Source organism: candidate division WOR-1 bacterium RIFOXYB2_FULL_36_35, assembly GCA_001771505.1.
In the GTDB taxonomy this organism is placed as follows: Bacteria; Margulisbacteria; WOR-1; order XYC2-FULL-46-14; family XYC2-FULL-37-10; genus XYB2-FULL-36-35.
Genome location: MEUA01000029.1, coordinates 1 through 47,151, shown reverse-complemented (window position 1 = coordinate 47,151; position 47,151 = coordinate 1). Strand labels below are relative to the sequence as shown.

The window sequence follows — 47,151 nt, the reverse complement described above, 5'->3', positions numbered from 1 at the left end:
CCTGCGGAAGCAGGAATCTATGTTTTACTAGAGAAATGGATTCTGACTTTCGTCAGAATGACAATTTACACAACTATTTATACACCATCGTATAATGCCACCCCAGACTTAAGTCTGGGGAATATTTACTCACAAATTCCCCACATTTTAATGTGGGGTGCCTATTTCGCAACAGCCCCATAATTCGGTCAAGAAAGATAAAATTCTTAGAATATTCTTTTATTGTTGACGCTGACTTTTGAAGCCATCATCTTGTTCCACGCGTCTCAATGACTGATCTCCCGGAGCTAATGACAAGCCCTTGGCAATCGCTCGCTCTATTGTTGTAAGCCTTTGCTTCAAAACACAATAAAACAAGGTTTGCTCATCTTCAGCCAATTGATCGTATCCATGCATTGACTCTCTTTGACTTGGAGAGTCATAAGCTATCCCGGCATCAAAGGTTATTGTTTCGCTTAAAAGACTAGAGTTCGTCCTTAATCCTTCAAGATAAGCTTCAGGTGTTTCTGATCTCCCCCAATTATTATCTCTAATCGCAACAGAAAACTCTGTCCATGTCATCCCCTGCCCAACTCCTATTCCCACATTAACAGGGAGACTATTTTCTCCCTTTGCTTCCATTGATCTCGCAGGTAAAAAACATATATCCCTGAGACTAAGCTGCCTCGGCAAGCTCTCTACAAATTTCAAAAATTCTGTTTCGTGTCCAGCGCCAACAAGCAATCTAGCAGCTTGCACTTTTCCTTCTATTCTTAGCCCTAACGCGCGACTGTGAAATAGCGTTCGAATATCCTTAAAAAGTTTTGGAAAATCAGGAGTGACGTTGCTCCCTCGTGTTGAAGAATTTATCATTTTTTCCCCTCCTATTAGAAACCCCGATTAAGATAATCGGGGTGAATTTTATCAGATAATCTTCTTAATGTTTTTATAAAAATTTCAGATGATTTTTAACAAAAAAAGAGGACTCCCTACACAAAAAATTCATTTCAACAAAATCGTTAATATAGCCTTTTGGACATGCAGGCGATTCTCGGCCTGGTCAAAGACAACGGAATTTGTGGAATCAACAACCTCATCGGTCACCTCTTCGCCACGATGCGCGGGAAGGCAATGCATAAAGATAAAATCAGGCTTTGCTAATTTGACCAACTCTCTATTGATTTGAAACTTTTCAAAATCCGCTTTCCGCTTTCTGCTTTCTGCCTCTTGCCCCATCGAGGTCCAAACATCCGTATAAATAACATCGGCATTTTTGGCCGCCATTATTGGATCATTTAAAATGTCTATCTGTATCCCCGCCATCTTTGCATCAGCAAAAGCCAATTTAACAATTTCTTCGTCAGGCTCATAACCAACCGGCACCGCAATAGTCAAATTAATACCGACTTTGGCACATGCAAACATGAGGGAATGGCAAACATTGTTCCCATCTCCAATATACGCCACCTTCAATCCTTTTCCATCTCTTTTTGCCCCTTCTAACCCCTTTTTCTCCCTTATAGTAAAAACATCCGTCAGCGCCTGGCACGGATGAAGAAGATCAGATAACCCATTTATAACAGGAACGCTGGCTGATTCTGCAAGGTCGATAACTTTTTTATGTTCAAACGTGCGGATCAAAATCCCGTCAGCATAGCGGGAAAGCGTTTTTGCCACATCGCCTATCGATTCTCTGGCTCCAAGCCCGATATTTTCCTGATCAAGATTGATAGCCAAACCTCCAAGTTGCCACATCCCTATTTCAAAAGAGACCCGAGTACGGGTTGAAGGTTTTTCAAAAATCATAACAAGGGATTTAGCCCAAAGATATTCATGCTTCTCTTTATCTTTCTGTTTCTGTTTAAGGTCGCAGGCAAGGCTAAGAATCTCCTCAACTTGCAAGGAGGTTAAATCATGGATGGATATTAAATCCTTCATATTTGTCCCTACTTTATCATAAAATTACATGAAAAACAATTTAAAAACCTATATCACTTTATTAAAAAAACAGCTCCTATTGCCTGTATGGCAAGCAACATCCCCTACCTGCTCAATTTTTGCAAGAAGCGCATCAGCATCACAATCGTAATAAAGCTCTTTTACTTTTTGAATGTGACCGGAAGTATCCCCCTTATGCCACAAAACCTTTCTTGATCGCGACCAATACCACATCTCTTTTGTTTCAACAGTTTTTTTATAGGACTCCTCATTCATATAAGCCAGCATTAAAACATCTCCTGTCTTATAATCCTGCGCTATAACAGGAATCAATCCATCTTTATTAAACTTTAAATTCATAAAAATTAGCCTCCTTATATTATGGGTCTGTTGCGTAATGGTCATTCCCGTGAAAACGGGAATCTATTTCTCAAAAAACAAGATGGATCCCCGCTTTCGCGGGGATGACAAATTGCAAAAACTATCATTAGGCAACAAGCCCATTATAATTAAAAATGACTTAATGACTAATGCGTACAATGTCAGTGTCGCCAAACGTTCAAAATAAAAAAACTTTTACCCCAATTATCATAATCGGGGTTTATTTCAAAAAACTGAAAAGTTACACTAATCCTCTTCCATCCTTCCCTTTTAGTCATTCTTAATTAAGTCATTTTTCATTCTTTTTAAGTGTCTCTGTTCAACTCTTGCAGCTCCCGTCCCCAAAAGTTCTTCAATTCGTTCTACAAGTTCCGGATTTATATCAACCCGATACTTGGAACCTGCCGCCACCTTCTGATCGTCATAATAGATTATCACAGGTTCATTCCCCCTATAAAACAACAAGATATCTTTCAGCCTTTCAAGAATCGCTTTATCTTTTAATTCAACCACCTCAATATGAAGAGACCTGACTTTCTCAAGTTCGGCAAGAGGCTCAACAGTCTCCGCCCACACATTCATCTCTTCGGTTCTTGCGTCCCTGTTAAGCTTCCCTTTTATTATTATAACAGCATCATCATTTAACAGATGCACATATTTATTATAAGTTTTAGGAAATATTACAAGGGGAATACTCCCCGACAAGTCTTCCAGTGCCGCAACCATCATCATGTCGCCTTTTTTGGTGGTAATTTTTCTGATTGAAGTCAATAATCCGCCTATTTTTACAATGTCACCCTCATATTTTTCAACGACATCCGCCACACGGTATTCAACCTGCCCTTCCAATGAATCAATCAAATTCTCCAGTGGATGCTTAGAAATATAAAGACCTAGTAATTCTTTTTCCATTCTTAATAATTCTTCCGATGTGTGGTCTACAGGTTCAATATTTTCCAGCAAATATTCATCTGATGGTTCTTTATAAGCCTGGGGAGTTACATCAAACATAAAAATTTGCCCGCTCGCCCGCTCTTTTTGCTCGCCAGAAGCGGCAGTGAGAACCCTCTCATAAACAGAAAGCAAATAATTTCTAGTTTTGCCGAAAGAATCCATGGCTCCCGACTTTATAAGGCTTTCTATCACCTTTTTATTGCAAGTCCTTGTATCAACCCTTCTGCAAAAATCCAAAAGAGATTTAAATGTCCCCTCTTTTTTTCTGCTTTCCAGTATAGACTCGATAGCGCCTATTCCGACATTTTTTATTGCGGTCAAACCAAACCGAATTCCTTCATCAACAACAGTAAAGACACGAGTGCTAAAATTAACATCGGGAGGCAAAACCTTTATCTTCATTCTTTGGGCTTCAGATATGTAAAGAGTTATTTTATCGGTATTCCCCATAATCGAGGTAAGAAGCGCCGCCATAAATTCTTCCTGGTAATTTGCTTTAAGATATGCCGTTTGGTAAGAAATCAAAGAATAGGCTGTTGAATGTGATTTATTAAAACCATATCCGGCAAATTTCGCACAAAGATTATACAATTCCGTAGCTTTATGCTTTGAAACATTTCTTTTAACCGCCCCTTCAATAAAAAGTTCCTTCTGCTTGGCCATTTCTTTAACTTTTTTCTTCCCCATTGCCGCTCGCAAAACATCTGCCTGGCCCATGGTAAAACCGGCAACCTTACTTGCAATTTCCATAACCTGTTCCTGATACAAAATTACTCCATAAGTCTCTTCAAGGATGGGAATAAGTTCAGGGAGATCATAATGAACGGGAATTTTTTTGTGTTTGCGTTTAACATAATCATCAACCATTCCCGACTCAAGAGGCCCTGGCCTGTATAAAGCAAGCAGTGCTATAATTTCCTCGAAATTATCCGGCTGTAAATCTTTCATTAATCCACGCATACCTCGAGATTCAAGCTGAAAAACCCCTATCGTCTCACCTAATCGCAAAAGTGAAAAAGTTTTATGGTCATTTAAAATAAGGTTGCCCATATCAATTTCCTCGTTTCTGCGTTCTTTAATAATATTTACGGCATGATCGATCATTGTCAGGTTTCTCAATCCCAAAAAATCCATCTTGAGGATCCCTATTTTTTCCAAATCTGTCATCTGATACTGGGTAACAATAGAATTTTCATCCAACCTTTGAAGGGGAAGATGCTCCATTAAAGGTTTTTCAGAAATTACAACCCCAGCAGCATGAACAGAGGCATGACGGGACAATCCTTCTAATTTTTTTGCAGTTTCTATTAAGTTTTTAACTTTTTCATCGCTATCATAAAGAGCCTTTAGTTCTTTATTAATGCTCAATCCATCTTCAATTGTAATTTTAGGGCCAAAAGGTATCATCTTGGCAATTTTATCAACCTCAGAAAGAGGCATCCTTTGGACCCTGCCAACATCTCTTATTGCGCCACGGGCTGCCATAGTTCCAAACGTTACTATTTGAGCAACATGATCAGTTCCATATTTTCTGTTGACATAATCAATAACTTCCTGACGACGCTCAAAGCAAAAATCTATGTCAATATCCGGCATGGATATTCTTTCCAAATTAAGAAACCGCTCAAAAAGCAAACCATACTTTAAAGGATCAATACTTGTTATCCCTAAAGCATAAGATATAATGGATCCAGCCGCAGATCCTCTTCCCGGCCCCACTTGTATCCCCTTGCTCCTTGCAAAATTTATAAAATCTTGAACTATAAGGAAATATGCAGCATACTCCATCTTCTCTATTGTATACAACTCATACTTAACCCGATCATTAATTTCAGGAGGGACAACAAGTTTCTCCTGGCCCATAGCCTCAATTTTTACGCCATATTTTGTCTTAATGCCATCCCAAACAAGCTTTTCAAGATAAGAATTAGGGGTCTCTCTATCCGGAACTTCGAAATTGGGAAGATGTAATTTCCCAGTTTCAAGTTCAAAATTACATTTCTCGGCAACTTCCAGGGTATTGTCAATAGCCTGTGGAACATCTTTAAAAACTTCAAACATCTCTTCCGCAGACTTAAGATAAAACTGGTCATTTTCAAATCTTAAACGTTTTTCTTGATCTAAAAAAGAGTTTGTCCCTATACACAGTAAAACATCTTGGGCAAAAGCATCTTCTCTTTTTAAGTAATGAGCATCATTTGTAGCCACAAGTTTTACGTTTAATTTTTTTGCAACTTCAATTATTCTAGGATTGACTGTTTTCTGATCATAAAGTCCCATATCCATAATCTCAATATAAAAATCGTCTCCAAAAAGATCTTTATAGAAAGAGATAGCATCAATCGCTTTATCTTGCTGATTGTTTAATAAATGAACTCCTATCTCCCCCTGAAGACACCCCGACAAACAAACAAGACCTTTGTTGTATTTTCCCAAAAGCTCCTTGTCAATACGAGGTTTATTATAAAATCCTTCAAGCGAAGCTAACGACACAAGTTTAATAAGATTTCTATACCCTTCTTCATCCTTTGCCAAAAAGGTCAAATGAAAAGGGGATCTATCCTCTTTAGTCTCTTTGTCAAGCCGACTGCGGGGAGCAAGATATAACTCACATCCAATTAAAGGTTTTATTTCATGCTCTTTACATTCAAGAAAAAACTTAACGGCAGCATACATATTGCCATGATCCGTCAAGGCAACAGCAGACATATCAAGCTCTTTTACTCTTTTGACCAGCTCCGTAATCTTTGAAGCGCCATCTAATAAACTATATTCGGAGTGGACATGAAGATGAACAAACTTACGAGGCATTATTTATAGATTATAACAAAAAAGAAGGAAATCATCTACCGTCGGAACATACGATCGCATGTTCCGACGGTGTCAAAAACTAACCACCAATTTTAAACATTTTAGTGCCGCACTTTGGACACTCGCCCTTGGTGGCTTTTCTTCCGTTTTTTAAGGTGACTGCTTTAGGCTCTTTCATTTCAGTTTTCTTCTTGCATTTTACACAATATCCTTTAACTTCTACCATTATTATTCACCCCTTTAAATTAAGATAAAAAGATTATACAAGATGATTGTCCATTGTCAAGCCAGAATGCGTTTTTCAATTTTTTTTCATCAACATCGGTTTTCTCCCTGATAGCAGTAAAAAGAGGACAGCCATGCGAACCGCAACTCCGTTTGTCACCTGTTCTAAAATCACATTGTAAGGGCCATCGGCAACCTCAGAAGTTATTTCAACTCCACGATTAATAGGTCCCGGATGCAAAACAACTATATCGGACTTACATTTTTTGAGCCGATCGGCAGTTATTCCGTAAAATTTATGATATTCTTCAACAGACGGAAACAATCCCTCTTCCTGCCGTTCAAGCTGGATCCTTAAAACATTTATAAAATCTGCATCTTCTATAACTTTCTCAAGCTTATAGGAAACCTCACACCCCAGTTCTTCTATATTTTTTGGGATTAGTGTTGGGGGCCCTACTACTACAACTTTTGCGCCAAGTTTGTTTAATCCCCAGATATTACTACGGGCAACTCTTGAGTGCGCAATATCCCCAACAATAACAACCCTCTTCCCTGCAATATCCCCTCTCTTCTCTCTCATTGTAAAAATATCAAGAAGCCCTTGCGTCGGATGTTCATTGCAACCATCTCCCGCATTAATAACCGCTCCTTTTATGTTTTTCGCTAAAAGATGCGGAGCTCCTGACATTTTGTGACGGATAATAACACCATCATAACCCATAACTTCAAGATTTTTTGCAGTATCAATTAAGGTCTCCCCTTTTTTCACGCTGCTTTGCGCCAAAGCAATATTTGTAGTGTTTGCGGATAAGTTTTTTGCGGCAACATCAAAACTTGTGCGGGTTCTAGTTGATGGCTCATAAAAAAGAGTGACAATATTTTTACCAAGAAGCGCAGGGACTTTGCGAACTGGACGCGTCATAACTTCTTTCATAGATTGAGCGGTATCTAAAATAAGATTTATATCCTCTGCGGTAAGATAACGCAGGCCAAGAAGATCTTTTGTTTTAAGGCCTTTTACCTTGTTCATTCTAACCTTTTTTAATTATAGCATAAACATATGAAATCCGCTGTGTGTACTTGTAAAAATAAAGCTTTTTAATTTTTTGAAGCCACTAATGCTTTTAAACCAGAGTTTGTTGTTGGAGTCAAAGGTTTTTGACCTTTTTCTTGTTGAGCAATAGGGACCCCTGCTACACTTTTTCCTGAAAAAGACAAGATTTCTTTTTGAAGCTCAATGCCGTGAAAAAGCCCGGTTAAAAAAATGTAATTTTCATTAGTAGTACGCTTGCTAAGATCACGTATAATGTAAAGGTTCCATAAAAGAAGAGGGATAAAAACACTCAAAAAAGGAAACGCAGGTATACCTCTCCCATCAGCAAACAAAAACGATGGACCTAACGCGGAACCTAAAGTTCCTATAAAAAGAGCAATTAGCGGAGTTAAAATTGATATTAAACTTTCATCTTTTTCATCAAACAAGAAAGAAGTTATCCTTTCTACTTTTTCAGAGGGAAAATCTTCAAAATTCCGTTCAAAAAGAGGGTTTCTGTTTTCAAAAAGAACCCATAAAATAGCTTCTGTTGTTTTGCTTTTCAATGTTTGGACTAATGCTTCATAATATCTTAAAGTTATAATTTCTTCCGGTGTTCTCTGAGCCTCCATTCTGTCTGCGTTAAAAATTTTTGGAAATATTATCTTTTGAGAAGCTCCCCTTTGAATCCGCATATTTTTATAATTATCTCTAGCTTCCCTCAACCCTATATTTTCTTCAAAAAAGTTCCTTGTAACATCACCAGTCAAAAACCCACTCCCAAGATACCGAATAATTTTACCTTCTACCTCTTCTGGCTTTTCAGCTCTTTTAAAAGAAGCCCCTATAGTCCCCCATTTTAAACATCTTTCCAAGACAATCTCTTTGGATTGAATAAACCCATGCCAACCGGAGCTTTCAACATCGCCACGCAACATAGCTGTTTTTAATGCTTCATTTTTAACGCAAAGAACCAATCTTGGTTCTTTTACACTGTCATATGCGAATCTTTTTACTCCTACTTTCATCCTTTTCCTCCAATATAGTAAAACATAGGCCCCTTAGCTTTGCGCAGGACAGGTCTTTTCGAATTCTAAAATGCTACTTAAACCTAGTGAGACTGTTGCGTAATGACAGTTTTTGTAATTTGTCATCCCCGCGAAAGCGGGGATCCATCTTGTTTTATGAAAAATAGATTCCCGTTTTCACGGGAATGACCATTATGCAACAGTCCCCTAGTATAAATAACCCCGATTATCTATATCGGGGTTAATCTGACCAATATATTACATCATTGCTACCTGAGTCTCCTGACACATGCCAACTACTACCACCATTGCCATGAGATATCCCTCCCCCACTACCACTATTATAACAAGATAATTTTTTTATCAATCGCCCGTGATTATCTTTATGTACTTTGTCTAAAATTATTCCCAATGCGTTAAAATCATCTATACAATTAAGGATGCCAGCTGCTTTTTTAATTTGTCTGTCTGAAACTTTTTTTTCAAAAAGTTCTATAAATTGTATAAATTTAGAATCAAATGTAAAGTTTCTATACATATTTCTCATCAACAAATATGATTCGCAAACAAGTAAAGGCAAAGCAATTCCCGACAAAAAGCCTACTCCCGCATAACGCATAAACCCATAATTCTCATAAAAAAAACTGTATGCTAATCCCGTTAATCCACCTAAAATCCCGGCAACAAAGATATAGCCTATTCCTCTTCCTATAACTGAATCTCTATTAAAATCTTTCCCCCAATTTATTTTCCGGTAAAAATCGCCTCTATTAAAAGGAGAGAAAGTATCATTATCGATCTTTAAAGAAACGCCCATCGCAGCAAATGCAAATTGCATATCGGCAACAGTATCACTTATTAAAATACTAAAAAAACGCCTGAAATACCCTTTGGGGTATATACCTTTTTCAAAATGTACCATACTATCTTCATGTTTATTACCTATAATTCCTGCCGCTCTTAATCCTTTCGCATAAAGAGAAATTCCTATACATAAGTCAGTTCCATTTGCTACATCCGCAGTAGTCCGTTCGCCCATAACAGTTAAATTAATCTTTAAATTATTATTACTTGCCATTTCTCTCAAAAGTCTATCAAGCATATGCCCTCTGCCGATTAAGCGAAACTTATTAAGCAGTCTAGCAGTTGTTGTTATATTTCTTTGTGTTTCCACAAGGCAAACAGTCCCTTTTATCTTATCCATTGTCACCCTATCCTGACTTTCATAATGATATATCGATAAACTCTGTGGGAAGATTTCAGCCATATTGCCGCAATTCCATCTAACGATTTTTGCTTTCTGTTTTGCTATAATTAGTCAAAATGCAAATTCGATTTAAAATAATTTTAGTCGTAATAATTTTATTTATTTTATCTTTCTCTGCCTTAAAGCTATCCCGCGTTCTTCCCGTTGAGAGCTCAAAAACCTTTCAAACAATGGGAACATTTGTAACAATAAAACTAAAAAGCACCGATGCAAAAACCGATATACAAACCGCGTACAATAAAATAAAAGAATTGGAAAAAAAATTAAATCGATTCGATCCTCAGAGTGAAGTGAGCAAAATAAACAACGCAAACCCTTACGTAAAAATAAAGATAAGTAAAGATACCTATAATTGCATAGCTCTGGCAAAGCAAGTTTCCAAAGTAACAAACGGAGCTTTCGACATAACATTGTCAGGTAATTATCAAAATATCAATCTTAATCCTAATGATTACAGCATAGAAAAACTAAAAAAAGATATTTATATAAACCTAGATGGCATAGCTAAAGGTTTTGCCGTGGAAAAAGCAAGAGATCTCCTCTTTAAAAGAGGGATAAAAGATGGTATTATAGATGCAACAAGCAGTATTGCGATCTTTGAAATACCCAAAAGAATAGGCATAAAAGACCCTTTTAAAAAGGATCATGTTTTTGAAGATTTTATTTTGGGTCATGGGAAAGCTCTTTCAACCTCTGGAATTTATGAACAGGGAAACCATATTATAAACCCAAAAACAGGTAAGACTCCAAAGACATGGGTTTCTGTCACAGTAATCGGACAGGATGCCGGATTTTTAGACGGGCTTTCAACGGGACTTTTTGTTATGGAAGAGAGAGAGGCTTTGAGCCTTTTAAAAGAGCTTTATTTATCAGCAATACTCATTAAAAAAGATGGCAAGGTTATTAAAGTAAATTATGAAAATTCTAGCTCTTAACTGTGGCAGTTCTTCAATAAAATACAAGGTTTTTGACTGGACAATAAAAAAACTCCTTGTTAAAGGCGAAGTAGAACGAATAGGAATTCAGGGATCGTTTATTAAGCAAGAAAGCAACGGAAAAAATCCTTATCTGGAAAATCATGAATGTAACGACCATAAGGAAGCAATAAAACTGATAGTAGAAACGTTGCTAAATAAAGAGTATGGGGTCTTAGAAAATTTATCACAAATAGATGCCATAGGACATAGAGTTGTCCATGGAGGAGAAAAATTTAAAAGTTCCGTAAAAATAGACCAAGATGTACTTCAAGCTATAAAAAATGTTCAAGATTTAGCCCCTTTGCATAATCCACCCAATATAGCAGGGATAGAAGCAGCCCAAGAACTTTTTTCCGATGTCCCTCAAATTGCGGTATTTGACACGGCGTTTCATCAAACCATGCCAGAACACTCTTATATGTACGCAACCCCTTATGAATGGTATGGCATGTACGGAGTAAGACGGTACGGATTCCACGGAACCTCTCATTTATATGTTTCAAGGCGCGCCGCTGTAATGCTCGGCAAAAAGCCAGGCGAGACAAATGTTATAACTTTACACATCGGAAACGGGGTCTCTATCTGCGCGGTTAAAAATGGATTTTCTATCGATACAAGCATGGGGCTTACCCCTCTTGAGGGAGCCGTAATGGGAACCCGATGCGGAGATATAGATCCCGCAATTATTTTATTTATGATAGAAAAAGAAGGGTTTTATGCCGAAGAGATAGACAAGGTCCTAAACAAAAAGAGCGGATTACTTGGAATTACAGGAAAATATATGGACAGGCGCGACATTGACAAAGCGGCAGAAGAGGGAGATGAACGGTGTAAACTGGCCCAGGAAATTGAAGCTTACAAACTGAAAAAATATATCGGAGCATATGCTGCCATACTTGGAAAAGCAGATGCTGTTGTCTTTACGGCAGGCGCCGGAGAATTAAACTGGAAACTCAGGGAAAGAGTTTTATCAAACCTGGAAAATATCGGAATTTCTTTTGATAAAATAAAAAATCAAGCAGCTGTAAACAGAGAAGAGAGAGATATTTCATCTCACGATTCAAAAGTAAAGATTTTGGTCATACCAACAGATGAGGAGAGGGTTTTTATTGAAGATGTTGTCGCAATTTTAGAAAACAACTATAAAAGGCATACGGAGTTTATCTATTCGTTTGACTTGGCAGATTATAACAAAAGATTATAGAGTCATTCAAAGTAAAAAACATGAATAAAGAAGACAAAAAATTATTTCCATTGACAGTCTTCAGATCAAAAACGGATCTGATCTGCGGCGCTCTGCCAATCAGCCAAAAAAACAAAGGATTCTTAAGAGAAATTACCTATCCCTGGGATTTAATATCTAATTTAAAAGAAGATATAGAGGAAGATTTTAGATCTATGGATATTGGGATTAAAGGGAAAGTTCACAAAACCGCTGTTTTGATTAACAAAGAAAATATTCATATCGGAAAAGATGCGGAAATTTCTCCTTGCGCTGTTTTAGATGCTTCAAAAGGCCCTATTTATATAGGAGAAAAAACAATAGTCCACCCTCATACCCTGATAAGAGGCCCTTTATATATAGGAAAAGAATGCAGAATTGCGGGGGAAATAGTCCATTCAGTCATTATGGATTATACAAACAAAGGGCACTATGGATTTATTGGCCATTCTTATATCTGCTCATGGGTAAATCTGGGAGCAGGAACAACAAATTCAAACTTAAAAAACAATTATGGCAATGTAAAAGTCCAAGTTGACGGAAAAATGATAGATTCAGGACAAACATTTCTCGGCTGTTTTATAGGAGATCATACAAAAACAGCAATCGGAACAATGATATATACGGGATGTGTTGTAGGAGTCTGCGCAAACCTATTCGGAGAGCCTTATTACAAAAAGATGATCCCATCTTTTGCCTGGGGTACAAAAGGGAAACAAAGCATAACACAGGCAATTGAAATTGCAACAGCCGCAATGGCAAGGCGTAACGTTGAATTCACTTCAAAAGATAAAAAACTATTTAACGAAGCTTTTGACTTGCCTTCTTAAAGAGGCTGCTATTTAATTATAACCCTATCTACCCCATCAATTTCCAAAACTTCAACAGCAACGTTTTCATTAATGTTTGTCGGAATTTTTTTACCCACGTAGTCCGGATGAATAGGCAGTTCACGATGTCCCCTGTCAACTAAAGCTACCAGCTGAACTTTTGCGGCACGCCCATAATCTTTTAATCCATCCAAAGCGGCCCTCGCCGTACGGCCCGCAAAAACAACGTCATCAACCAACACAACGATCTTATCATCAATAGAAAAAGGCATGTCGGACTTTCGGACTGTTATATAATCACCTTTTTTTGTAAGATCATCTCTGTATAAAGAGACATCCAAAGAACCAACGGGAATAAGTTCCTTCTCAGACTGATCGATAATTTTTGCAATCCTCTTTGCCAACGGAACTCCCCTGTTCATTATTCCGACTAAAACTATGTTATGAGCCCCTCTATTATTCTCGACAATTTCATGCGCTACCCTTTTTAACGCTCTATTCATAGCTATTTCATCCATCAATATCTTTTCTTTTACCTTCCCGTTGTTATTATTTTTCATATTCATCCATCTCCTTTTTATCCAAGATTACTTACTCTAAAACCGTAAATATTATGCTACCAAGGTATTTGAGTTTACCAAACTTTTCAAATAAGAATCTATGCCGTTTAATATTTTTTCCTCCTTGGATTCGGCGTAAATTCGTAAAACAGGCTCTGTCCCCGAAGGTCTGCAAAGAAACCAACTTCCGTCTTTTAAAATGACTTTGATACCATCTGTTTTTCTTACTTCTGAGATTTTAACACCTTCAATCTCTTTCAAAGAAGTATTCCCCAATTCCTTTATTATCGCATTTTTTTGATCTTCACTCAAAGCCAACTTTTTTCGCAGCTCTTTAAACAAGCCTATTTTTAAAACCAAATCATCCCAAATTCTGGAAAGAGATTTCTTGCGTTTTGCAACCATTTCAACAACAAGTAAATTTGCCAATATCCCGTCTTTCTCCGGAATATGTCCTTTAATGGATAATCCCCCGCTCTCTTCTCCTCCAATTATGACATCTTCTTTCATCATCCAATCAGCAATATGCTTAAATCCTACAGGGGTTTCATGAATATTAACTTTATGGAGTAAGGCTATTTCATCTATCATAGATGTTGTTCCAACTGTTCGAACCACAGATCCCTTTAACTTTTTATCTACAAGCAAGTATTCAAAAAGCATCGCTATAATCTGGTTGGCAGAATAATAAACTCCAGCCTCATCAACTATTCCAAACCGGTCTGCGTCTCCATCATTTGCCAAACCTAAATCAGCCTTTGTCTCTTTAACTTTTTCCTTTAAATTATAAAGAAGTTCAGAAGAAGGTTCTGGATTGTTTCCGCCAAACAAAACATCCCTGAAATTATTTATCGATTCAATATTACAATTTAAATTTTGAAGGATGTAATCCGTATATCCTCTCCCAGACCCATGCATCGAATCATAAATAATTTTAAGGCGCGCACCTTTTATACTGGAAAAATCGATCAAAGATGACAAAAAATCAATATATTTTTCCCGAGGTTTAAAATGTTTTATCTCGCCAATATCACAGGTGGAAGCACAATGTTTTTTGCCGCTGCTAATATTTTCCTCTATCTCTTTTGTTATCTCTTCGTTTGCGGGCCCCGCATACTCTGGAATAAATTTTATACCGCAATATTGAGGAGGGTTATGCGATGCCGTAAGCATAACAGCTCCACATGCTTTTTTATCTTTAACTGACCAGGCAATAACAGGTGTAGGAGTATCGCGATCCGGCAATAAAACATTTATTCCCAAATCTTTCATAACTTTAGCAACTTCAAAAGCAAACTGATCCGCCAAAAAACGAGGATCATATCCTATAATAAGCGGTCTGCCTGTTTTCTTGTGTTCTATTAAATACAAAGCAATGGCAGAGGCTACTTTTCGAACATTTTCAAAAGTAAACTCGTCAGATATTATAGCCCGCCAGCCATCTGTTCCAAACTTTATCATCTTGTTTACAATTTTATCATAAACAGATAAAATTAAAAAGAATGAAAGCCCTACAAAAATGGATGAAAGAAGCTGTCAAGGAAGCTAAAAAAGCCTATAAAAAAGAAGAAGTCCCCATAGGATGTATAGCCGTTTTACAAGATAAAATCATAGCAAAGGCGCATAATGTCAGAGAAACAAAAGAAGATCCACTGGCTCATGCGGAGCTTTTATGTATAAGAAGAGCAGCAAAAAAGTTAGGGGAATGGCATCTTAACGACATTACACTTTACACAACGCTTGAACCATGTCTCATGTGCGCAGGAGCCATAATTCATGCTAAAATAAGAAATGTTGTCATAGGAACAAGTTCCCCTGATAACGGAGCCGGAAGATTATTAAGAAAACATAATGTCAAACTAACAAAAGGGATTCTTAAAGAAGAATGCGGAAAAATACTTAAAGATTTTTTTAAGAGGTTGAGAATGAAGGAAGTGTGAGTTTGAGTGTGTGGGGATGTAATTTGTAATTAGCAATTGTAATTTGTTTTTTGTGTTAGAGGCGGGCAATGGGAAACAAATTACCAACTACAAATTACCAATTACTAAGCCTGGAGGGGTGTCCGAGCGGCTGAAGGAACACGCCTGGAAAGCGTGTATACATTAACGTGTATCGAGGGTTCGAATCCCTCCCCCTCCGATTTTTCGGCTAATTACTAACTACTCACACTAATTACCAGTTACAAAACCCCTCAGGTCGTTTCTTTTTTGAAAAGCTCTTTCTGTATTCTCTCTTTTGCGAATTTCATTTTACCTATAACCTCAGCAGCCTCAGCGCGCGTAAAAGGATTATTAGGTTCAAATAATCCTCCGCTTAGATATTCCAGAAAACCTGCTTCCTTTGCAGCTATTATATAACGGGCGGCCCAATGGATTTTATTAACATCGCTATAAGGATTTGAAGAGACTGTAGGAGGGATTATAAGCCCCGCAAATTTTGTAAGAACTGTAATAGCCTCGGCTTTATCAACTACTTTCCATGGCTTAAATTTCCCGTCTCCATATCCTGAAACATAATTTTTCTCCAGAGCCACTTTAATATAAGGAGCAGCCCAGTTGTCTTTGTCAACATCAATGAAAAGATCTTCTTTTATGGATTTATCCACCCCGAACCCTTTAGCTTTAACCAAAAGAACCGCTAATTCCCCTCGGGTCAACGGTTGTTCAGGCCTAAATGTATTATCCGGATAACCCTCTATCATTCCAAGCGTAGCTAAATGCTCTATAGCATCCTTTGCCCAGTAATCGGATGGAACATCTATAAAAGTTTTTAAGTTTTCAATTCTGTGAAGCTGTGTCATAAATACTTCTTTATTCAAAATATTTTCAGCTTTAAAGGGTTCTCTTTCGTTTAAAAACCCTATTGAGAAAAAGTGGGCCGCATTATCTGAAATATCACCATACTGGTGGTAAGCATAATCAAAAGTAAATCCTTTGTATTTTAATCCAACTCCTGCAGCTAAATTATTATCAACCCCTACCCCACTTTCTGTAGCTTTAGGTTCTTGATCAATGCCAAACCTTAAAGCCAAAATAGGATTTACCCACCACTCCCCTCCCATATGCCATGTCGAAGGACGAACATCATAATTCATTTCAAGATCAAGATTTACCAACAAGTCCTGATCTCTGTACTTGTAAAGACCTTCTTTTCCTAAAACTTTACAGGAAGTTCCTAATTTAAAAGAGGAAGGGATCCCTTCCTCTTTCCCTGTTCCCCATGTAAATTTGCCAAAACTTGAAGCGGGCAAAATGTTTTGCATTGTAAGACCAAGGTCAAGCCAATTTCTAAAAAACCATTTGAAGCCAATATCCATATCTGAGCCATATCCACTCCCCCCCTCCATAGAACCAGAAGTATCAGAAAAACCTTGATAAAATAATTTGGCATTTCCACCAAGAGAAAAATTTCCAAAAAAACGCTTTGCAAAAGAAAAATACATTAACGAAGAAGAATAATCGGTGGAACCATACTGATTAATAGTTGTTTCTATTGTAGTCTGAGTTATGGTAGTAAGTGGAATACCCGGGGTAGAAGCTCCTATGTATCCAAATCCAAAAGTCCCAAAAGACACAGGATTACTAATACCAAAAGAGACATAAGTGACATCACTTAACATTTTTCCCGTCATGGAAACAAGCGCAAGATTAGGCAGAGAAGCTAAGCCTGCCGGATTTAAAAAAATAGCGGAAGCGTCTTCCGCTCCACCCGTATAAGCGCGGCCTAAAGAGAGGGGGCGCGCGCCAATTCCAACATCTCCTAAATCAGCAGAAATTCCCCAAGCATAAAGAGAAAATAAAAAAAGAAAACAAATTAGGAAACAAAAAATCTTCATTGATTTTGTAATTATAGCAGAAGAGATCAAGGTTTCAAGACATTTACCCGTATACATTTAGACTTATCTAGATTATGTCAAAACATATCTTTCAATTCGCATTTTTTAGCTTCAAAAGCTTTTTTCATATAATCTTCAACATAAGCAGGATCAAAACTGATTGTTGAAAAAAACCCGATGAAAGCAATTTTTTTGCCTGGAAAGGTATGAATTGTTAAAAGTGACCCATTAAACAATAATGTTCCTGAAATCCCATCTTTTTCAAGATTTTGCATATTTTCATGTTTAAAGATATACGGAGCTTTAATCTTTTTATTTCCCGTACTTTCAAAAAATTTAATAAATAGATCTGAAAGAAAATCCAAGTTTTTCAATCTTTCGTAAGAACACTCATAACAATATAACTCCAAATGAAATCCAACCCCATGAATATTATCTTCTTTTAACATAACTTATATAGTTTAACAGAATTATAAAAATGTTTCGAGTACCTCCTTTCAAATTAACTGAATTTCTGTTAAAATTCAATCTAAATCATGAAAAAACTTCCTGATAAAAAAGGCTATTTTGGAAAATACGGCGGACAATTTGTTCCAGAAACACTTGTTGCCCCTATTGATGAGCTTACAAAAGCGTATCTTAAATATAAAAAAGATAAAAGGTTCAAAGAAGAACTTAATTATTATTTTAAAAATTTTATAGGCCGTCCTACTCCTCTTTATTTTGCGGAAAATTTAAGCCGCCAATTCGGTTGCAAAATTTATCTTAAACGCGAAGACCTCTGTCATACAGGAGCTCATAAACTTAACAATGTAATCGGTCAATTACTCCTTGCAAAAAGAATGGGAAAAAAGAGAATAATCGCAGAAACAGGAGCGGGACAGCATGGGGTTGCAACCGCGACTGGGACCGCGCTTTTTGGACTAGAATGCACAGTCTACATGGGAGAAGAAGATATAAAAAGGCAAGCTTTAAATGTCTTCAGAATGGAGCTTCTTGGCGCAAAAGTCATCCCTGTAACATCAGGAACAAAAACTTTAAAAGACGCTATAAACGAAACTATGCGCGATTGGATGGCAAACGCAAATGATACGTTTTATTGCCTGGGCTCTTGCGTAGGCCCACATCCCTACCCCATGATGGTAAGGGATTTTCAGTCGGTAATAGGACTTGAAGCAAAAGCACAGCATTTTGCGGCAGAAAAAAAACAGCCAAATTATCTTGTTGCCTGTGTCGGCGGAGGATCAAATTCAATCGGGCTCTTTTATCCGTTTTTAGATAATCCGGAAGTTAAAATAATCGGCTGTGAAGCAAAAGGGGCCGCCCCTTTAAGCTGCGGAGGAACTATAGGAGTACTGCACGGATCAAAATCGTACATTTTACAATCAAAATCCGGACAGATATTAAATACCCATTCAATTTCTGCGGGTTTGGATTATTCAGGAGTTGGACCGGAACACAGCTATCTAAAAGATACGGGACGGGTAAAATATCTCCCGGTTTCAGACAAAGAAGCCCTTTACGGGTTTAAACTCTTATCTGAAAAGGAGGGGATTATTCCTGCACTAGAATCTTCCCACGCTATCGGATATTTAAAAAAGATGAAATTAAATAAAAACGACACTGTCATTGTTTGCCTCTCAGGACGGGGAGACAAGGACGTGGAAAGCATCAAAGATATCATTCTTTAAATCAGATATCTTATATTAAAAAATGATGTTCTAATCTTATTTCATCAGGCGTAAACACGTGGATCCCTTCTTCTCGACTTATTTTTATGGTCTCCAAATTTAACTCTGCGGATCTTCTTCCTTCCTCATCAGCTTCAGACGCATTTAGCACCCTTTTAAAAACTTCTTCTGCGTGATCTAGATCCCCTTGAAGGAAAAACATCCCTCCCAAATTTAATTGTGCCCGCCAATACAAAAAAGAGTTAACTTCTATCTTTTTAAAACATTCTGCCGCATCATCAAACTTATTTTCCGATATTAAACAGACCCCTTTATTATATAAAGTGTCACTGTCTCCGGGAACCAAATCCAAAATACTATCATAACATTTATAAAGCTCATCAAATGCTATATCGTGTCCTTTTATCCTTAGATACTCAAGTATCTCAACTTTGGCTTGGAATGCCGCAACAAATTCCGGATCATGGTTTATTGCACTATTTAACCAGAAAATCGCACTGGGATAAGATTCTTGCTCTCTAAACTTTAGTCCTTTGATAAAACTACCTTGAGCAGATGACAGCCTACTATTTTCTTCTTCCCCCAAAAGGGAAAAAGCATATCCTCTGGCTTCCCATATTTCAGCCGCATCAGGGAAGAGTTCAAGGGCGCGGTCAAGATGTCTCATTGCTTCGCGTATAACAGGTTGCCCAGTAAATCCTGACCTTAAAATTACATCCGCCTTACGATAATGGCCTTCTGCCAACGAAAGAACCTCTTTTCCTCTTTGCACAACAACAGGTTTTAAGGGTCTTGCCGGAAGAAACGAATTAACAGCTACTTTCATATTTAATCAAACTCCTTATATTATAATTATCCTGTTTAAAAAGCTAAAATTTCAGCTTCTTTTATGTAACTTTTATTTGACATCCTCTTACAATTTCACCTATACGCAAAAATATTTTTTGGTTTGAGACAAAACTTTTTGTGCAGATAGGAATCAAAATTGATATAATACAAAAAGATGAACTCAAAGATATCAAACGCTTTTAAAAACAATAAAACCCTTATCCCTTACATAACCGTAGGAGATCCCTCTGCTAAAAAAACAGAAGAACTTGTTTTGGAATTTGAAAAAGCAGGAGCCAATATTATCGAGCTTGGCATCCCATTCTCCGATCCAATAGCCGATGGACATATAATCCAGGCATCTCATTTGCGAGCCCTTAAAAACGACACTTCCCTTTCTGACGCTTTTAAACTTGTAAAAAGATTGAGAAAAAAGACGCAAATTCCTTTAATCTTTATGCTAAGCATTAATCTTGTGGAAAAATATGGAACAGAAAAGTTTTATCGTGATTGCAAATATTTTGGCGTAGATGGAGTTATTGTACCGGACAAGACACTAGAAACGCGGACAGTTAACAGTGTACAGCGTACAGTAGATACAATATTACTAGTTTCTCCTACCACATCAAACGAGAGGATTAAGAAGATAGTTAAAAAGTCGAGTGGTTTCATATATTTAGTTTCAACTCTCGGAATTACAGGAACGAGAAAAAGTTTGGCAAATGATTTGCAGTCTTACATAAGAAGAGTAAAAAAAGAGACAAAAAAACCGATCGCCGTTGGGTTCGGAATAAGCACGCCGGATCAGGCGAAAGAGACGGTAAAATATGCCGACGGTGTAATAGTCGGTTCAGCAATAGTCGATTTCATCGGTAAAAAGAGATATAATGAAGCCATAAAATTAGTCAAAAAAATAAGAAATGCCATGGATAATGATCAATAAACTACATTTTATAAGCTATGTTAGATAGAATAATATACAGAACAAAACAATTTATTTTTGCACTTAGCGCCAAAATGTCCGAAGAAGACAAGATTTTTGTCAGACAAAATCTTGATATAAAAGAGGCCGCGCTCTTTTTTTCTCTTCCAGAATATGAGCAAAAACATTGCGTGGTTGTCTCAAGAAGAATGTACGCGGAATCAAGAGACAGAAAAGATCTAGACAGCAAAAAAATCATACGGCTAGGGCTTTTGCACGATGTAGGAAAAGCGGCAATTAAACTCTCTATTTTTACAAAAGCCTCAATGGTAATGATAAAGAGACTGGCAACGCCTGTTTATGATTTTTTTTCCAAAAAAGGTGAATGTGAAACTTCTCCTTCATTTTATCGAAAATTTTATGTGCACAAACACCACGGCCATATAGGATCAGAAATGCTAAAAAGAATAGGTGAAAGTGATGACATTGTAAATGAAGTCGCAATGCACGACGAATCCGTAATGTCACACGACTCTTACATGCGGATTTTAGATGAAGCTGACAGCACTTATTAAGTAATGATTTAATGACTAAATTGTGCAGATGTGTTATAAGAAGGAAATAATATAAAATGGCAATTAATAAAAAACAAGAATACACAAAAGATCACGCAAAAAGCGGAATTGAGGCAAAACTCCCTCCAATATATATTTTCCCAAGCTATTACAAAAAATATGATGTGGAAATTATAACAGAGGAATTTACTTCTATCTGCCCAAAAACAGGACTTCCAGACTTTGGGAAGATCAAAATTACATACAGACCAAACAAAAGTTGCATCGAGCTTAAATCTTTTAAAATGTATTTATTAGGTTACAGAAACCTGGGAATATTTAATGAAAATGTTATAAATAGAATATTAGAAGATATAGTTTCTGCGTGTAAACCGACATATATAGAAGTAATAGGTGAGTTCACATCCCGCGGCGGGTTAAAAATCAGTGTGATTGCCAAATATCCCAGAAAATAATTTATTTTAACCCCGATTATTAACGGTGAAATCAGAAATCAACCCCAATTATGATAATCGGGGTTAACTATAAACTAAATTGATTTTATCTCTAAAAACTTCTGCGGCTCTTTTAGGGTTTGAAGTATAGATAACACTCCTGGAAACACTGATAACGGCCTGCTTGCCTACATATTTAACGGATAATTCAAGATCTCCCCCCTGAACCCCCACGCCAGGAATTAATATAGGAATATCTCCAACTATTTTTTTAATCTCTTTTAATTCTTCAGGACTTGTAGCGCCAACAACCAAACCACAATTATGGTAATGATTCCACTCTTTAACATGCTTTGCCACGGAAAGATACAAAGGAGATTCTTTGTCTGATGCCTGAAAGTCTCTAAACCCTATATTGCTGGTTAAACATAGAACAAAAATCCCTTTTTCCTGATATTCTAAAAACGGCTCTATTGAATCATGCCCCATATAAGGATTAACCGTAACGGCATCCGCCTTATAAACATCAAAAACAGCTTTTGCATAAGCATGCGCAGTATGCCCTATGTCTCCTCTTTTGGCATCTAGAATAACAGGTATGTTTTTTTGCTGTATATAATCTATAGTCTCTATCATAGCTTCGAGACCGTATAATCCATAAGATTCATAAAAAGCTATGTTGGGTTTATAAGCACAAACAAGATCGCACGTTTCATCAATAATATATTTATTGAATTTAAAAATGGGGTCATCGTCTTTGAGGAAATCTTTACCTATTTTAGAAACATCAATATCCAACCCTATACAAAGCTGGCTGTTATTTCGAGTTATAGTATTTTCAAGGTATTGATCAAACTTCACAGTCAAAAAACCTTTTTATTTGTTAATTTTAATCCAACACCTTGACGCATTTCTTTCCAATCAGGGTATTGGAGGCTACAAACCTTTATCTTCTGGCAAATTTTCATCAACCAGATTGGCTTCATATTCAGCTTTTTGACGCTCTTTTTCCGCAAGCATATCTCCGATTGTTACTTTGCTGTCTTCACCGCTGTTCTGTTCTTTTACTGCTGCTGCATCTTTTTCAATTTGTACTTCTTTGATAGACAAACCGATCTTTTGTTCTTCGGGAATAATTCTCAAAATCTTAACCTCAACAAAATCCCCGGGTTTTACAACACTATCTGCAGCCTCAACTCTCTCTTTTGAAAGTTCTGAGAGATGAATTAATCCCTCTAACCCTTCTTCCAATTCAGCAAACACCCCAAACTTTGCAATTCTAAGTACTTTAACTTTTACAATTTGCCCTGCCTTATATCTGCTTAAAACAGATTCCCATGGATCCGGCTGTAATTCTTTAAGCCCCAAAGAGACCTTTTTGTTTACATGATCTACACCCAAGACAAAAACATCTATCTTCTCTCCCACTTTCAAAACTTCGCTCGGATGCTTAACTCTTTTCCATGAAAGTTCAGAAAGATGAATTAATCCTTCAATGCCCCCTAAATCAACAAAAGCGCCAAAACTCTTTAAACTTGAAACAGTTCCAGATCTAACCTGACCGACTTCCAATTCATCAAGAACCTTAGAGGCGTCAAGTTTGCCTTTCTCGTTTTCTCCCAATTTATGAGATAAAACAACTTTGCTCTGTTTGCGATTAATTTCTATAACCTTTACAGGCAATTTTCTGCCCACAAAAGAATCAAGAGAAACTTCAGGGTTTTTGGCTACCTGGGAAGCAGGGATAAAACCCCTTATTCCTCCTACATCAACAACTAATCCCCCTTTAACAGAACTTATAACTTTTGCCTCTATAACTGTTTTGTTTTTATATGCTAAATAAGCTTTATTCCAATCAGACTCAAAATCAGCATTTTTCTTTGAAAGCAATACGTAGCCTTCCTTGCTTTCCAGTTTTTCAACCATAACCTTAATCTTGTCTCCAACTTTTATATTCGCAGAAAGTTCTCTCCCATCTACCCAGCCATCAGATTTATAGCCAACATCAACAAGGGCGCCAGAAGGATCAATTTTAACAACAACTCCTGGAACAATCATTCCCACAGAAAATTCTTCTTTAAATGTTTCATCATAAACTTTAGAATCAGGCTTTTTCTCTTCTTTTTTCGCCAAAGGAGGATTTGTTTTAGGCGGTAAATCCATAGGAGTCGCTTTCAAAACAGATTCTTCTTTTGTCTCTTTCTCCTTGGGTTTTTCAAGCTCTTTTAAGGCGCCAGCTATAAGTTCGTCAACTTCACCTTCCGCGGATATGCTATTTTTAGAATCAAAAGTAGTACCTTCAAATTTTTCTTCAGTCATAATTACTTATTTTATCACAAAAAGCTTCAAGTCGCAAATATGAGAAGACTCGGAGCAGCGGGATTTGAACCCACGACCTTCCCGATGGCTCCGCGCATCGGGACGCTCTATACAAAAGCTAAGAAGACTCGGAGCAGCGGGATTTGAACCCACGACCTCCTGGTCCCGAACCAGGCGCTCTACCAAGCTGAGCCATGCTCCGAAAAAATCGGGGCGAGCCGATTCGAACGGCCGACCTCTCGCACCCCAAGCGAGTGCGCTAACCAAGCTACGCCACGCCCCGATAGCTTATAGCTAATTACTTATAGCTTAGCTGCGTAATTATATCATACAGACTGAATTGCTTCAGAAAGCTTCTTTTCTTTGCCCGCAATAATTCTGCTGAGATCCGCACGGTGAACAAAAAGGGCTAACAATAAAAAGAAAATTCCAAAAATAAAGCCGATCAACCCCTCACCTAACCACAAAAGAATAAAAGGAGTAAAAAATAGAGTTATAATAGTAGATAAAATTAAATACTTCGTCACAACAATGAAAAGAGAATAAACAATCAGGCAAAACCAAATTGCGAAAGGATTTGCAGCCATAATAACTCCAACAGTCGTTGCAACTCCTTTTCCCCCGTTAAACTTAAGATAAACAGGAAAATCGTGTCCAACTATAGCAAAAAAACCCGCTAAATAAGGATAAAAATCTGAGACAAAAAACAACTTGGCTGCAATCACAACAACAAATCCTTTTGCCACATCTAAAAACGCAGCAAGTATAGCTATATGCCTGTTCCCTGTTGTGACCAAAACATTCGTAGCTCCAACATTGCAAGACCCTCTCTCTCTGACATCCACTTTCGTAAAAATTTTAGGCAATATATAGCTGAAGGGGATTGCCCCAATTAAATAAGATGTAACTATAACTATAAAAATCATTATCATAAAAAAATCTCAAAAAATTACAGGGGATATCTTTATCGCTTTACAGGCCTTTATGGGCATTATAACACTTTGTTTTAAGTCTCTACTTCGTTATCCTATTCAGACCAAACGCTTTATGCAAAATCTGAACTGCTTTTTTACCATCCGAAGCCTTTACTATACAGGAGATTTTTATTTCAGAAGTTGCTATCATTTGAATATTAATCTTAGCATCTGCCAAGGTTTGAAACATTTTTGAGGCTGTCCCTGGCTGTGAAACCATCCCAATCCCCACAAGAGAGACCTTACAAACATCATCATCAAATACAATCCCTTCGGCCCCGAGTTGTTCGCCAATTTTCTTTGAAACTTCGACAGCTTTTTTAAGCTCGGATTTTTCAATTGTAAAAGCCATATCGGCTTGAGATTTTTCTGAATGAATGCTTTGAATAATCATATCAACATTGATTTTATCGGCTGCCAGAGCCGAAAAAAGTTTTGCCGCAGTTCCCGGCTTGTCTGGAATTTTAAGAACTCCGATTTTTGCTACATGTTGATCAAGTGCGATCCCCCTTACAGCCTCTTTATTTTCCATTTTAGATGCCTCCTTAATATATGTCCCTTCTACATCACTTTTGCTCGAACGAAGATGAAGAACAATGCCATAAATACTCGCGCATTCAACCGATCTTGGATGCAATACCTGGGCGCCAAGAGAGGCAAGCTCCAACATCTCTTCATAAGAGACTGTTTTTAATTTACAAGCATCGGAACAAATTCTGGGGTCAGTCGTATACACACCATCAACATCCGTATAAATATCACAAACATCCGCCTTCAAAGCCGCGGCAATGGCAACGGCGGAAGTATCTGAACCTCCCCTCCCAATAGTTATAATATCTCCTTTGCTGTCAACCCCTTGAAAACCAGTCACAACAACAACATTGCCAGCCTTAAGTTCTTTTTTCATTCGACCAAGTTTTATATCTTTAATTCTGGCTTTTTTATAAATATCTTCCGTAACAACACCAGCCTGTCCCCCTGTTAAAGAGACCGCCGGACACCCAATATCTTGAAGGGCCATCGTCAGAAGAGCGGCAGAAACCTGTTCTCCCGTAGAAATCAACATATCATATTCCCGAGGATCAGGACTTGAAGTAACCTGGTGCATAAGGGCGATTAGCTCATCAGTTGTATGTCCCATTGCGGAAACAACAACAACAACATGATTTCCTTGATCATGAACTTTTTTAACCCTTTCGGCAACTTTTTTTATTTCTTCCGGTGTTCCTACGGATGTACCACCGTATTTGTGAACTATTGTAGACATATTTAATAATATTATACCATCTTTTATAAACTATAAACCCCGATTATCCTAATCGGGGTGAATAATCGGGGTAAACTCGGATTTTACATAAAATATTATTTTTTATTTCTGCCGACAACAACCGTCGCTATCTCTTCATAAGAAGGATAAACAATAGTTCCATCCATACCCGGAGGTGTTGTTTTTTTGCTAGTTGGGATAAGAATTTCCAACGGCAATCGCTTATAATGTTTTTGAACCCTCTCCTCTTTTAAGAAAACGTATCCCTTACGTCTCCCCGCGTTCGGATCCGCAATGTAACATTTTCCATCTATATTTATTTCCACCCACGCATGAGGCCTTTCATTTAAAAAACCTTTAACAAGGCGAGATTCATATCCAAGTTCCTGATATGCCATTTGAAGGGCCAAGGATTTATGTCTACAGCATCCCGACCTTATAGCCCAAAAATATCCTACCGACATCTTCTTTTCATGGTGTTCTTTAACCGCTTGTTCCCAAGCCGTTTCAGAATCATCCCAAACCGTTGTAAAGTGATTATCAACCCATTCACAAACCCCTTTTGCCCTTTCCAACTCTGTAAGAGACGACAACTCAACCCCTTTTTCTGCTGCTCCTCCTAAAAATTCCAAAGTATTTTCATCATCTTCCACTGCCAAAATTTCTCTCGGCACGCGGCCCGGATATAACATCCCATTTTCAAGCGAAGGGGGATCATAAACCCTGACGTATGGAATTTCATCTATCTTTTCGATGTTAATTGTGTGAAAAATATGTTTAGTAGCAATAGAATCTAAAGGAAAAGAACTCCCTGACGCAAATCGCAAGGTATCACCTTCCCGCAGCATATACCATCTATTTACCATCAATTTTTTATCATTTAAAAATGTCCCGTTTCTGCTCCCTATATCTCTTACCCAATAAAATCCGCTCAGCATAAAAAATTCCGCGTGGCTTTTGGAAATCTCCAAATCTTTCAAGTCAAGTTTTTTAAAATAATTTCCAGATCCTCTTCCTACAATAAGCCTCTCTCCAGAGCTCATAGACAACAATGACCCTACCAGAGGATTAAATTGACAGTCCCCGGCATCTCTTAAATTTTTAACTGGCGGAGTTACACCTCTTGAGGGTGGAATACCTTGTATTGCGCTCACATAAATAAATCGGCCTAAAAACGCATATTCTTGCATCCATACTGCAAAACTATGATCTTGTAACTCTTCCAAACGTTCCATTTTGTTGCCATCCGAAAACTTATATGCAAGCAGAAGTTTTCTACTGTCAAAAAAATCTTATTTGGAACAACTGAACTGTTACATGGTCTTACTTTGACATGTAAGCAAATAAATGATATTCTAAAAAAACTTCTATGGAAATAGAAAATTCTTTTTCATTTACAGCGCCTATAATAGAATACAATGTAAATCTTTTTTCTGATGAGATTTTCAAAAAAGCTATTTACCTGTTTAACTCGGGAAAATACAACGAATCGATAAAAGAGACTTTAAAAGCAATAAATTCAGAATCGATAAAAGACTTTAAAAAAGATTCTTTTTTAATTCCTCACGGATCGATAACATTAAATATAGAAATTAAAGAAGATAAATATACAATTTCATCAAAATTTTTAAAGCTCCCATCGTCAGGAGTTATCGCCCTGCTCAGAAAAACAGCCGAAATAAATTTCGAATCACTTACATTATCACAACTTGTGTTAAAAGATGGAAATCTTTTTTTTGAGTTTAAAGCTCCTCTCCATTTATGCCATCCTAAAAAAGTTCTTTCTGTCATTTGTGAAACTTGTTTTAACGCTGACTATTATGATGATATATTCTACTCTCAATTCAAGGCGGAAAGGACTTATACCCCACAAATTGAAGAGATACCTCAAAAGACAAAAGATACCGCATGGAATATTTTTCAGGAAACACTCAAAGAATGTGGCCAATATATAGAATATTTTGAACAAAAAAGATTGAATTACCTGGCACTAGACTCTATATGTATAGCACTTACAAAGATTGATTATGTTTTTTCTCCTCAAGGGCTGCTTGGTGCTAAAATAGAAAAAAGCATATCAGACGCCTATAAACACAACTCTCTTGAAGATGCTCTAAGAATATCAAAAGACAACATTAAATATCTTACTGAATTTACAAAAGAAAATTTCTTTGCTTCGCTTTATAAAATAAAAATTTTTGCGGCAATCAAGCCTGCGGCTGATTTTATGACAGTTCAAAATTCCATTGGCCAACGTTATGCCTCAGCAAAACAGGAATTTTCAGAAGGGAAACACGAAAGTGCTACGTGCCTCCTGTTTCTTGCAATTTACGATCTTTTTTACAAATATACTTGCAGCTCAAAAATAAAAAAAATAGCATTAAAAGGATTAAAAGATGCATCTCAAAAAAAATGGAGGGATGCGGGAATCAAGCTTATAAATACATTGTCTTCAATTATGGAAATAAAGGAATAAAAAAACTCAATGGAAAATTTAGATCAGATATCAAAAATAGTTGTAAAAGTTTCAACTTCCGAAGGGAGCGGCAGCGGATTTTACATAAAAAGTAAAAACTTAATAGTCACAAATCACCATGTTGTAGCAGGACAAAGGTTTGCCGCCATTGAAAAACAAGATAAATCAAGATATACGGCAAAAGTAATAATGATAGATCCTAGGCTTGATGTTGCGCTGCTTGAACCAAATGTTCAACTTGAAAATATGCCAGATGTCCAAATAACACAAACTAATACTCTCCAAAACAGGGACAAGGTATTGGTTATGGGGTTCCCTTACGGCATGTCATTTACAATAACAGAAGGGATTGTCTCTTCCATTAAGCAGCTTGTAGGCAACCAAGATTACATTCAAACAGATTCCGCAATTAATCCAGGCAATAGCGGAGGGCCGCTTGTAAGTATGAACGGAGAAATACTAGGAATAACAACAAGCAAGCTTGAGAATGCCGAAAGCATGGGATTTGCAATTCCAATAGAGTCGATTCCAAAGGAATTTGATATTTTCCAAAAAAACAAAGACAAGCTTTTTTCAGTAGTATGCCCTTCATGTGAAACCTTAATATTTAAACAAGAAGATTTTTGCCCAAATTGCGGTCAATCTCTCAACAAAAAATTCTTTTTAGAAAGCAGGCTCAATCCTTTGGCACAATTTGTAGAAGAGGCCTTAAAAATAATAGGAATTGATCCGACAGCTACAAGAGATGGCTTTGATTATTGGAAATTTTACAAAGGGAGCGCGCTAATTAGAGTATTTGTATACAAAAATGAATTTTTATATGTAACTTGTCCGCTCGTCGTTTTGCCAAAAACAAATTTACAGGACATCTTTTCTTATATTTTAAGTTCTCCTCTTGAGGAAGGCTTTACTTTTGGCCTTTTTAGCCAAGAAAATACAATATATTTGTCATATAGGGTTCACCTTTCCGACATTGAAAATGAAACCTTTAAAGAAGAAATAAAAAATAAAATCGGGAAAATATTAAAAAAATCAGATGAAATGGACAATTTTTTGATAGACAAATTCAGCTGTGAACCTTCAAAACATTCTAAAGTATAAGTGTAAGCACATCATCAAAACTAATCTCTTTTTGCTCCGAGGTTGCCAAATTTTTTAGAATTGCCTTGCCTGATTTTACTTCGTCTTCTCCAACAATCAAAACATATTTCACGTTTTGTCTGTCGGCATCTTTCATCTGCGACTTTAAACTCTTGCCAACATAGTCAATGTCAGCCTCATATCCCCTTTTTCGAATCTGAAACAACAAATCAATCCCTTTTTCTCTCCCCTTATCTCCCAATGTTACAACATATAACATCTTCCTCCTGTGGTCAGTGTTCTGTTTTCCGTGTTCCGTGTTCTGTTTTAAAATCTCCACAACCCTATCCATTCCAATAGCAAATCCAACCGCTGGTGTCGGCTTCCCGCCAAATTCTGCAACTAGATTATCATACCGCCCTCCACCGCAAACCGCATTTTGAGCTCCAAGTTTACCGGAAACTATTTCAAAAGTTGTTCCCGTATAATAATCAAGCCCTCTCACCAGTCTGTTTACAGTTTTATACTTAATAGAAAATTTATCTAAATAGACCTTAACCTGCTCAAGCTGATTTCTACAATTTTCACATAGGTAATCTTCGATAATCGAAGCGTTATTTATATATTCCTGGCACTGTTTATTTTTACAATCCAAAATTCTTAAAGTATTTACCTCAAGCCTGTTATTGCAATCTTCACACATACTTTTTATGTTAGAGGTAAAAAAATCTTTTAGGTTTTTAAGATATTCCGGTCTGCACTCTGAGCAACCAACCGAATTCAAATTGACTTCCAAGTCTTTTAATCCGAGCCGGTTCATTATCTGCTCGGAAAGCAAAATTATCTCTGCATCTAAAGCAGGGTCTTTGGATCCAAATACTTCGACCCCTGCCTGATAAAACTGGCGGTAACGTCCCGCCTGCGGCCGCTCATATCTAAACATCGGTCCAATGTAATAAAGCTTTGTAACTTTGTCGTTTTCTATTAGATTATTTTGCATAGCGGCACGGACAACAGGAGCAGTCGCTTCGGGACGAAGGGTAATACTTCGATCGCCTTTGTCCTTAAAAGTGTACATCTCCTTTGAGACAATGTCTGATGATTCACCGATTGAACGGGCAAATAGCTCTGTCGATTCAAAAATAGGGGTCTTTATTTCGTGATAGTTATAAAGCCTGAAAAGCCTCCGGCATACAGCCTCAAGCCCATGCCAATATGGCATATCAACAGGCAAAATATCGCGCGTTCCGCGCTGGGATGAAAATTTCATCATATTTTTGAAAATTATAACACAAAAAAACATAAAGTCATGATATACTTTTATAAAATAATGAAGAACCCCGATTATTCATAGACTAACAGAATTCACCTCGATTATCCTAATCGGGGTTCAAGTAGGCAGTTGGCAAATTTCTATAATCGGGGTTAAAAATGACTAATGAGTTATGGAATTGTATTTCATTAGTCATTAGATCATTTTTAATTTTTCATTCAATTTTATATGAAATACAAAGGCGTAATTGAAACTTATAGGGATTTTTTACCTGTCAATGAAAAGAGTCCTGTTGTAACTTTTTATGAGGGAAATACCCCTCTTATCAAGACAAACAAAATCTCTGAGCTCACTCAATGTGAAGTTTACTTAAAATACGAAGGGGCAAATCCTACCGGTTCATTTAAAGACCGTGGGATGTGCATGGCAATTACAAAAGCGGTTGAAAAGAAGATGAAAGCGGTAGTCTGCGCTTCGACAGGAAACACCTCTGCATCCGCCGCCGCCTACTCTGCCCGCGCGGGGCTTGATTGCATAGTAATTATACCAAAAGGGAAGATCGCTCTCGGAAAACTTGCGCAGGCGATGATGCACGGAGCAAAAGTTTTTGAAGTCGACGGAAATTTTGATCAGGCATTAAATCTTGTCCGCGAACTTGGAGAAAAATATCCGATCGAAATTGTAAACTCAATCAATCCCTATAGAATAGAAGGTCAAAAAACGGGGGCTTTTGAAATTTGCGACCAGCTAGGTTTTGTCCCCGACTATCACTGTATCCCCGTTGGAAATGCAGGAAATATTACAGCCTATTGGAAAGGGTACAAAGAATATTATAATAGAAAAAAGATTAATAAACTTCCAAAAATGACAGGATTTCAAGCCGCAGGGGCAGCCCCTATTGTACTTGGACATCCCGTCGAAAATCCGGAGACAATCGCAACCGCAATAAGGATAGGCAATCCGGCTTCATGGAAACAGGCGGTTACAGCAAAAGAGGAATCCGGAGGATCAATTTCTGGCGTCACAGATGAAGAGATTCTTTCTGCCTACAATCTTGTCGCATCGGCAGAGGGCGTCTTTTGCGAACCTGCGTCAGCAGCATCGATCGCTGGACTGCTTAAAAAATGCGAGTCTGGAGAAATTCAAAAAGGCGCAAAAGTGGTCTGCATCCTCACAGGACACGGATTGAAAGATCCGGACACAGCAGTCAAACATTCGACATTAAAGCCAAAAAGTATTACATGCTCGATTTCTGCCGTAGTTAAAGAATTGGGGTATGCAGCATAATGATAAGCGAACAAAAAATTACAATTTATAACTACGACAAAGATAAATATTCCGAAGAAAAGGCCTCTTTTGATGAATGTGTAAATTACAAAGATAAAAGCGGAATCACATGGATCGAAGTTAAAGATGTCAGTTCCGAACAATTACTGGAAAAAATAAGCAATTGCTACAATCTCCATCAACTAGTCCGTGAAAGTCTTTTGGAACAAAACAAACGGTCAAAAATCGAAGACCACGGCAATTATCTTTTTATACTTTTGACCACCATGTCCTATTCGGCCGAAACCGACGAAGTCTCTTCCGAAGCAGTGGATTTAATTTTGGGGGATAATTACGTTATCACATTCAGTCATGGATCAACAATTGACCAGATTTTAGAGCCCACTAAAAAAAGGATTAGGACGGGAGGAACCCGATTGAGGGAATCCGGCACCGACTATCTTGCTTATCGTATAATAGATGCTTTGATCGATAATTATTTTAATATTTTAAAATCGTATGGAGAAAAAGTTGAGCTTCTTGAAGAGGAGATTTTTAATCGCGGAGAAAAAGAGCTCCTTTTGCATATTCAAAAACTCAGAAGGGATATGTTGTCTATTCGGGAATCGATTTGGCCTCTCAGAGAAGTTTTAAACTCCCTTCAGCGGGGTGAATCACGCTTAATTCAACCGGGAACCCGTATTTACATCCGCGATGTGTATGATCATACGGTGCAAATCATGGAAAACCTGGAAACATCCCGCGATATGACTGCATCAATGCTGGAAGTCTATTTATCTACTGTAAACAATAAAATAAACGAAGTAATGAAGGTGCTTACGATTTTTTCTACTATATTCATGCCCCTCACATTCATCTCCAGCATCTATGGAATGAATTTTCACTATATGCCCGAGCTCACATGGAGATACGGTTATTTTTCAATTTGGGCTCTAATCCTGATTGTCGTTTTTTCAATGCTTTTGTTCTTCAGAAAAAAACATTGGTTTTAACCCTGATTATTCACCCCGATTAGGGAATCGGGGTTCATACCTGGGGAAATTTCCAACACTCTGCTAGAATTCTGTTCGTCTATGAATAATCGGGGTTAACTCAAAGAGAAAACAGGTGTAAAGTGTAAGAGCAGATTATCTCTGTTATAATATACTTATAAGTAAAATGCAAAATTTTGATATAGTAATAGTTGCAAATAGCCCTGGAGAGCTTTCTGCTCTTGCAATGCCCATTATCCAGAAATTCAGACAAAAACTTCCGGAAAGTCGCATTATCCTGGTTTTAACCCCATGTCAATATTCATCAGGAAGAGAGATTGAATTTGCGCAAAACAAATTAAAAGTTGATTATATTATCCCTCCTGAAGATTACAAAAAATGGTTGCTTGGAAAATCTCTAAAAAAAGAAATCGCATTTAAAAAAGATGGTTTTGTTCTTTTTATAGGTGGAGACCTTTTACATGCTAAACTCCTGGCAAGCAGATTAAATTATAAGGCTTACGCCTATCTTGCAGGTAAGTTTGTAAAATGGATATCATCCTACGAAAAATTTTTCGTGCCAGACGCAAAACCTTTTAAAAAGAAGATCCCCCCTCAAAAACTCCTTGAAGTTGGAGACTTAATGACGGAACTTCCGTACATTACAACAAAAGAAGAAGCACAGAAAAAATGGAAGACAAATAAAGAAGATCCGGTTCTTGCCATGCTTCCGGGAAGCAGGATGTGGGAAATAAATCATATTTTGCCAATATATGAAAAGATAGGGATTCTTTTAAAAAAAGAAAGGCCGAAAATCCAACTAATGCTGATAATCTCTCCATTTAACTCAATAAAAGATTTTGAGCAATTCAAAGAACACAATGTTTTTGATGTTTTTGCTTACTTAGATTCAATTAGAGCTTCTGATATGGCAATAACAATTCCCGGCACAAACACAGCGCAACTTGCTGTTCTTGGGATTCCAACTATTATGATTTTTCCACTAGATAATCCAGATGCAATTCCACTGGAAGGGCTTGCAAATTATATAACATCAATACCTGTTGTGGGCAAATTAATAAAAAGGACAATAGCCAAAATAATAAATACTAAAACAAAATATTTTGCGCTTCCCAACATCAAAACAAAAAAAGAAATCATTCCTGAATTCAGAGGAAAGATAAAACCACAAAAAATAGTGCAACATATACTAAACTTAATTGAAGATAAAGAAACGTTGAAGAGGACTTCGGGAATGCTTAAGGCCAGCATGCAGGTTGCTGATGCGTCAGAGAAGATTGTGGAATCCATAATAAGGGATCAATTTACAAATGAAAAATGAAAACATTTATTAGATTATTAAGCTATCTAAAACCATATAAAAGAACCATATTAGGTGCTTTAATATGTATGATCTTTTTTAGTTTATGTAACATAGCAATAATCCCTCTTGTCGCTAAAATATCAGAGGCCATTGGGAACAAGGATTTCTATCTCCTTAATATAACTGCGTTAATAGCGCTTGGCATCTATTTTCTAAGAGGCTTTGTTACTTACGGACAGGGATATCTTATGAATTTTGTAGGCTATAGGGTAATAACAGATTTAAGGTTAAAAGTGTATACTCATATGCAAGATTTATCTCTTGATTTTTTCAGCTCATGGAGAACCGGAGATATTATTTCCCGCCTTCTAAGTGATATACAAACAATTCAATCAACAATTGTCGGAACCATAACAGAAACAACCCCTAATATAATAACCCTGTTTGGCGTGCTGGGATATCTCTTCTATTTAAACTGGAGATTAACACTTTTAACTTTAATAGTAATTCCTTTCTTGGGCATTTTTATCAGTTACTTTGGGAGCGAGATGAGAAAAGTGTCACACCATGCTCAAAGAAAAATTGCCGATGTCTCTTCAATTCTTCAAGAAAAAGTAGCCGGAGTTAGAGTTATAAAATCTTTTGCCATGGAAAAACATGAAGTTGAAAAATTCCATAAGGAAAATGAACAAAATTTTTGGGCATTTATGAAACAGGCACAAATAAACGTAACACAAACACCGCTGCTTGCCTTTATACAGATGGTAGCCATTTTGGGGCTTATATGGTACGGGGGGGTTGAAGTTGTATCGGGAAGATTATCCTCCACAAATTTAATCGCTTTTTTTTCGGGAATTGCCCTTCTCGCCGATCCTGTTTCGAGGCTAGGAGCTATTTCAATTTCCATCCAAGGGGCGCTTGCATCAGCAGATAGGTTATTTGAAGTAATCGATATAACTCCATCAGTTATAGAAAAGCCCAATGCAAAAGCCCTAGATATTGTAGAAGGCAAACTGGAGTTAAAAAATGTCTCTTTTTCTTACGAAAACGATGCGGAAGTCTTAAAAAATATAAGTCTTGCTGTAAATACCGGAGAAACAGTGGCAATTGTAGGAAGATCGGGTTCCGGTAAATCTACTCTAGTCAATTTAATCCCAAGATTTTATGATGTAAAAAGCGGAGAAATATTGATAGACAACAACGACATTAGGGATCTTAAAATATATGATCTTAGAAAATGTATGGGGATAGTCCCCCAAGAGACGATCCTTTTTTCAGGAACAATAAAAGATAACATATCTTATGCAAAAATAGATGCGACACAAGAAGAGGTTGAAAAAGTAGCTGTCATGGCAAATGCACATGATTTCATAGCTTCTTTTCAAGCAGGGTACGATACTCTTGTCGGAGAAAGAGGAATAAGACTCTCAGGAGGAGAGAAACAGAGAATCGCAATTGCCCGAGCGCTTTTGAGAAACCCCAAAATATTGATTTTTGATGAAGCAACATCCTCTCTTGATACTGAATCTGAAAAATTAGTTCAAGAGGCAATAGACCACCTTATGCAAAACAGGACAACCATCGTAATTGCTCACAGATTATCTACAGTTCAACATGCAACTAAAATAGTTGTTTTAGATAAAGGTCAAATTGTAGAAGTAGGCAAACATGAAGAGCTCTTATCAAAAAGCGGCATTTATAAGACTCTTTATGAAATGCAGTTTAAAATATAATCAGGGAACTATTGCAAAACCAAATTTTTGTGTGGTGACTTGTAAAGAATAGACTGAAGTTTGGGGTGGTATTATGTAACAATCCCTCAGGATAAAGAAGTCTTTAGGTTTTGCTGAAATGACACAAAAAAATAGATTATGAAAAAAATATTATTTATTACAAACGGTCATGGAGAAGACCAAACAGCCGCAAAAATAATAGAAAAATTGCCAACGGATATTGATGTCAGCGTCATGCCAATGGTTGGGGATGGCGCCGTTGTAGGGGCGTTTCGCGAACCGTCCCAACCGATAAACCTTCTCGGCCCCAGAAAATCTCTTCCCAGTGGAGGATTTTCAGCAAGAAATTTGTTAGCCTTGCCAAAAGATATTATAAGCGGTCTTCTTGGCCTGTTGTATTTGCAAATAAAAACTTTAAAAAAATTAAGGGGCCAATTTGACCTTGTTGTAGCAATTGGAGATATTGTGCCAATCTTTGCAGCATTGATTACAAAAATCCCCTTTATATTTGTAGGAGTAAACAAATCAGACTATTACAAAACATTTGGATACAATTACACTCCATGGGAAAAGTGGCTATTAAAAAAATACGCAAAGATTGTTTTTGCAAGAGATGCCCATACATCAAATTCCCTTAAAAAAGATGGTATTAATGCGGTTTACAAGGGAAACCCATTGATGGACGGGATTGGAAGTTATGAAATAATTGAGAAAAAAGATGGTGAAAAGATCATAGGTTTTCTTCCCGGAACAAGAAAAGAAGATATACCAAAAAATATTGAAGATTTTGGAAAAATTGCGAAAGAATTGTCGAAAATTGATAAAAATTTCCGATTTTTGGTAGCATGCAAATCCGTAAAAGCGTATTGCAATTCGCCCCAACAAATGCAACCCCAATCCTTCGAAACCTTAATTTACAATGCGGACATCATAATCGGACTGTCGGGAACCGGCAATGAGCAAGCCGCGGGAATCGGCAAGCCGGTTATCTCTTTTTTAAGTAGAGGCTCGCAATACAACAAAAAATTTGCCCTTGCGCAAAAAGAATTATTGGGAGATGCTCTAACGTTGGTTGAACCCTCCCATAAACCCCAATTATTCACCCCGATTAGAAAATCGGGATTCATACCTGGGAAAATTTCCAACACTCTGCGAGAATTCTGTTCGTCTATGAATAATCGGGGTAAAATGGCGCAACTATGGACGGCCATAGCAAAAGAGACAGTTGCAATTTTAAATGATGCTGCAAGATATAACCACATATCAGAAATAGGCAAAGAGAGGATGGACAAGGGAGGGGCAGTAAACCAAATTTCTCAATATATTCAAGATGAGGTAAAATAATCTCAACCATGTTTACAAATAAGAAAAAGGGTGGACCATTAAGCCTAGTTTTTCTTTCCTGCCAACCGCATTGTGGACAATGGACAAGAGAAAGCCACGATATACAAGCATGGGCTTCCGCAACAAATGGGGATACTTATAACTCTTGTCTTCTACGATTGCTATCAAAAATTAAAGATTACAAAATAGCAATGATAGAGCTTAGACATCACAATTTTCATCTTATAGAAAAAATAAAGAAAAAATTCCCTCACATAAAACTTATAGGGGTACAAGAAGGATCCTTGCATTCTCCTGACAATGAATACAACACAAAAATAAGAGTCGGATATGTAAAAGCATATCAAAATGTAGATGCTCTGGGAGTCTTAATTTCTGATTCTATATCCCATTTCGAATCTATCACAGATAGACCTGTTTTTTGGCTCGGGGTCCCTTTCCCTGTCAAATGGGCAAAAAACCATCTAATCTCTCCAGAAAAAAAGAGCCCTCTAATAGGGTTTCAAAATACATTTACAAGCAGTAAGGGGGGATTTACAAACTTCTTCTTGCTAAAACAACTCCAAAAACTAAACCCTAAACTAAAAGGGTTTAGTTATAACACTGATTATAAAACAGAAAATAATCTTGCTAAACAATTTAATGTCAACTTAGAATCCAAACCAACAAAAAGTTGGCAGGATTTTTTCATAGATCACGCAAAAGCTTATATATCAATCCATATGGACTATAGGTGGTCGTGGAATAGATATAGCCTAGACTGCGCGGCCGCAGGAATCCCATGTATAAGCACCCCCCATACAACCACCCACAAACTTTTATTTCCAAAACTTTGCGTAGAACCATTTGACACCAAAAAAGCCATACAACTTGCATTGAAGCTGCTGGAAGATAAAGCTTTTTATAAAGAATGCAGAGAGTATGCCTTGGAAAAATCAGAAATATTTAATTTCAAAAACTCAGAGGAAAGATTAAAAAACTTTCTAAGAACAAAAGGATGGATTAATTAATGCAACACAAGCCTTATCTTATACTTGTTGGAGATTATTTTCACGGGAGCGCCGGAGTAAAAGTTCTGCACAGATTGTGCCATCTTTTAAATGAAAAAGGAGAAAAAGCCTATATCTACGGAGACAAAAAAACCAACCTTAACTGGCAATGTCCAACCATTTCCGTATCACAGGGTAAAAAGCTTATAGAAGAAGGGGCTATTGTAATTTATCCCGAAGCAGAACAGGGAAATCCTCTTTTCGCGAAAAACATTGTCCGTTACATATTAAACAAGCCCGGGCTTATAGGCGGAGATAAAACCTACCCTGACTCTGAATTATTGTTTGCCTATGTAAAACAATTATTACAACCAGGGATGACACAAGAAAGAGTCTTATATATCCCTGTAATAGACAGAGAAATATTTTATAGCACAGGAAAAGAAAAAAGAGATATAGACTATCTTGTCTATGTCGGAAGAAAAGACAAAATAAAAGGATATTCTGAAAAGTTTAAAATATACAGGCACAAACCGGCAAAACAAGAAGAGCTGGGCAATCTGTTTAGAAGATGTAAAAAACTTATTTCATATGACAACTTTTCTGTCACTATTTTTGAGGCAACCCTCTGCGGCTGTCCTGTAGTTATAATCCCCGACGGGAGCAGGACAAGAGAAGATATAGAAAATCAGGAGATCGGATTTGCAGGGATGGCGTGGGGCGATTCAAATGAAGAGTTTGAAAAGGCCCAAAAAACAGTACACAAATCAGAAGAAAACCTAAGCAGCATAGAAAAAGAGATCGGCCCTGCCATTTACAATTTTATAAAAATCTCACAGGAATATGCGCGAAAAAGAGATCTTTACAGAATAGAAAAAAAGAAAAAATCGATAAGCATAATAATTCCGACATTGAACAATCTTAGCCTCCTTGAGACAAATATCCCAATACTTATCTACAACCTCCCTAATGATTATGAACATGAAATTATAGTTGTAGTAAACGGCACAAAAGACAATACAGAAGAATTTTTAAAAGTTGAATTCCCGCAAATCAAAATAATCCATTTTGATGCTCCTATCGGTTTTTCAAAAGCTTGTAATGCCGGCGCCAAAGAGGCAAAAAATGATCTTCTTTTATTTTTAAACAGTGATATTAAAGTTACAAAAAACTTTCTCTTAAAGCTTGTAGAACATTTTACAAGAGATGATCTTTTTGGGGTCTCCCCTAAAATCTTACGTCCAAATCAAAATATGCTAAACGAATCTATAATAACAGGCTCTTTCAGCGGAGGGATAATAAGCGCGGAGTTTAACAAAATAAAAGACTCAGAAAAGATAAAAACTCCAGTTGAGATTTTTGGGCTCTGCGGAGCTGCAATGTTAATCGAGCGAGAAAAATTTAAGGAAATAGGCGGTTTTGATGAGGCATTTACCCCATGCTACTACGAAGAGACCGATTTATCATACAGAGCGTTAAAACGCGGATGGAAAATAATATATGAACCAAACTCCATCGTTTTTCATGATCATGACCAAACCATAACCAAAACACTATCTAAGTCAAAAGCGATGTTAAGCTACAGGAAAAACCAATATTTATCAGTCTGGAAAAACATCACTACGCCAACATTAATCATTAAACATATTTTACAAATGGTCATACCCAAAATACTCATACCAAATACCATAGAATGGAAAGCTTTTTTAAGCGCGTTAATACAGTTGCCCTATATTTTAAAACAAAGAAAAAAACAAAAAATCTTAGCCAAACTTACGGATAAAGAAATTTTCAATAAAGCTAAAACGCAAATTAATGATATTAGAAAAGCCTCAAAAAATGAACCCCGATTATCATAATCTGGGTGAATTGCACCATACAAACTAAGGGATACGAGATTTATAAAACAGTGTTATAATATATACAGGAGTTGATGGTAATGGGACTAACTTTTGTAACTGTAAATTTAAGAGCTAGTAAAGATGCTCCAAATTCTTATGAAGACAAGTTTTTGGTTGATACAGGAGCAACAGATTCAATGGTACCAGGGAATAAGCTTACAGAGGCAGGGATTGAGCCTGTCGGAAAAACTGTTTATGAAATGGCAGATGGCAATATAAAAGAATTCCCTTTTGGATTAGCTATAATTGAATTTATGGGAGAAAAGACTGCGGGAAGGATTGTTTTTGGTCCTGACAACTGCGAACCTCTTCTTGGAGTTACAGCTCTTGAATCTGTAGGAATATTAGTAGATGCGGCAAATAAAACCTTAAAAAGAATGCCCGCCATTCCACTCAAATAAACTTTAAATGAAATTTATTCTAATTGAAAAAATTATTATCCGTAATACTAGGTCTGTTTGATTTGTCTTATAAAATAGGACTGTAGACTTTAGTCTGGGGTGGCATTACACAACAGTCCCAAAATTGAGGTGTGAGAATAGAAGCCAATCAAATCAAGAAAATCCTCATAATCCGTCCCGACGCAATCGGCGATTGTGTGCTAATAACACCTGCTATTTCTCTTGTAAGGGAAAAATTTCCAAACAGCCACATAGCTGTCTTGTGCAGTCCCTATACAAAAGGAGTTTTCATAAACAATCCCGACATAAACGAAATCATAGAAGATACAAAAAAGATAAGGCTTTACAGGTTTATTCAAAGAAAAAAATTTGATCTTTCAGTCCACTTTTATAATGAATTCCATTATGCTCTACTTGCAAAACTTGCAAAAATAAAATATCGGCTCGGAGATATATCAAAACCGCTTTTAATCCCCTTTTATAATATAAGAGGGAACTGCAGGTGGAATGATTTAACACTTCACGAAACAGAACGCAATATTCTCCTTCTTTCCCCTCTTGAAATTTCACCCCGTTTATTCACGGGAAAACCAGAAATTAACCCCGATTTCCTAATAGGGGTGAATAATCTACCGCAAAATCCTGTGTCTCTTAAAATTAAGCCGAATTATGAGCTGAGATCAAAATTTGAACAAGAATATCAGCTAAAACCAGATGATTTTGTTGTCGGAATTCATATAGGTACGGGGAAAGGGAACAAAGCTTGGCTTCCCGATCGTTACGCGAAAGTTATCGACTACTTGATAGAAAATAAAAAATCAAAAATTATATTAACAGGAAGTAAAAAAGATCTTTCTTCTTCACAAAAAATAATACAATTATGTAAAAATAAACTTATAAACCTGGTTAATAAAACAAATTTAGAAGAATTAATAGCAATAACATCCAGATACAATCTATATATAGGAGTAGATACTGGCCCTCTTCACATAGCAGCAGCGTTAAAAATTCCAACAGTAGCAATATTCCCTACTAAATTTGTAAAGCCGACAGAATGGGGGCCTTGGGCAACAACTAATGTTATCATAAGAAAATCAACAAACTGTTCACAAAAGTGTCTCCCAAAAGCATGCCCTTTTGAAGACTGCTTAAAAGCAATTTCTGTGGAAGATGTCATTGCAGGAATTAAAACTCTTATGGAAAACCGCGGGAATAAGACCATACCAGAATCAAAGGCTGATTGGTTAAAAAAATCAATCAATGTTTTTACCAATAGGCAGGAAATAATCCGCGAACTTTCGGTCGCTGGCTATCACGCCGTGGAAATAGGCATGGCGGCAAGTCCTATCAAACTTATGAAACAGATGATAAAAGAAGATATAAATATTATACACTGGGTAGGCGTTCATTGCCCAACCGCATTAAAAATCGCGAGGTTTTTGGCAACACCATATCTGCCAATTCCCCCAATGCTTCTACATGAAAAAGAACAAAAAGATTTTTCAGTAAAAATTTTAATTAACAATTATATAAGGAGCTCACAATAATGAAAAAAGATATCCTCGCGTTAGCAGCCTTAGGTTTTGTATTATTCATGCTTTTTGCGCAGTTAATCCCGATAATAGATGGAGATACAGCCTTTTACGCGACCATCGCCAAAAATATAATAAAAAGCGGAGACTTTATAACGCTAAAATTTGTCAACACGGGAGATATCATCGATAAACCTCCTCTTGCAATGTGGTTTATGGCAGTTTCATTTAAGCTGTTTGGCATAAATGAGTTTGCGCTATCCCTTTGGCATTCGCTGTTAGCTATAGGGACAGTAATATTAACATATTTAATGGGGAGAGAACTTTTCGGGAGGCGGGGAGGCCTTTTGGCGGGATTAATCCTAATGCTATCCTGCCAATTTTTTTATATAACAAGAACACCAATGCTTGATATCCCGCTGACCTTTTTTATAACAGCCTCTTTTTACTGCATATTTCGATTAAATGGCACAAAATATTGCGCAACCACTACATCTCCAATTTATTATTACATTTTTTCTATTGCGTTGGCGTTGGCTCTGTTGACAAAAGGACCTGTGGGTATTGCAATTCCACTTGGCGCCTTAATAATCTTAAAATTTCTTACTCTCACAACTTTCGACAAAACCCATAACTCACAACCAATCCACACAAATCTTTTTCATCTCTTTATGTCAACGCTCCTGTTTCTTACAATCGCAGCTCCCTGGTTTATTATTGAATACAAAATCCTTGGCCAACCATTTGCAAATCTCTTCTTCCTGCGAAATTTCTTGAGATTTTTTAGGCCAACCGATATCATTGGAAACTTAAATACAATAGCGCCTCAATATGATTTTTATTCTTACTTTTTGCAAATATTTTTACTTTTTGCGCCTTGGGGCGGGTTTGTATATCCCGCGATTTTCTATGGCTTCAAAAATAAAAATCAAAGACTCTTTTTAGTTTGGGCGGCTATCGCAATCGGAATTTTTGCCTTTTCGCTAAATTACAAAATTGGAAGATATATACTGCCCGCATTTCCCGCGCTTGCGATAATTGTTACCAACCTATTAGAAAATATTATGGAAGAGGGCGAAAAATTAAAGAAGTATATTTTAACTTCCGCATGGCTGAATACAGTCTTATTAATTCCGCTTTTTTCTATTGTAACTATCTATTTATTTATATCTTTTCCCAAAGAGATACAAGCTTTTAAGCCAATAGCCCTCCCTTTCCTAGTTGTTTTTTCATCGGGACTAATAGCAGGAACAATCTTTTTGTTTAAAAAAGAGGTTGAAAAATCTATAATAACTTTTGTAACCGCCTCAACGTTATCTTACATCATCTTTATAATTATGGCTGGTCTTTTTATTAATAAAGCTATGCCGACGAAGATACTGATGCAGGCAATGAATGAAATTGGGAGTGAACACAAAGAAGATAAAATAATAGCAATTGTTTATAAAGGAGAAGAACCAAGGCAGGAATATTTTTATATACAAGACAGCTTGTTTGATAAACATGCAAATATGGATGGGCCACTATACTATATTGCAGACCGAGAAGAGCTTGTATCAACATTTAAAACTAATTTACGGAAAAAAAATCCGGACATTCTTGTTGGAATATCAAAAGAACAAGAGATTAAAAAGATAAAGCAAATTAAAATAATAAAAGAGATAAACGGATATATATTGTTTTTATCCCGTAATAGTTATTCACCATGACTTTTCAAGTGTCTGATATTAGCAAGCACACGTTCAAGCTCTTTCAATGCCAGAGGAAAGCGCGCTGTCAAATTCATATAATATGAATGTTCTTTCAATCCGTTTAAGTAGTCAGTAGCTTGACTAAAATCATCGCAACTACAAGCCAATAATCTCTCCAATTCTGTACTCGTTTCATGTTTATAATGTATAGAAGATATCATTCTAGGAGATATTGTTTCTTTAGGCGCTATCGCTTTTCTTGCAATAGTCCGGGCCAACAAAGATAAATTATTCAGATATGTAATATTTTCCGAACTATCCTGCATCATCCACAAAAATCCATGCCATAAATTACATAAAAAAAGCGCCTGCGCGAACGAGATGTCCTTACTTAATTTTGATCCATCTATGATAGAACTAAGATATTCAAATTCTCCTGAATTTAAGTAACATTTAAATAAATTAACGTACGCTTCATCTGTCGCGTGAGGAAAGACGTTTACTTCTTGAAAGTCCTGTATCGCCCCCCAAACAGAAGGTTTTGTTTTACTATTTGATGCTTCAAAAATTGTATTTCTAAGTTTAGAAGCTTGCGAACAAACGCTATTAACTTCTATATCGGAAAGAAAACTTTGAGGAACAAGAAAAACCTTTTTTGAAATAGCCTCTCCAGGCTTATTCTTCATAAAAAGGGCTGCCGTATAAGAAACATGCCTTAATCCGATACCAAAAAAAGAGGGGAGACTTAATAAACCTATAACATCTTTTATCTCTTCTTGAAATAAAGGTAACTTTGTTTCAAATTCTTCACGTACCCGATCATCACAATAAATATCATTAACTCCATAATATTTCATGTATCCGTTAAATGTCGGATAGTTTGCCATAGCTAAAGGATTTCTTGCCGCAGCCTTAATTACAGCTTTACACTCTTCACCAATAAACGAAGGCCTCAAAATTAAATGCTTGACTTTTCCATATTTATTAATCATTTTAACAGACAATAAAATCCCCTCCATTTAAAAAATTACTATAAGAGCAATAAATAATCACATATTATCATCGATCCCGCCTTCAAAAAATTTCACATGTTTTTTTAAAGACTTTAAAAAATGGGACTGTTGCGAAATGACAGTTTTTGCAATTTGTCATCCCCGCGAAAGCGGGGATCTATCTTGTTTTCTGAAAAATAGATTCCCGTTTTCACGGGAATGACCATTTCGCAACAGTCCCAATAATAGGGCTATTGCAATTACAATAAAAAAAGTGAATTTTATTAAAGAATTCTACGAAATATATCAGAGAAAAGATTATGACCGGAAACATCACAGCAAGCACGCTTTTATTTTTCAATCCACCTGTCATTCAAAAGCAGGAGGGAAAAACCTCTTTGGCAACCCCAGAAAACAAATTTCTAACAGCTGCTATCCAGCAAATAATGATTGATTTTTTTGAAGAGATAGATCCGATTATCTCTGAAATAGAAAACACAATGGGTAAGTTAGCAATGACAGAAGACGAGGATTCCCTGATAAACTCCCCACAAAAAAACAATAATGCCCCGGAAAATACAACAAACAAGTTAAGGCTTTTATACTTAAAAAACATATTATATTCAAGGCCCAAAGATAAACTTTTTTATTCAAAAAAAGAGGTTAGGGGTTTTGATGAAATCATCGATGTATATCAGGAAATAATCCCTTTAATCAGAAAAGCTAAAACAATTATAGAAAAATTCAAAAATGAATATTTTGCTTTACTCGACGAACAAAACAAAGAAGTTGTTTTGCAGCTGGAAAGAGATATAGTCTTTTTAGAAAAGGCCTTTGCTTATGCACAAATTATTAACCCTGTCTGCTATAGCGCTGAGGACAAAACACTCCTTGTCGACACAAGATCAGATCCAAGCGCAATTATAAGCGCTCTTGCCGCCCTATACGACGAAGGATTAATCGCCAGGGAAATAGATATTAAGCGGCAAGAAAAAAACGAAGAAACAGCAACAGCAATTATATCTTCCATTCCATTCCCTTTTAATATAAACTCTGACAGTAAAACGACACTTGAAATGCTAAATAGAAGGGATAGAGTATATTATTACAATCCTATTCTAAAAAACAGACATAATATAGAGAAACATCTGGCTCAATTAATAGATCAAGCAAAGCTACAATATAAGACATATATAAGTCTTGATGCCCTGCTTCCAGAATTTTCATTGACAGTAAAAGGAGAAGCAAACGTTCAAGAGGCAATAATTCGCAAAAGAACATTGGATCACCTGGACGCCACTTATTTAATTAAAGGACAATACAAACGTCCCCCCTACACTCTAGCCCCAAACGAAGGGATTTTTTACTATCCGATAAAACCGATCGATCACTAAAAAGCACAAAAGGGCTGCCTCGTTTTATGCAGATGTCAAGGTTTTATGCTTTTCAATGGGAAAGTCAAATCCTATGTGAGACAAAGATTCAAGTGGCATTTTAAGGCTTACATCCAAAAGTTCAATCCCCAATAGATTTCCATTACTATTTATGTCAATAATTATTCCTTCTTGAATTTTTATGGTTTTTTCAACTTTATCCTCTTGAAATCTTATATACATTGCGTCGGCCTGTTTATCATAACTTATATTCATTACTAATTTCCCTCCTCTAAATAATATGCCGTAATAATTATATAATCATCATTCTCCTTAACATAAACCACTTCCAATGTTTCTCCATTAATGTTTTTTTGAACCAAAATTTTGTTTGCTGCCCCTGGCAAAGTTTTATCCGGGTTAAAAACAGTTTTTTCTATAATATTTTCTGTTAATTTTCCTGACTTTCTCTTTTACAACAGCCCTCACCCAACATTCAGACAAAAGAAAACTTTTAGGCTTTCTCCCTCTCCCAGAGGGAGAGGGATTGGCAGCTTTTCTTTAATTTTACTAGGATCGATTTTTTGTCTTTTGTAATTTCGTTGTTAGCAATTCTTATTATCGTTATTCCTTCAGATTCTATTATATTTTGCCTTAAAGCATCATACTCTTTCTTCTTCAAATGGACACTTCCATCAATTTCAAGGCCAAGCCTTAATTCATGGCAATAA

The 47,151-nt window shown here is 36.8% G+C and carries 41 protein-coding genes, 3 tRNA genes and 1 pseudogene; 22 read left to right on the top strand and 23 right to left on the bottom strand.

The features are described 5' to 3' along the window. Positions 1-219: 219 nt before the first annotated feature. The 7 genes from A2290_01010 to A2290_00980 form a co-directional block, all read right to left on the bottom strand. Positions 220-852 (bottom strand): hypothetical protein, encoded by a 633-nt coding sequence (locus tag A2290_01010; GenBank protein ID OGC14858.1) that lies wholly within the window; start codon positions 850-852, stop codon positions 220-222. Between the two features lie 129 nt (positions 853-981). Further along, a complete protein-coding gene (locus A2290_01005; protein OGC14857.1) occupies positions 982-1,917 on the bottom strand; it encodes an ornithine carbamoyltransferase in 936 nt (311 codons plus the stop codon). Between the two features lie 48 nt (positions 1,918-1,965). Continuing rightward, positions 1,966-2,322: a phosphoribosyl-AMP cyclohydrolase gene (locus A2290_01000; protein OGC14856.1), complete on the bottom strand. Its 357-nt coding sequence runs from the start codon at positions 2,320-2,322 to the stop codon at positions 1,966-1,968. A 246-nt stretch (positions 2,323-2,568) separates the two neighbouring features. Continuing rightward, complete coding sequence (locus A2290_00995; protein OGC14855.1) at positions 2,569-6,063, bottom strand: DNA polymerase III subunit alpha; 3,495 nt, start codon at positions 6,061-6,063, stop codon at positions 2,569-2,571. Between the two features lie 301 nt (positions 6,064-6,364). Then, positions 6,365-7,321 carry an aspartate carbamoyltransferase gene (locus A2290_00990; protein ID OGC14854.1) on the bottom strand — a complete coding sequence of 319 codons (957 nt, stop codon included), beginning with the start codon at positions 7,319-7,321 and terminating at the stop codon, positions 6,365-6,367. Positions 7,322-7,389: 68 nt separating this feature from the next. Then, positions 7,390-8,352, bottom strand: a complete 963-nt coding sequence (locus tag A2290_00985; protein ID OGC14853.1) for a hypothetical protein — start codon at positions 8,350-8,352, stop codon at positions 7,390-7,392. Positions 8,353-8,593: 241 nt separating this feature from the next. Next, complete coding sequence (locus tag A2290_00980) at positions 8,594-9,556, bottom strand: hypothetical protein (protein ID OGC14852.1); 963 nt, start codon at positions 9,554-9,556, stop codon at positions 8,594-8,596. A gap of 119 nt (positions 9,557-9,675) precedes the next feature. Between A2290_00980 and A2290_00975 the strand changes: the two genes are divergently transcribed. Genes A2290_00975 through A2290_00965 form a run of 3 tightly spaced genes read left to right on the top strand, consistent with a single transcriptional unit; the run spans position 9,676 to position 12,648 of the window. Further along, the gene (locus tag A2290_00975; protein ID OGC14851.1) at positions 9,676-10,554 is read left to right on the top strand and encodes a hypothetical protein; all 879 of its coding nucleotides are present in this window, start codon (positions 9,676-9,678) and stop codon (positions 10,552-10,554) included. Next, positions 10,535-11,800, top strand: coding sequence for a propionate kinase (locus A2290_00970; GenBank protein OGC14850.1), 1,266 nt, complete (start codon positions 10,535-10,537; stop codon positions 11,798-11,800). Before A2290_00975 ends, A2290_00970 begins: the two co-directional genes overlap by 20 nt. 20 nt (positions 11,801-11,820) lie before the next feature. Continuing rightward, positions 11,821-12,648, top strand: coding sequence for a hypothetical protein (locus tag A2290_00965; protein ID OGC14849.1), 828 nt, complete (start codon positions 11,821-11,823; stop codon positions 12,646-12,648). An 8-nt stretch (positions 12,649-12,656) separates the two neighbouring features. Here the strand turns inward: A2290_00965 and A2290_00960 are convergent, their stop codons facing one another. Together A2290_00960 and A2290_00955 are read right to left on the bottom strand one after the other, a co-directional pair. Next, the gene (locus A2290_00960; protein OGC14848.1) at positions 12,657-13,208 is read right to left on the bottom strand and encodes a bifunctional pyr operon transcriptional regulator/uracil phosphoribosyltransferase; all 552 of its coding nucleotides are present in this window, start codon (positions 13,206-13,208) and stop codon (positions 12,657-12,659) included. Between the two features lie 51 nt (positions 13,209-13,259). Further along, positions 13,260-14,669, bottom strand: a complete 1,410-nt coding sequence (locus tag A2290_00955; protein ID OGC14847.1) for a hypothetical protein — start codon at positions 14,667-14,669, stop codon at positions 13,260-13,262. Between the two features lie 41 nt (positions 14,670-14,710). Between A2290_00955 and A2290_00950 the strand changes: the two genes are divergently transcribed. Beyond that, positions 14,711-15,148: a hypothetical protein gene (locus A2290_00950; protein OGC14846.1), complete on the top strand. Its 438-nt coding sequence runs from the start codon at positions 14,711-14,713 to the stop codon at positions 15,146-15,148. 112 nt (positions 15,149-15,260) lie between these two features. Continuing rightward, positions 15,261-15,347 (top strand) — tRNA-Ser (locus A2290_00945). A 52-nt stretch (positions 15,348-15,399) separates the two neighbouring features. On the opposite strand, the gene A2290_00940 is transcribed toward A2290_00945, so the two are convergent. Both A2290_00940 and A2290_00935 read right to left on the bottom strand, forming a co-directional pair. Beyond that, a complete protein-coding gene (locus A2290_00940) occupies positions 15,400-17,100 on the bottom strand; it encodes a hypothetical protein (GenBank protein ID OGC14845.1) in 1,701 nt (566 codons plus the stop codon). Between the two features lie 20 nt (positions 17,101-17,120). Beyond that, on the bottom strand, positions 17,121-17,492 hold the full coding sequence (locus A2290_00935) for a hypothetical protein (GenBank protein ID OGC14844.1): 372 nt from the start codon (positions 17,490-17,492) through the stop codon (positions 17,121-17,123). Between the two features lie 87 nt (positions 17,493-17,579). Here A2290_00935 and A2290_00930 point away from each other — a divergent pair, with 87 nt between their 5' ends. Then, on the top strand, positions 17,580-18,734 hold the full coding sequence (locus A2290_00930; GenBank protein OGC14843.1) for a tryptophan synthase subunit beta: 1,155 nt from the start codon (positions 17,580-17,582) through the stop codon (positions 18,732-18,734). A gap of 10 nt (positions 18,735-18,744) precedes the next feature. Here the strand turns inward: A2290_00930 and A2290_00925 are convergent, their stop codons facing one another. Further along, entirely contained in the window at positions 18,745-19,560 is an 816-nt protein-coding gene (locus A2290_00925; protein ID OGC14842.1) for a hypothetical protein, read from the bottom strand. 177 nt (positions 19,561-19,737) lie between these two features. Here A2290_00925 and A2290_00920 point away from each other — a divergent pair, with 177 nt between their 5' ends. The 3 genes from A2290_00920 to A2290_00910 are packed head-to-tail and all read left to right on the top strand — an operon-like array spanning position 19,738 to position 21,514. Further along, positions 19,738-20,505, top strand: a complete 768-nt coding sequence (locus tag A2290_00920) for a tryptophan synthase subunit alpha (GenBank protein ID OGC14841.1) — start codon at positions 19,738-19,740, stop codon at positions 20,503-20,505. A gap of 17 nt (positions 20,506-20,522) precedes the next feature. Next, complete coding sequence (locus tag A2290_00915; protein OGC14840.1) at positions 20,523-21,059, top strand: hypothetical protein; 537 nt, start codon at positions 20,523-20,525, stop codon at positions 21,057-21,059. Between the two features lie 56 nt (positions 21,060-21,115). Next, complete coding sequence (locus tag A2290_00910; protein ID OGC14839.1) at positions 21,116-21,514, top strand: NADPH-dependent 7-cyano-7-deazaguanine reductase QueF; 399 nt, start codon at positions 21,116-21,118, stop codon at positions 21,512-21,514. Positions 21,515-21,577: 63 nt separating this feature from the next. Here A2290_00910 and A2290_00905 read toward each other — a convergent pair whose 3' ends face one another. From A2290_00905 to A2290_00875, 7 genes are all read right to left on the bottom strand, one after another. Further along, complete coding sequence (locus A2290_00905; GenBank protein OGC14838.1) at positions 21,578-22,354, bottom strand: orotidine 5'-phosphate decarboxylase; 777 nt, start codon at positions 22,352-22,354, stop codon at positions 21,578-21,580. A gap of 75 nt (positions 22,355-22,429) precedes the next feature. Continuing rightward, entirely contained in the window at positions 22,430-23,812 is a 1,383-nt protein-coding gene (locus tag A2290_00900; GenBank protein ID OGC14837.1) for a hypothetical protein, read from the bottom strand. Between the two features lie 128 nt (positions 23,813-23,940). Further along, positions 23,941-24,014 (bottom strand) — tRNA-Pro (locus A2290_00895). Between the two features lie 6 nt (positions 24,015-24,020). After that, positions 24,021-24,095: transfer RNA gene (locus A2290_00890), tRNA-Pro, on the bottom strand. A 43-nt stretch (positions 24,096-24,138) separates the two neighbouring features. Continuing rightward, positions 24,139-24,744 (bottom strand): acyl-phosphate glycerol 3-phosphate acyltransferase, encoded by a 606-nt coding sequence (locus A2290_00885; protein ID OGC14836.1) that lies wholly within the window; start codon positions 24,742-24,744, stop codon positions 24,139-24,141. Between the two features lie 82 nt (positions 24,745-24,826). Continuing rightward, a complete protein-coding gene (locus A2290_00880) occupies positions 24,827-26,053 on the bottom strand; it encodes an aspartate kinase (GenBank protein OGC14835.1) in 1,227 nt (408 codons plus the stop codon). Between the two features lie 95 nt (positions 26,054-26,148). Beyond that, entirely contained in the window at positions 26,149-27,288 is a 1,140-nt protein-coding gene (locus A2290_00875; GenBank protein OGC14834.1) for a hypothetical protein, read from the bottom strand. Between the two features lie 134 nt (positions 27,289-27,422). Between A2290_00875 and A2290_00870 the strand changes: the two genes are divergently transcribed. Both A2290_00870 and A2290_00865 read left to right on the top strand, forming a co-directional pair. Continuing rightward, positions 27,423-28,529, top strand: a complete 1,107-nt coding sequence (locus tag A2290_00870; protein OGC14833.1) for a hypothetical protein — start codon at positions 27,423-27,425, stop codon at positions 28,527-28,529. 9 nt (positions 28,530-28,538) lie between these two features. After that, positions 28,539-29,630, top strand: a complete 1,092-nt coding sequence (locus tag A2290_00865; GenBank protein ID OGC14832.1) for a hypothetical protein — start codon at positions 28,539-28,541, stop codon at positions 29,628-29,630. On the opposite strand, the gene A2290_00860 is transcribed toward A2290_00865, so the two are convergent. Further along, positions 29,620-30,879: a histidine--tRNA ligase gene (locus A2290_00860; GenBank protein OGC14859.1), complete on the bottom strand. Its 1,260-nt coding sequence runs from the start codon at positions 30,877-30,879 to the stop codon at positions 29,620-29,622. The genes A2290_00865 and A2290_00860 overlap by 11 nt on opposite strands. Before the next feature lie 231 nt (positions 30,880-31,110). Between A2290_00860 and A2290_00855 the strand changes: the two genes are divergently transcribed. The 10 genes from A2290_00855 (at position 31,111) to A2290_00810 (ending at position 44,073) form a co-directional block, all read left to right on the top strand. Continuing rightward, the gene (locus A2290_00855; GenBank protein OGC14831.1) at positions 31,111-32,169 is read left to right on the top strand and encodes a threonine synthase; all 1,059 of its coding nucleotides are present in this window, start codon (positions 31,111-31,113) and stop codon (positions 32,167-32,169) included. Next, complete coding sequence (locus tag A2290_00850) at positions 32,169-33,161, top strand: magnesium and cobalt transport protein CorA (GenBank protein ID OGC14830.1); 993 nt, start codon at positions 32,169-32,171, stop codon at positions 33,159-33,161. The genes A2290_00855 and A2290_00850 overlap by 1 nt, the downstream gene beginning before the upstream one ends. 166 nt (positions 33,162-33,327) lie before the next feature. After that, entirely contained in the window at positions 33,328-34,482 is a 1,155-nt protein-coding gene (locus tag A2290_00845) for a hypothetical protein (protein ID OGC14829.1), read from the top strand. Continuing rightward, positions 34,479-36,197 (top strand): hypothetical protein, encoded by a 1,719-nt coding sequence (locus tag A2290_00840; GenBank protein OGC14828.1) that lies wholly within the window; start codon positions 34,479-34,481, stop codon positions 36,195-36,197. Before A2290_00845 ends, A2290_00840 begins: the two co-directional genes overlap by 4 nt. Positions 36,198-36,335: 138 nt before the next feature. Further along, a complete protein-coding gene (locus A2290_00835) occupies positions 36,336-37,541 on the top strand; it encodes a hypothetical protein (protein OGC14827.1) in 1,206 nt (401 codons plus the stop codon). Positions 37,542-37,549: 8 nt separating this feature from the next. Next, a complete protein-coding gene (locus tag A2290_00830; protein ID OGC14826.1) occupies positions 37,550-38,551 on the top strand; it encodes a hypothetical protein in 1,002 nt (333 codons plus the stop codon). After that, positions 38,551-40,389, top strand: coding sequence for a hypothetical protein (locus A2290_00825; protein OGC14825.1), 1,839 nt, complete (start codon positions 38,551-38,553; stop codon positions 40,387-40,389). The genes A2290_00830 and A2290_00825 overlap by 1 nt, the downstream gene beginning before the upstream one ends. Positions 40,390-40,469: 80 nt before the next feature. Next, entirely contained in the window at positions 40,470-40,832 is a 363-nt protein-coding gene (locus tag A2290_00820) for a hypothetical protein (protein OGC14824.1), read from the top strand. A 131-nt stretch (positions 40,833-40,963) separates the two neighbouring features. After that, positions 40,964-42,379 carry a hypothetical protein gene (locus A2290_00815; GenBank protein ID OGC14823.1) on the top strand — a complete coding sequence of 472 codons (1,416 nt, stop codon included), beginning with the start codon at positions 40,964-40,966 and terminating at the stop codon, positions 42,377-42,379. Next, on the top strand, positions 42,379-44,073 hold the full coding sequence (locus A2290_00810; protein ID OGC14822.1) for a hypothetical protein: 1,695 nt from the start codon (positions 42,379-42,381) through the stop codon (positions 44,071-44,073). The genes A2290_00815 and A2290_00810 overlap by 1 nt, the downstream gene beginning before the upstream one ends. Here the strand turns inward: A2290_00810 and A2290_00805 are convergent. Then, positions 44,061-45,047 carry a hypothetical protein gene (locus A2290_00805; GenBank protein ID OGC14821.1) on the bottom strand — a complete coding sequence of 329 codons (987 nt, stop codon included), beginning with the start codon at positions 45,045-45,047 and terminating at the stop codon, positions 44,061-44,063. The genes A2290_00810 and A2290_00805 overlap by 13 nt on opposite strands. A gap of 320 nt (positions 45,048-45,367) precedes the next feature. Here A2290_00805 and A2290_00800 point away from each other — a divergent pair, with 320 nt between their 5' ends. Then, a complete protein-coding gene (locus tag A2290_00800) occupies positions 45,368-46,441 on the top strand; it encodes a hypothetical protein (GenBank protein OGC14820.1) in 1,074 nt (357 codons plus the stop codon). Positions 46,442-46,465: 24 nt separating this feature from the next. Here A2290_00800 and A2290_00795 read toward each other — a convergent pair whose 3' ends face one another. Together A2290_00795 and A2290_00790 are read right to left on the bottom strand one after the other, a co-directional pair. Next, a complete protein-coding gene (locus A2290_00795; GenBank protein ID OGC14819.1) occupies positions 46,466-46,696 on the bottom strand; it encodes a hypothetical protein in 231 nt (76 codons plus the stop codon). A gap of 238 nt (positions 46,697-46,934) precedes the next feature. Further along, positions 46,935-47,151 (bottom strand): annotated as a pseudogene (locus A2290_00790) (hypothetical protein).

Coding starts and splice junctions, on each gene's coding strand:
- A2290_01010 (OGC14858.1), bottom strand. CDS start 852: ATGATAAATTCTTCAACACGAGGGAGCAACGTCACTCCTGATTTTCCA.
- A2290_01005 (OGC14857.1), bottom strand. CDS start 1,917: ATGAAGGATTTAATATCCATCCATGATTTAACCTCCTTGCAAGTTGAG.
- A2290_01000 (OGC14856.1), bottom strand. CDS start 2,322: ATGACCATTACGCAACAGACCCATAATATAAGGAGGCTAATTTTTATG.
- A2290_00995 (OGC14855.1), bottom strand. CDS start 6,063: ATGCCTCGTAAGTTTGTTCATCTTCATGTCCACTCCGAATATAGTTTA.
- A2290_00990 (OGC14854.1), bottom strand. CDS start 7,321: ATGAACAAGGTAAAAGGCCTTAAAACAAAAGATCTTCTTGGCCTGCGT.
- A2290_00985 (OGC14853.1), bottom strand. CDS start 8,352: ATGAAAGTAGGAGTAAAAAGATTCGCATATGACAGTGTAAAAGAACCA.
- A2290_00980 (OGC14852.1), bottom strand. CDS start 9,556: ATGGATAAGATAAAAGGGACTGTTTGCCTTGTGGAAACACAAAGAAAT.
- A2290_00975 (OGC14851.1), top strand. CDS start 9,676: ATGCAAATTCGATTTAAAATAATTTTAGTCGTAATAATTTTATTTATT.
- A2290_00970 (OGC14850.1), top strand. CDS start 10,535: ATGAAAATTCTAGCTCTTAACTGTGGCAGTTCTTCAATAAAATACAAG.
- A2290_00965 (OGC14849.1), top strand. CDS start 11,821: ATGAATAAAGAAGACAAAAAATTATTTCCATTGACAGTCTTCAGATCA.
- A2290_00960 (OGC14848.1), bottom strand. CDS start 13,208: ATGAAAAATAATAACAACGGGAAGGTAAAAGAAAAGATATTGATGGAT.
- A2290_00955 (OGC14847.1), bottom strand. CDS start 14,669: ATGATAAAGTTTGGAACAGATGGCTGGCGGGCTATAATATCTGACGAG.
- A2290_00950 (OGC14846.1), top strand. CDS start 14,711: ATGAAAGCCCTACAAAAATGGATGAAAGAAGCTGTCAAGGAAGCTAAA.
- A2290_00940 (OGC14845.1), bottom strand. CDS start 17,100: ATGTATACGGGTAAATGTCTTGAAACCTTGATCTCTTCTGCTATAATT.
- A2290_00935 (OGC14844.1), bottom strand. CDS start 17,492: ATGTTAAAAGAAGATAATATTCATGGGGTTGGATTTCATTTGGAGTTA.
- A2290_00930 (OGC14843.1), top strand. CDS start 17,580: ATGAAAAAACTTCCTGATAAAAAAGGCTATTTTGGAAAATACGGCGGA.
- A2290_00925 (OGC14842.1), bottom strand. CDS start 19,560: ATGAAAGTAGCTGTTAATTCGTTTCTTCCGGCAAGACCCTTAAAACCT.
- A2290_00920 (OGC14841.1), top strand. CDS start 19,738: ATGAACTCAAAGATATCAAACGCTTTTAAAAACAATAAAACCCTTATC.
- A2290_00915 (OGC14840.1), top strand. CDS start 20,523: ATGTTAGATAGAATAATATACAGAACAAAACAATTTATTTTTGCACTT.
- A2290_00910 (OGC14839.1), top strand. CDS start 21,116: ATGGCAATTAATAAAAAACAAGAATACACAAAAGATCACGCAAAAAGC.
- A2290_00900 (OGC14837.1), bottom strand. CDS start 23,812: ATGACTGAAGAAAAATTTGAAGGTACTACTTTTGATTCTAAAAATAGC.
- A2290_00885 (OGC14836.1), bottom strand. CDS start 24,744: ATGATAATGATTTTTATAGTTATAGTTACATCTTATTTAATTGGGGCA.
- A2290_00880 (OGC14835.1), bottom strand. CDS start 26,053: ATGTCTACAATAGTTCACAAATACGGTGGTACATCCGTAGGAACACCG.
- A2290_00875 (OGC14834.1), bottom strand. CDS start 27,288: ATGGAACGTTTGGAAGAGTTACAAGATCATAGTTTTGCAGTATGGATG.
- A2290_00870 (OGC14833.1), top strand. CDS start 27,423: ATGGAAATAGAAAATTCTTTTTCATTTACAGCGCCTATAATAGAATAC.
- A2290_00865 (OGC14832.1), top strand. CDS start 28,539: ATGGAAAATTTAGATCAGATATCAAAAATAGTTGTAAAAGTTTCAACT.
- A2290_00860 (OGC14859.1), bottom strand. CDS start 30,879: ATGAAATTTTCATCCCAGCGCGGAACGCGCGATATTTTGCCTGTTGAT.
- A2290_00855 (OGC14831.1), top strand. CDS start 31,111: ATGAAATACAAAGGCGTAATTGAAACTTATAGGGATTTTTTACCTGTC.
- A2290_00850 (OGC14830.1), top strand. CDS start 32,169: ATGATAAGCGAACAAAAAATTACAATTTATAACTACGACAAAGATAAA.
- A2290_00845 (OGC14829.1), top strand. CDS start 33,328: ATGCAAAATTTTGATATAGTAATAGTTGCAAATAGCCCTGGAGAGCTT.
- A2290_00840 (OGC14828.1), top strand. CDS start 34,479: ATGAAAACATTTATTAGATTATTAAGCTATCTAAAACCATATAAAAGA.
- A2290_00835 (OGC14827.1), top strand. CDS start 36,336: ATGAAAAAAATATTATTTATTACAAACGGTCATGGAGAAGACCAAACA.
- A2290_00830 (OGC14826.1), top strand. CDS start 37,550: ATGTTTACAAATAAGAAAAAGGGTGGACCATTAAGCCTAGTTTTTCTT.
- A2290_00825 (OGC14825.1), top strand. CDS start 38,551: ATGCAACACAAGCCTTATCTTATACTTGTTGGAGATTATTTTCACGGG.
- A2290_00820 (OGC14824.1), top strand. CDS start 40,470: ATGGGACTAACTTTTGTAACTGTAAATTTAAGAGCTAGTAAAGATGCT.
- A2290_00810 (OGC14822.1), top strand. CDS start 42,379: ATGAAAAAAGATATCCTCGCGTTAGCAGCCTTAGGTTTTGTATTATTC.
- A2290_00805 (OGC14821.1), bottom strand. CDS start 45,047: ATGATTAATAAATATGGAAAAGTCAAGCATTTAATTTTGAGGCCTTCG.
- A2290_00800 (OGC14820.1), top strand. CDS start 45,368: ATGACCGGAAACATCACAGCAAGCACGCTTTTATTTTTCAATCCACCT.
- A2290_00795 (OGC14819.1), bottom strand. CDS start 46,696: ATGAATATAAGTTATGATAAACAGGCCGACGCAATGTATATAAGATTT.